Source organism: Brachyspira suanatina (genome assembly GCF_001049755.1).
Lineage (GTDB): Bacteria > Spirochaetota > Brachyspiria > Brachyspirales > Brachyspiraceae > Brachyspira > Brachyspira suanatina.
In genome coordinates this window covers 115,343-173,013 of the sequence record NZ_CVLB01000002.1, presented here as the reverse complement: position 1 = coordinate 173,013, position 57,671 = coordinate 115,343, and the positions used below count along the sequence as shown (strand labels likewise).

General features: G+C 28.3%; 42 protein-coding genes, 2 rRNA genes and 1 pseudogene (2 of these 45 running past the window's edge). 30 read left to right on the top strand and 15 right to left on the bottom strand.

Features of this window, described 5'->3' with window-relative positions; all coding sequences use genetic code 11:
* The 5 genes from BRSU_RS10390 to BRSU_RS10370 form a co-directional block, all read left to right on the top strand.
* Positions 1–1,346, top strand: partial view of an arylsulfatase gene (locus BRSU_RS10390; protein ID WP_048595297.1) — the 3' portion only. Its footprint begins 937 nt before the window's first position; only the last 1,346 of its 2,283 coding nucleotides appear in the window; its start codon lies beyond the left edge, outside the window; it ends in the stop codon at positions 1,344–1,346.
* 338 nt (positions 1,347–1,684) lie between these two features.
* Entirely contained in the window at positions 1,685–4,063 is a 2,379-nt protein-coding gene (locus BRSU_RS10385; RefSeq protein ID WP_048595296.1) for a sulfatase-like hydrolase/transferase, read from the top strand.
* Between the two features lie 35 nt (positions 4,064–4,098).
* Complete coding sequence (locus tag BRSU_RS10380) at positions 4,099–6,465, top strand: arylsulfatase (protein ID WP_048595295.1); 2,367 nt, start codon at positions 4,099–4,101, stop codon at positions 6,463–6,465.
* Between the two features lie 168 nt (positions 6,466–6,633).
* Positions 6,634–7,866, top strand: coding sequence for an anaerobic sulfatase maturase (locus BRSU_RS10375; protein ID WP_048595294.1), 1,233 nt, complete (start codon positions 6,634–6,636; stop codon positions 7,864–7,866).
* A 598-nt stretch (positions 7,867–8,464) separates the two neighbouring features.
* Positions 8,465–9,451, top strand: coding sequence for a P1 family peptidase (locus BRSU_RS10370; protein WP_048595293.1), 987 nt, complete (start codon positions 8,465–8,467; stop codon positions 9,449–9,451).
* Between the two features lie 87 nt (positions 9,452–9,538).
* On the opposite strand, the gene ftsH is transcribed toward BRSU_RS10370, so the two are convergent.
* The 15 genes from ftsH to BRSU_RS10295 all read right to left on the bottom strand — a co-directional run bounded on the left by ftsH (position 9,539) and on the right by BRSU_RS10295 (position 24,855).
* Complete coding sequence (ftsH, locus tag BRSU_RS10365) at positions 9,539–11,650, bottom strand: ATP-dependent zinc metalloprotease FtsH (RefSeq protein ID WP_048595292.1); 2,112 nt, start codon at positions 11,648–11,650, stop codon at positions 9,539–9,541.
* Positions 11,651–11,720: 70 nt separating this feature from the next.
* Positions 11,721–12,410 carry an NlpC/P60 family protein gene (locus tag BRSU_RS10360; RefSeq protein ID WP_048595291.1) on the bottom strand — a complete coding sequence of 230 codons (690 nt, stop codon included), beginning with the start codon at positions 12,408–12,410 and terminating at the stop codon, positions 11,721–11,723.
* 79 nt (positions 12,411–12,489) lie between these two features.
* Positions 12,490–13,086, bottom strand: coding sequence for an NlpC/P60 family protein (locus BRSU_RS10355; protein ID WP_048595290.1), 597 nt, complete (start codon positions 13,084–13,086; stop codon positions 12,490–12,492).
* A gap of 105 nt (positions 13,087–13,191) precedes the next feature.
* Positions 13,192–13,767, bottom strand: coding sequence for a DUF4390 domain-containing protein (locus BRSU_RS10350; RefSeq protein WP_048595289.1), 576 nt, complete (start codon positions 13,765–13,767; stop codon positions 13,192–13,194).
* A gap of 99 nt (positions 13,768–13,866) precedes the next feature.
* Positions 13,867–14,883 carry a hypothetical protein gene (locus tag BRSU_RS10345; protein WP_048595288.1) on the bottom strand — a complete coding sequence of 339 codons (1,017 nt, stop codon included), beginning with the start codon at positions 14,881–14,883 and terminating at the stop codon, positions 13,867–13,869.
* Between the two features lie 86 nt (positions 14,884–14,969).
* On the bottom strand, positions 14,970–15,521 hold the full coding sequence (cyaB, locus tag BRSU_RS10340) for a class IV adenylate cyclase (RefSeq protein ID WP_048595287.1): 552 nt from the start codon (positions 15,519–15,521) through the stop codon (positions 14,970–14,972).
* On the bottom strand, positions 15,522–16,061 hold the full coding sequence (gene mreD, locus BRSU_RS10335) for a rod shape-determining protein MreD (RefSeq protein WP_048595286.1): 540 nt from the start codon (positions 16,059–16,061) through the stop codon (positions 15,522–15,524).
* Positions 16,058–16,933, bottom strand: a complete 876-nt coding sequence (gene mreC / locus BRSU_RS10330; protein ID WP_083997910.1) for a rod shape-determining protein MreC — start codon at positions 16,931–16,933, stop codon at positions 16,058–16,060. The genes mreD and mreC overlap by 4 nt, the downstream gene beginning before the upstream one ends.
* A 59-nt stretch (positions 16,934–16,992) precedes the next feature.
* Positions 16,993–18,018 carry a rod shape-determining protein gene (locus BRSU_RS10325; RefSeq protein ID WP_008726738.1) on the bottom strand — a complete coding sequence of 342 codons (1,026 nt, stop codon included), beginning with the start codon at positions 18,016–18,018 and terminating at the stop codon, positions 16,993–16,995.
* Positions 18,019–18,021: 3 nt separating this feature from the next.
* A complete protein-coding gene (locus BRSU_RS10320) occupies positions 18,022–18,960 on the bottom strand; it encodes a tetratricopeptide repeat protein (protein ID WP_048595284.1) in 939 nt (312 codons plus the stop codon).
* 23 nt (positions 18,961–18,983) lie between these two features.
* A complete protein-coding gene (locus BRSU_RS10315) occupies positions 18,984–19,394 on the bottom strand; it encodes a bactofilin family protein (protein ID WP_048595283.1) in 411 nt (136 codons plus the stop codon).
* A gap of 11 nt (positions 19,395–19,405) precedes the next feature.
* The gene (locus tag BRSU_RS10310; protein ID WP_048595282.1) at positions 19,406–20,221 is read right to left on the bottom strand and encodes a CheR family methyltransferase; all 816 of its coding nucleotides are present in this window, start codon (positions 20,219–20,221) and stop codon (positions 19,406–19,408) included.
* A gap of 37 nt (positions 20,222–20,258) precedes the next feature.
* Complete coding sequence (locus BRSU_RS10305; protein WP_014487004.1) at positions 20,259–20,678, bottom strand: response regulator; 420 nt, start codon at positions 20,676–20,678, stop codon at positions 20,259–20,261.
* A gap of 6 nt (positions 20,679–20,684) precedes the next feature.
* Entirely contained in the window at positions 20,685–21,152 is a 468-nt protein-coding gene (locus tag BRSU_RS10300; RefSeq protein ID WP_048595281.1) for a chemotaxis protein CheX, read from the bottom strand.
* Positions 21,153–22,347: 1,195 nt separating this feature from the next.
* Entirely contained in the window at positions 22,348–24,855 is a 2,508-nt protein-coding gene (locus BRSU_RS10295) for a hypothetical protein (RefSeq protein ID WP_048595280.1), read from the bottom strand.
* A gap of 668 nt (positions 24,856–25,523) precedes the next feature.
* On the opposite strand from BRSU_RS10295, the gene BRSU_RS10290 reads away from it, so the two are divergent.
* The 25 genes and pseudogenes from BRSU_RS10290 to BRSU_RS10175 all read left to right on the top strand — a co-directional run.
* Positions 25,524–28,513 (top strand): 23S ribosomal RNA (locus BRSU_RS10290).
* Between the two features lie 118 nt (positions 28,514–28,631).
* Positions 28,632–28,748 (top strand): 5S ribosomal RNA (gene rrf / locus BRSU_RS10285).
* Between the two features lie 97 nt (positions 28,749–28,845).
* Positions 28,846–29,076 (top strand): hypothetical protein, encoded by a 231-nt coding sequence (locus BRSU_RS10280; protein ID WP_048595279.1) that lies wholly within the window; start codon positions 28,846–28,848, stop codon positions 29,074–29,076.
* A 78-nt stretch (positions 29,077–29,154) separates the two neighbouring features.
* Positions 29,155–29,349 carry a hypothetical protein gene (locus BRSU_RS10275; protein WP_048595278.1) on the top strand — a complete coding sequence of 65 codons (195 nt, stop codon included), beginning with the start codon at positions 29,155–29,157 and terminating at the stop codon, positions 29,347–29,349.
* Positions 29,350–29,534: 185 nt separating this feature from the next.
* The gene (locus BRSU_RS10270) at positions 29,535–29,816 is read left to right on the top strand and encodes a hypothetical protein (RefSeq protein WP_048595277.1); all 282 of its coding nucleotides are present in this window, start codon (positions 29,535–29,537) and stop codon (positions 29,814–29,816) included.
* 134 nt (positions 29,817–29,950) lie between these two features.
* Entirely contained in the window at positions 29,951–30,685 is a 735-nt protein-coding gene (locus BRSU_RS10265) for a Bax inhibitor-1/YccA family protein (protein ID WP_048595276.1), read from the top strand.
* A gap of 1,388 nt (positions 30,686–32,073) precedes the next feature.
* The gene (locus BRSU_RS10260; protein WP_245158089.1) at positions 32,074–32,769 is read left to right on the top strand and encodes a hypothetical protein; all 696 of its coding nucleotides are present in this window, start codon (positions 32,074–32,076) and stop codon (positions 32,767–32,769) included.
* A gap of 93 nt (positions 32,770–32,862) precedes the next feature.
* The gene (locus tag BRSU_RS10255) at positions 32,863–33,297 is read left to right on the top strand and encodes a hypothetical protein (protein ID WP_048595275.1); all 435 of its coding nucleotides are present in this window, start codon (positions 32,863–32,865) and stop codon (positions 33,295–33,297) included.
* 20 nt (positions 33,298–33,317) lie between these two features.
* Positions 33,318–35,354, top strand: coding sequence for an ankyrin repeat domain-containing protein (locus BRSU_RS10250; RefSeq protein WP_048595274.1), 2,037 nt, complete (start codon positions 33,318–33,320; stop codon positions 35,352–35,354).
* Positions 35,355–35,444: 90 nt separating this feature from the next.
* Entirely contained in the window at positions 35,445–35,699 is a 255-nt protein-coding gene (locus tag BRSU_RS10245) for a hypothetical protein (protein ID WP_048595273.1), read from the top strand.
* An 860-nt stretch (positions 35,700–36,559) separates the two neighbouring features.
* Entirely contained in the window at positions 36,560–37,921 is a 1,362-nt protein-coding gene (locus BRSU_RS10240; protein ID WP_048595272.1) for an MATE family efflux transporter, read from the top strand.
* Positions 37,922–38,103: 182 nt separating this feature from the next.
* Positions 38,104–39,543: a sodium:solute symporter family protein gene (locus BRSU_RS10235; protein WP_048595271.1), complete on the top strand. Its 1,440-nt coding sequence runs from the start codon at positions 38,104–38,106 to the stop codon at positions 39,541–39,543.
* Positions 39,544–40,572: 1,029 nt separating this feature from the next.
* Entirely contained in the window at positions 40,573–42,900 is a 2,328-nt protein-coding gene (locus tag BRSU_RS10230) for a BspA family leucine-rich repeat surface protein (protein WP_048595270.1), read from the top strand.
* Positions 42,901–43,046: 146 nt separating this feature from the next.
* Positions 43,047–45,818, top strand: coding sequence for an isoleucine--tRNA ligase (gene ileS / locus BRSU_RS10225; RefSeq protein WP_048595269.1), 2,772 nt, complete (start codon positions 43,047–43,049; stop codon positions 45,816–45,818).
* Between the two features lie 404 nt (positions 45,819–46,222).
* Positions 46,223–46,636: a DUF2513 domain-containing protein gene (locus tag BRSU_RS10220; protein ID WP_048595268.1), complete on the top strand. Its 414-nt coding sequence runs from the start codon at positions 46,223–46,225 to the stop codon at positions 46,634–46,636.
* Positions 46,637–46,727: 91 nt separating this feature from the next.
* A complete protein-coding gene (locus tag BRSU_RS10215) occupies positions 46,728–48,254 on the top strand; it encodes a PIN domain-containing protein (RefSeq protein ID WP_048595267.1) in 1,527 nt (508 codons plus the stop codon).
* Entirely contained in the window at positions 48,232–48,600 is a 369-nt protein-coding gene (locus tag BRSU_RS10210) for an ASCH domain-containing protein (protein ID WP_047103203.1), read from the top strand. Before BRSU_RS10215 ends, BRSU_RS10210 begins: the two co-directional genes overlap by 23 nt.
* A 518-nt stretch (positions 48,601–49,118) precedes the next feature.
* Complete coding sequence (locus tag BRSU_RS10205; RefSeq protein ID WP_048595266.1) at positions 49,119–51,977, top strand: Eco57I restriction-modification methylase domain-containing protein; 2,859 nt, start codon at positions 49,119–49,121, stop codon at positions 51,975–51,977.
* Positions 51,978–52,046: 69 nt separating this feature from the next.
* On the top strand, positions 52,047–52,322 hold the full coding sequence (locus BRSU_RS10200) for a hypothetical protein (RefSeq protein WP_048595265.1): 276 nt from the start codon (positions 52,047–52,049) through the stop codon (positions 52,320–52,322).
* 100 nt (positions 52,323–52,422) lie between these two features.
* Entirely contained in the window at positions 52,423–53,253 is an 831-nt protein-coding gene (locus tag BRSU_RS10195; RefSeq protein WP_083997899.1) for an RES family NAD+ phosphorylase, read from the top strand.
* A 137-nt stretch (positions 53,254–53,390) separates the two neighbouring features.
* Positions 53,391–54,380 (top strand): LAPAL motif-containing putative phage structural protein, encoded by a 990-nt coding sequence (locus BRSU_RS10190; protein WP_048595264.1) that lies wholly within the window; start codon positions 53,391–53,393, stop codon positions 54,378–54,380.
* A 611-nt stretch (positions 54,381–54,991) separates the two neighbouring features.
* Positions 54,992–55,234: a type II toxin-antitoxin system HicA family toxin gene (locus tag BRSU_RS10185; RefSeq protein ID WP_048595263.1), complete on the top strand. Its 243-nt coding sequence runs from the start codon at positions 54,992–54,994 to the stop codon at positions 55,232–55,234.
* Position 55,235: 1 nt separating this feature from the next.
* Positions 55,236–55,412 (top strand): type II toxin-antitoxin system HicB family antitoxin, encoded by a 177-nt coding sequence (locus BRSU_RS14355; RefSeq protein WP_083997898.1) that lies wholly within the window; start codon positions 55,236–55,238, stop codon positions 55,410–55,412.
* A gap of 107 nt (positions 55,413–55,519) precedes the next feature.
* Positions 55,520–57,010 (top strand): annotated as a pseudogene (locus BRSU_RS10180) (Eco57I restriction-modification methylase domain-containing protein); the annotation flags it as partial.
* Between the two features lie 6 nt (positions 57,011–57,016).
* On the top strand, positions 57,017–57,671 hold the 5' end (the start) of the coding sequence (locus tag BRSU_RS10175; RefSeq protein WP_048595262.1) for a DUF2971 domain-containing protein. It continues 848 nt past the right edge of the window; the window shows 655 of its 1,503 coding nt (coding positions 1–655); its start codon is at positions 57,017–57,019; its stop codon lies beyond the right edge, outside the window.

Genomic DNA, 57,671 nt, shown 5'->3' with positions numbered 1-57,671 from the left:
AAAAACATTATGCCGCTTTCATAGAACATACTGATGCACAAATAGGAAGATTAATAAAAGCATTGGAAGATATGGGAGAGCTTGATAATACTGTAATATTCTTAATAGCTGATAATGGCCCTTCTCCTTCTGGAAAAGCTACAGGAACTTTGAATACTGTTAATATAAAAAATGGTATTATGTCAGATATAGAAAAAGATGTTAAAAGAATAAATGAATTTTCTAAATTAGCACCTAATTATCCTCAAGGCTGGGCACAGGTTTCTGCTACTCCTTTTAGATATTATAAAGAAAGTGCAAATTATTTAGGCGGAATAAGAGTACCTTTAATAATACATTATCCTAAAGGTATTGATAAATCACAAAACGGAAGCATAAGAACACAATTTAGTTTCGTTACAGATATAGCAAAAACCGTATTAGATATTACAGGCATAAAAGAACCTAAAACAGTTGATGGTATAGAACAAATGCCTTTGCATGGATATAGTTTACTTCCTACTTTCAATGATGCAAATGCTGATACTAAAAGAACTACTCAGTATTTTGAACTTTACGGAAATAGAGGATTATATGATAATGGATACTTCTTATCAATTTCTCATAAAAAGGGTGATAGTTTTGATAATGATAATTTTGCTCTTTATGATTTGAATACTGATTTCTCTCAGCTTAAAGATATTTCAAAAGAAAATGAGAGCAAATTAAAAGAGATGAAAAACTTATGGGATAAAGAGGCAGAAAAATACGGAGTTAATCCTCTTGATGATAGAGTGCATGTTGAACTAATAGCTAAGCAATTGAGCGAAAATATAGAAAAGAAAAACTCTTTAACATTATATCCAAATACATCAAGTATAAATGTTAATATATCAGCTATACCTACAGCACTAAACCGTTCTTATGATATAACAGCTTATTTAAATAGAAAATCATCAGCAGAGGAAGGCGTATTATTGGCATTTGGTAATCATTACGGAGGATATTCATTATATATAATAAATAATAAATTAAATTATGAATATATATATGATGACGCAAAATATCATATAGAAGTAAATGAGCCTTTGCCTTTAGGTGAGTTAGCTATAAAAGTTAAATACATAAAAACTGGTAAGGATTCAGGAGAGGCTTCATTATTAGTAAATGATAAAGAAGTCGGAAAACTCGCATTACCTAAAGTATATCCAATGACAGCAAATACAACAGACGGAATGTCAGCAGGAAGAGATTTACAAGGCAATGTAAGCGATAGATATGAAGGCAGAGGACATTTTGAATACAGCGGAGATTTAGAGAAAGTAACAGTTGAAGGATATAATGATTATAACAAAATAGCTATATAATTAGTATTTGTAAATTATTTTGTTGTTCTTTTTCCCCGCTGCACAACATACCTAAAAGGCACTTCCTTCGGTTGCAGGCGGACTTCGTCAAAGAACCTTATATCCTCGAAAGTGTAAATGTAAAATTAGTACTAAATCATACTAAAATTATTTTACATGTAATATAATTTATCAATTTAAGCTAAAATATAGCCTTTTTGCTTCTTTGTGGCAACAAAAGAAGTGGGGTGCGGGGCAAAGCCCTGCAGACATTTAAAAGTAAAAAAATTATTTTTGATAAAATATAGTTGTTTAGGTATATATAAAAAATACGAATTGTAAGGAGAATAAAATAGTATATGAGGAAAAATAATAATAATTTAAAAAAAGGTTTTTGTATAGGCTCATCTGTACTCATAGCGGCATCTGCAGTATCCTGTTCAACTGAAAATAAGAATCAATCAGAGAAGCCTAATATTGTTTATATAGTATTAGATGATATGGGATTCGGTGATTTAGGCTGCTACGGCTCAAGCATATCTACACCAAATATTGATGCTTTGGCTCAAAATGGTATAAGGTATGTTAATTATTTTACTTCTCCTTTAAGTTCGCCAAGCAGAGCATCACTTCTTACAGGGTGCGAAGCTAATAAAGTAGGAATGGGAGCGGTAAGTCAAGTTGATTTCGGAGATTTAGCACCTAATATGGCAGGAAGAATAAAGCCGGAACATGCACCTATCACTCATACTTTAAAAGCAAATGGATATAACACTTATGCTATAGGAAAATGGCATTTAGGCCCTTATGATGAGTTTACACCGGACGGAGATAAATATCATTGGCCTTCAGGAAAAGGATTCGATAAGAATTATAATTTTATAGCAGGACAGGCTAATCAATTTCAGCCTGGCGGTATTATAGAAGGCGATGAGTTTATAGTTCCGGATACTTCAGATCCTGATTATCATTTGAGTAAAGATATAGTTGATAGAACATTAAAATATATTGATGAATCTAAAAATGAACCTTTCTTTGCTTATGTGGCATTCGGTGCTATGCATGGCCCTTTCAATGTTGCTAAAAAATATATAGATAAATATAAAGGTAAATTTGATCATGGCTGGGACGTTGAAAGAGAAAAAATATTTGAAAGACAAAAAGAGTTGGGAATAATGCCAGCTGATGCAGTATTATCAGAAAGAAATGATGAAGTACCTTCTTGGGATAGTTTAACAGATAAAGAAAAAGCAGTTGCGGCAAGACATATGGAAACTTATGCAGGCTTTTTAGAGCATACTGATGAGCAGATAGGATATCTTGTTTCAGAAATGAAAAAGAGGGGAGTTTATGATAATACTATATTTATAATTGTTTCAGATAATGGGGCAAATTATAATGGCGGAAGAAACGGAAGTATAATGAATCATGCTAATGAAAATTTATATGTTCATGATTTAGATACGCAATATAGTTTATTAGATGAATTCGGAAGTGCTTTATATGGAACAGAATATAATAAAGGCTGGGCTAATGTTTCAAATACTCCATTAAGATATTTCAAAACTAAAACTCATTACGGCGGAGTTAAAACTTTCTGTATAGCTTCTTGGGTTAATGGAATAGTTGATAAAGGCAGAATTTCAAAAGATATGATAGCTGTATTTGATATAACTCCTACTATGCTTGATATTATAGGAGCAGAACCTTTAAGTCAAGTTAACGGAGTGAAGCAGGAAAAAATGCAGGGTATATCATTCAAAGAAAGTTTTGAAAGTTCTAATACTATGACTAATCCTAGAAAAGAAATAGCTTTGCTTATGATGCTTGACAGAACCTATGCAGACGGAAGCGGATATATTATAGTAACTAATCCTAAAACTCAGGAATGGGAATTATATGATATAAATAATGATCCTACTCAGATAAATAATTTAGCTTCTTCTATGCCGGACAAGGTAAAAGAAATGGCTTTGAAGTATGAAACAGTAAGAAGAGAATTCCATGACTCAGAAAATTTACTTATGGATATAGTACATAAAACTAGCCCGGAAACATTAACAAAACGCTACGGACAATTAGCTTCAGATGTGCTTACTTCTCTAAAAACTGGTAAGGCTGTATCAAAAGATGCAGAGGAATATTTAAGACTTTATAAATTCTTTAGTTATGTTCCTGAAGGTGCAGGATATACTGGAGTAGGCTCTGTTTGGTATTATCCTTCAACATCTAAATTCAGAGCAACAAACTATACATACAAAAAAGAAGACGGATATTTCTTCTCATTATCAGCAGCAAGAACAGGCCCTGTTTCTCATAAGATTAATGTTGATATAGAAGTGCCTAATAATGCCAAAGGTGTTATATATGCTAACGGCGGTTTAGACGGCGGATATACACTTTATATAAATGATAATGGAAACCTTGTATACGAATATAATTATTTAGGAGAAAGACAGAAAGTTATATCACCTGAAGTAATGAAAGCAGGTAAATATAATATAGTTATGGATTATAAGAAAGACAAAGTAAATAGCGGAGTCATTGATATGATTATAGACGGAAATGCAGTTGCAAGTTCTACTGTGAAAATGCTTCCTATAATGATTTCTTATGATTATTTCAGTATAGGTGAAGATGTAGGCTCTAAAGTGAGTTTAGATTATAAAGATGATTATGTATTTAATGGCAAGGTAGATGAAGTTAATATAGTGCTTGGAGATGATTTATTAAAATAGAAATATTTTTAAATATTTATAAAGGAGTATGATATATGACAAATAAATTTAAAAAAGGATTTTGTTTCGGTACATCTTTAATGGTGGCTGCTTCTGCAGTATCATGTTCAACTGAAACTCAATCAGAGAAGCCTAATATTGTTTATATAGTATTAGATGATATGGGATTCGGTGATTTAGGCTGTTATGGTTCAAGCATATCCACACCGAATATTGATGCTTTGGCTCAAAATGGTATAAGGTATGTTAATTATTTTACTTCTCCTTTGAGTTCGCCAAGCAGAGCATCACTTCTTACAGGATGCGAAGCCAATAAGGTTGGAATGGGAGTTGTAAGCGATGTTGATTTTGGAGAATTAGCTCCAAATATCACAGGAAGAATAAAAAAAGAACATGCCCCTTTCACTCATACATTGCAGGCTAACGGATACAATACTTATGCTATAGGAAAATGGCATTTAGGGCCTTATGATGAGTTTACACCAGACGGAGATAAATATCATTGGCCTTCAGGAAAAGGTTTTGATAAAAATTACAATTTCGTAGCTAGTCAGGCTAATCAGAATCAGCCGGGCGGTATGATAGAAGGGGATAATTATATAATAGCAGATACGTCAGATCCTAATTATCATTTAAGCCAAGATATAGTTGATAAAACTTTAGAATATATTGATGAATCTAAAAACGAACCTTTCTTTGCTTATGTGGCATTCGGTGCTATGCATGGCCCTTTTAATGTCGCTAAAAAATATATAGATAAATATAAAGGCAAATTTGATCATGGCTGGGACGTTGAAAGACAAAAGATATTTGAAAGACAAAAAGAATTAGGTATAATGCCTGCTGATGCAATATTGTCAGAAAGAAATGAAGATGTACCTGCTTGGGATAGCTTAACAGAAAAAGAAAAAGCAGTTGCTATAAGACATATGGAAACTTATGCAGGCTTTTTAGAACATACTGATGAACAAATAGGACGCTTAATTTCAGAAATGAAAAAAAGGGGCGTATATGATAATACTATCTTTATAGTAGTTTCAGATAATGGAGCTAATTATAATGGAGGAAGAACAGGAAGTTTAATGGCTCATGCTAATGAAAACTTATATGTTCATGATATAGATACTCAATACAATTTGATAGATGAATTCGGAAGTGCTGTATACGGAACAGAGTATAACAGCGGCTGGGCTAATGTTTCAAATACTCCATTAAGATATTTTAAAACTAAAGCACATTACGGCGGAGTTAAAACTTTCTGTATAGCTTCTTGGGCTAATGGCATAGCTGATAAAGGCAGAATATCAAAAGAGATGATAGCGGTATTTGATATTTCACCTACTATGCTTGATGTATTAGGTTTTGAGCCTCTCACAGAAGTTAATGGTGTTAAACAGGAAAAGATGCAGGGTATATCTTTTAAAGAAAGTTTTGAAAGTTCTGAACCTATGACTAATCCTAGAAAAGAAATAGCTTTAATGATGATGCTTGACAGAACCTATGCAGACGGAAGCGGATATATTATTGTAACTAATCCTAAAACTCAGGAATGGGAGCTTTATGATATAAATAATGATCCTACTCAAATGAAAAATCTAGCTTCTTCTATGCCGGATAAAGTAAAAGAGATGGCTTCAAAATATGAAGAAACTGTAAAAAGAGATTTTAACGGAGCACAAAATTTATTAATTGATTTTGCTCATAGGGTAGACAGTAAAATATTAATAGAGCGTTACGGACAATTAGCAAAAGATGTACTTACTTCTATGCAGACTGGTAAAGCAGTTTCAAAAGATGCAGAAGAATATATGAGATTATACAGATTCTTTAGCTTTGTTCCTAAAGGTATAGGATATGCTGGTGTAGGTTCAGTTTGGTACCGACCTCCTTCATCAAAACTTAGAGCAACAAATTATACTTATAAAAAAGAAGACGGATATTTCTTCTCATTATCAGCAGCACATACAGGATCAGTTTCTCATAAAATAAATGTTGATGTAGAAGTTCCTAATAAAGCTTCTGGTGTTATATATGCTAATGGCGGTTTAGACGGAGGTTATGTATTATATGTAAATTATGATGGTAATTTAGTATATGAATACAATCATTTAGGAGAAAGACAAAAAGTTATATCTCCTACAAAACTTGAATCAGGAAATCATAATATAGTTATGGACTATAAAAAAGATGATGTAAACAGCGGAGTCATTGATATGATTATAGACGGAAATGTTGTTGCTACTTCAGATATAAATACTTTGCCTATAATGATTTCTTATGACTATTTCAGTATTGGGGAAGATGTAGGATCTAAAGTAAGTTTGTATTATAAAGATAATTATGCATTTAATGGAAATGTAGAAGAAGTTAATATAAATTTAGGAGATGATTTACTTAAATAATTAATACTCTAATTTTTGTTTTTAAGGGGGGATAATTATTCCCTCTTAAATACATTCTTAAATTTGATATCTTAAAATTTTTTTTATTTTTTATTTTCCCCTAAAACCGCATGCTGTTAAATCGTGTGCGGATTTTATTTTTTTATTTATATTATAAAGGAGAATTATATGAATAAAGGTTATCATTTAATGGCTAAGCCTTTCGGCCCTATATGTAATATAAGATGTGAATATTGTTTTTATTTAGAGAAAAAATCATTATTTAAATACAGTGAAAAATATAAAATGTCTTATGAGGTTTTAGAAAATTATATAAAAAAATATATAGAAACTCAGGACATACCGGAAATAAGTTTTGTTTGGCAGGGCGGGGAGCCTACTCTTGCTTCTTTGGATTTTTATAAAGATGTTGTAAAACTTCAAAAAAAATATACGGGTAATAAAAATATCACTAATTCATTGCAAACTAATGGGCTTTTAATAGATGATGATTGGTGTAAATTCTTAAAAGAAAATAATTTTCTTGTTGGTTTAAGTTTAGACGGCAATAAAGATATTCATGATAAATACAGAAAAGATATTTTTGGAAATGGTACTTTTGACAGAGTTTTTAATTCTTTGAAACTGCTTCAGGATTATAATATAGATTTCAATGTTTTAGCTTCTGTAAGCAGATACTCTTCTAAATATCCTTTAGAAATATATAACTTCTTCAAAGAAAATAAAGTTAAATATATACAATTTTCTCCTATAGTAGAAAGACTTCCAGATGAAGAAGCTAAAAAACTTTCTCTAACTCATTCTATACCTAACAGCAATTCAAATGAAAAAGTTACTGATTATTCTGTAGAGCCTGAATGTTATGGAGATTTTTTAATATCTATTTTTGATGAATGGGTTAAAAAAGATGTTGGGGAAATATTTGTTATGAACTTTGAATGGGCTTTAACTTCTTGGCTTGGTTTAGATAGTACTATATGTTTATTTGCAAAAGAATGCAGCGGCTGTACTGTAGTTGAGCATAATGGGGATATTTACAGCTGCGATCATTATGTTTATCCTGATTATAAAATAGGTAACATAATAACAGATAATCCTAGATATATAATTGATTCAGATAAACAGAAAACTTTCGGACTTAAAAAATCGAATTTGCCTAAAAACTGTTTAAGATGCGATGCTTTATTTGCCTGCAGAGGAGAATGCCCAAAAAATAGATTCGATAAATTTTATGATGGTGAAGATGGAAAAAATTATTTATGTGAAGGATACAAAAAATATTTTTATCATATCCACCCTTACATGAAAGCTATGAGGGAGCTTTTGGAAAATAATATAGATATTAGAGAGATTATGAGAATAAAGGAAAGCCCTATTGTAGTGGTGAAAAAGAATAATTAAATTTTATTATTTGTATTTACTAAGTAGACAGCTATATTTTGTAGGAAAAGGATATATTTTAGCTTATACCAAAACAAATATATTTTGTCAAAAATAATTTTTTTAAATTTTAAATATTTGCAGGGCTTTGCCCACCGCTTTGCGTGCTTACGCAGCACCCCACTTCTTTTGCGACCGAAGGAAGTGCCTGTGGTATTGCCACAGGCGAAGCCCGCCTACGGCGAGAAGCTATATCCTCGATAAACTCGGATACGCTTTGCGAAAGGCTATATTTTAGCTTAAATTAATAATCCATATTACATGTAATACTATTTTAGTATAATTTAGGACTAATTTTATACTTGCACTTTTTGGTTCTTTTTGCGGCGGGAAAAAGAACAACAAAAAATTGACAAACTTAAAAATTTTCAGTATATATTAATTTGGCTTTATTAATCTTATAAGTATTTTATAAAAAAGCATTTAAATTTTTTTATTAACTTATATAAGCCCGCCCACCCGCCACTTATTTTCTAATATGCGTATTATAAAAAATAGTTTGCATTTCTTTTTATTTTGTTTTATAAATATCATATAATAAATAAGTTAGGATAGGATTATGAAAGAGATAAAAATCACAGATATAGAAAATATAAAAATAGGCAATGCTCAAAACAAGGAAGCAGCAACAGGCTGTACAGTTATAATATGTGAAAGAGGTGCTGTTATAGGTTTAGATGTTAGGGGAGGGGGACCGGCTTCAAGAGAAAGCGAACTCACAAAGGCACAAGCTTCTACTGATATAGTTCATGCAGTGCTTCTTAGCGGAGGAAGTGCATTCGGATTAGATGCTTCAGGCGGAGTTATGAAATATTTAGAGGAGAGAAATATCGGTTTTGATGTTGGTATTACAAAGGTGCCTTTAGTATGTCAGTCTTGTATATTCGATTTGAGAATTGGAGATTATAAAGTGCGTCCTGATATTAATATGGGATATGAGGCTTGTGTTAATGCTCAAAGTAATAATCCTAAAATGGGTAATTATGGGGCTGGAACAGGGGCAACTGTGGGAAAGATACTAGGTGCTGATTATGCCATGAAGTCCGGACTTGGTTTCTATGCTGTACAAGTTGATGATGTGAAGATTGGGGCAGTAGTTTCTGTTAATGCTTTCGGTGATGTATATGATTATGACAGTGGTAAAATGATTGCTGGTGTTCTTAATGAAAATAAAAATGGATTTAGAAGTTCAGAAGAAGAGTTAATAAAAATTACGCAGAATAATAATTTATCTTTCACTTCTAATGTTTCAAATACAAAAGAAAATACGACAATAGGTGCTATTATAACAAATGCTAAATTTACAAAATCACAAATGGGAAAGATAGCTTCAATGGCACATAATGGATTTGCAAGAGCTATAAAACCAGTTCATACCACATTAGACGGCGACAGTATTTATGCTATGAGTGTAGGCGATGTTAATGCTAATTTGGATGCAGTAGGAACTATTGCTGCTATTGTAATGGGTAAGGCTATAAATAATGCTGTTAGAAATGCTGAAACTTCTCATGGTTTTAAATGCTTAAATGATATAAAAAATTGAGTGGCTTAAAAATTTTCAGTATATATAAAAAATGCCATAACATTTTTACATGCTATGGCATTTTATTTTAATCAGAAAAATATTTTTTTATTCTTCTGTTTTTTTCTTTCTAGTAGAAGAAGAAACTTTTTTAACACTTGATTTCTTTATAGATTTAACTTCTTCTTTATCGCTTTCAGCTTTATCAGATTTTTTAAGAGGTTTTATAGGAGTATTAAAAACTTCCTCTTTTACGCTTTTTACTTCACCTTCCTGATATGCTGAAGGGTCTTCAAGCTCATCAGTACCTCTTTTTGGGTCTTTACCAGCATAAACTAGCTTATCTTTTATTCTATCCAATTTTACTTCACATATTCTTTCTATATCTTCTATATCAAGAGATTCTTTTTCAAACAATTCTCTAGATAAAGATTCAAATTTATCAGCATTTTCAGCTATTAATTTTTTAGTTCTTTCATAAGCTCTCATTACGAATTTGTGAACTTCTTCATCTATTTTCTGAGCAGTTTCTTCGCTGTAATCTTTATGTCTAGCAATCTCTTTTCCTAAGAAAATAGGCTGTTCTTTTTGTCCGAATGATATAGGTCCAAGTCTACTCATACCCCATTCGCATACCATTCTTCTAGCAAGTTCAGTAACTCTTTCTATATCATTTGAAGCACCTGTAGTTACAGAATCTTCTCCAAACTTGAATTCTTCAGCAACGCGTCCACCAAGAAGCAAAGACATTTCATCAACAGCTTTTTTTCTTTGAAGAGTATATCTTCCATCAGAAGGCAAAGTCCAAGTAGCACCTAAACTTCTTCCTCTAGGAACAATAGTAACTTTGTGTAAAGCATCAGTATTTTGAAGAAGTACGGCCATTAAAGTGTGTCCTGCCTCATGATAAGCAGTATTTAATTTTTCTTTTTCACTGATTAGTATGCTTCTTCTTTCAGGTCCCATCATAACCTTATCGCGAGCCTCTTCAAAATCAGAAAGTTCTACTCTTGGTTTATCATTTCTAGCAGCAATTAAAGCAGCCTCATTAACCATATTAGCAATATCAGCACCAGAAAAACCAGGAGTCGCTCTAGCTAAATGATACAAATCTATAGAAGGATCATGCTGTATTTTAGCAACATGCACTTTAAATATTCCCTCTCTTCCTTTAACGTCAGGCAAATCAACAACAACTTGTCTGTCAAATCTTCCAGGACGAAGTAGGGCAGGGTCAAGTACATCAGGTCTGTTAGTAGCAGCAAATATTATGATTCTAGTATCAGTATTGAAACCGTCCATTTCAACAAGCATTTGGTTTAATGTTTGTTCTCTTTCATCATGTCCGCCGCCGTATCCAGCACCTCTAGTTCTACCAACAGCATCAAGCTCGTCTATAAATATGATACAAGGAGCAGATCTTTTACCTTGTTCAAATAAATCTCTTACTCTTGAAGCACCAACACCTACAAACATTTCTACAAATTCAGAACCAGACATACTGAAGAAAGGCACATTAGCTTCGCCAGCAACTGCCTTAGCAAGTAAAGTTTTACCAGTACCAGGAGGGCCTACTAATAATACACCTTTAGGAATTTTAGCACCAAGTTTTGTGAATTTGCTTGCATCTTTTAAGAATTGTACAACTTCCTGTAATTCTTCTTTAGCTTCTTTACAGCCTTCAACATCTTTGAAAGTTACTTTTACATCTTCTTTAGTTAAAAGTCTTGCTCTGCTTTTTCCGAAACTCATAGCTCTGTTATTAGAACCCTGCACCTGCCTGAACATAAAGAACCAAAGCAGAAATCCTATTAACAATATAGGCAGTAAGTTTACAAGTATAAGACTTAAATAACTAGGTTTTTCAGCTTCTCCTCTAACTTTAACATTATTATCTATAAGCAAGTTAACGAATCCGCTTGCAGTAAATGGTATATAAGAGTAAAAGTTTATCTCAGTAATTTTTCCATTAACTGTTTCTATAGCTTTACCATTTCTGATATTCTGATCTACTATAGTAACTTCTTTAACAACTCCTTCTTTAACTTTCTGTACTACAGTTGAATAATCCCATTCCTGAGCTTTCACCTGTGGTGTTTTTTGAAAGTACATTATAGCCATTACTACAACCATTGTAAGAAGAAGTATTATTATGATTTGATTTCCTCCGCCTCCGGATTGCGGCATAGATTGTCTTCTATTATTTTTTTTACTACTCATGTATTCTCCAAACTTATTTTAACTTTATATATAAATAAATATTAATAAAATATCAAATATTTACAAATTATTATTTTTCAGGTATATCTAAGATAGTACCATAGCTATTAAAGCAATGAGATGCTAGAGAAGAAACTCCTCCGCCTCTCTTAAGAGCACTGTTTATTATTTTCCCATCTTTTCTAGCTAAATCAGGGTATTTTAAATTCATATATCCAATAATAAGTCCTTTACTTGTAGAGGCATGAATATATGTTACAGTTTCATCTTTTTCATCAACTTCTATTACTATACCGGCATGAGTAAGCTTTTTATCATTAGATGTAGTTTTGTCAAACATAATTATATCTCCAACATTCGGCAAAACACCTTTGTAAATTTTCTTATATTTTGACAAAGTAGAATATATAGTTTTTACTCCGCCAGAATCTAAAATTGCTTGTTTTTCAAATACCGCTATATTAGAAGCCCAATAAACTGCAGCTACATATCCTGAACAATCAAATCTAAATGTTTTCTTCTCTTTAGAAGTAGGATGTGTTAATGTAGCTTTTTCATTATATTGATAATGTTTATCCAGATAAAAGTTAGCCCATTTACTTATATCATTTCTAACTTTTTGTTTTTGTGCATCATTTATTTCAACACCGCTTTCTTCTAACTTCTTTTGATACTCTTTGTCATATCCGTAAGTTTGAGTAAATGATACTGAATAAAACAACATCATCAATAATGATAGTATAATAATATAAAAACGCATAATACACTCTTATACATAGTAAATTATTTTATAAAATATTAGTAAAAAGTCAAGGCAATTTACAATATTATTATTTATATTAATTTGGTTTTTCTAAAACAGTACCATAACTGTTAAAACAATGTGAAGCCAATGAATAAGGAGCATCTCCTCTTCTAAGATAACTATTTATTGGCTTTCCATCTTTTATAGCTAAATCAGGGTACTTTAAATTCATATAGCCCAAAACAGGGCCTTTGCTTGTAGATGAATGAATATAAGTTATAGTTTCATCTTCATCTATATTCACAACGATTCCTGAATGAGTAAGTTTTTTATTTGGATTTGTAGTTCCGTCAAAAAATATTATATCTCCTATATTAGGCATAATTTTTTTATATATTTTATTTTCTTTAGCTAAAATATAGTGTATATTTTCTGTTGAGCCTTGAAGTTTTATAGTAGGCTTTTCAATAGCAGTCCAATACACAGCATTAACAAATCCAGAACAGTCAAAATTTACTTTCCTCTTTTCTTTTGAAAAAGGATTTGTTATTGTATCACTTTGGTTATATTTATATTTTTTATTCATATAGAAATTAGCCCATTTCACTATTTCAAGTCTTGTATTCTCCTGATTGAATGCAGGTATGGTAAATAATAATGAGATAATTAAAATATTAATATAGAAACGCATATTATCTCCCAATAATATTTAGTATATTTAATAAAAATTGTTTTATCGTTTTTTAGTAAAACTATTTTTATGTTTAAAAATCGGATTTTTCATTATAAATAATAGTTACATGTTATTATAATACAACTCTTTAATTGTAAATTCACTAGATTTTAGCCATTTTATTCTATATTGTATAGGAGTTATTATATTAAAAAATACTGATAAATATGGATATGCATTTTGAAATTGAATTGACAATCTAGTTTTAAATAGATATCTATTATTTTTATTTAACTTATTTACATTTATAACTTCTATTCTATTTATTTGATAAATATTTTTAATCAGAATTTGTAAGTCTGTATTTCTTATTTCTCTCATAGTTTCTGAGTTTAAAACAACATATTCTTTAGTAAAAAAGTCATAATATAATTTTCTATACAAATATATCTCTCTTATATTATCATCAAAAATCAAATTCTTTTTTATTAAATCTACTCTATAATTAATAAATACTACAACTCCATTATCTATATATTTTTTGATATTTTGATAAATTTGATCCTCATAAAAAGTTTTTACATCAACATATAGTGTATCATTATATATATAGCTTCTTGAAAAATTTAGCCTTAATTCATAAGGGTATGATACTTTTGAAATAAACATTAATAATATTATAATAAAAATATGTTTCATAGTATATATTTTATACTGTTTTTATTAAAAGTAAATATTGTAATCATCATGTACAATTAATTGAATATTAAAATATTTAATTATATTTTCAATATTATTTTAGAAAAATAAACTTGCATCTAATCCTATTCTGCTTTCCATTTTTCTATAAGCATATAATTGTTTTGATCTTGCATATTCATATTTTACACCTATTACAAATCTATATATTTCAAAACCTATACCTGTAGCTATAGAAGGAGTCCATTCTTCATATCTATCAGTAACATGATATCCTTGTCCAAGTCCACTAGTTCTATTTATTAAATTTATTCTATCTAAATATGCTCCTATATGAATTCCTGTAATTAAACTTATTTCACCCCATAATGGTATTCTTACATCAGTACCGGCATAAATATTAAATAAATTAACTAAATTAGATATATCAAAACTTGATATTGCAAATGATGTTCCTCCATAGAATGAAAACCAGCCCCATCTGTAATTTGCAGATAAATGCATTTGCTCAAAACCAACATCTCTGAATTCTTCCTTATTTTTATCATATAATGTATTGTCTCCAAGTATATCTCCTCCTATATGAACGCAGATATGTCTTAGAGGAGCGAATCTTACTTTTAATTCATTATTAAATATATATTCAAAATATGCTTCAACTTGCATATAATTCCCAAATAAAAAAGTTGCTCCATATAGCTGATCTTGACCTTTTTTATAGCTGCCAAAAAACAATTTTAATGAGTATGCTACACCTATTCTAAATCTATGTTTATCTCCATCTATGTTAAATGCTATAGGTGCTAAGTCTACAGCCAATTTAGGACTAAAGTACATAACAATATTATCCAAATTAAAATTTTTATTTAGATATAAACTTTTGGAGTTTAAAATATCTCCAAACCAAAAACTAGTATTATAATTATCAGGATCAAGCCAAGGTGAGAAATATTTATCTGTTTCATATACTCTAAGAGGATTATATTTCCATTGTACACTTACTTTTTCTTTATAATTATTCATTTTATTTTCTAATGAATTAGTATTTTCTATATTTTGAGCGTAAATAGGAAAAGTAAATAAAATAAATATTATAAGATATGATAGTTTTTTCATAAAGGATCCATTTTATATGTAATTCTGAATAGGTTAGAATTATATATAATATAATTATTTTTTCAATGAAATTATAAATTATAATATTAATTTTTTTTTGAAAGTAGATTGATATATGGTTCTGTTTCTATACAGTTTTCATCTATACCTATTTCATTTAATATTGATTTTAATTGAACTATTTGATTTTCAATAGTTTCATCTGAGTTTAAAAATTCTATTTCTATAAAATTATCTAAATTTTTTATTTTTGAAATTTCTACTAAAGCATTTTTATATATAAAAGCATAACCTTTTTTTTCTTTTTTTACATATTCTTTATATTTCTGAAGTTTTGATAAAAAGCTAATTATAAATCTTGCCTTTTTTTTGCTAACTTTCACTTCTATTTCTTCATTAACTTCTACACCTTCAATTAAAGTTCTTTCTTTTGTGCAGAAAGTATATCCTCCATGTTCTACTCTAAGTCTTATGCAGTCGCTTGTTTTTATATTTTCTTTTTTAATACTTTCTTCTCTGGCATAATAAATATCTTTTTTAAAATACTTTTTTTTGAACTTGGCATTGTTTTTGAGAAAGTTTAAAACAGAGTCAAAATCTTTTACATATGCTTTTATTTCAATTTCAGAGTTTGCCATTTATTCTGTATATTCCTTAGTGCTGTCATCAACATGTATTTTTTGCTTATCATATATTAGAGGAGCAACTTTTTCAAATAATATGAATGCTGGCGAAGATAATATAACAGTAAGAGGAAGTCCTACAAGTAATTCTGATCTTATTAATACAGCAACATTTGATAGATCTGAATATATAGAAGTTACCAAAAATAAAGCTACAATTTTTATTAGATAACCTACTAAAGTTACAAATATTCCAGCTGCAATTTGTTTTATGAATATTCTTGTATTAAAGAATCCTACAAAAAAACCAATATTAAGAAATATTATAGCATAAGATCCGAATGTTCCGCTTGATACAATATCTTGCAAAAGTCCTATAATGAAACCATATATTATTCCATCAAATGAACCATATCTGAATGCTATGAATGTTAAAAAAATCAAAAGCAAATCAGGTTTAGCACCTAATGCTACTCTTATTAAATCATAGGCAGGAGATGATTGTATAAGAAGCAAAATCAGAGTTGTAATTACTACTGTTACTATTCTTTTCATTTGGCATCTCCATTTTCTTCTGCATCTTCTTCATTGGCAAGCATAATGATTTCTTGATCTGGTATCTTTTTTATTACATAAACATTTTCTAAAGTTGAGAAATTAACAGCAGGCTCTACATATAAATCGTGGAAAAGTCCGTAATTTTTCTTTTCAACTTTGAATATAGTACCAACCAATATTCCTTTTGGAAATACTCCGCCCATACCGCTTGTAACAACTCTTTCACCTTCTTCAACATCCATTTGTAAATCTATATACTGCAAATGTGTTTGAGTGGATTTAGGGCTTTGACCTACCATTATACCTGTAGTTCTTGAGCTTTCAAGCATTACGGATATTTGAGATCTTTGGTCAACCAAAGATAATATTCTGCTGTTATATCTTCTAACCTCAACAACTTTTCCTACTAATCCTTTATATCCATTTTGATAAGATATAACAGGCATTCCAACTACTATTCCATGAGCACTGCCTTTATTTATAACAATAGTAGTATAGAAATTCTGCGGGTCTTTAGAAACTATTTCAGCATATTCCAAAGGATATTCATCTGTAGGAGCTTCATTTAATAATCCCCTAAGTCTTTCATTTTCGGCACTTAATTGTTCATATTCTAATGCGGCACCGCTTAATTCAGCTATTCTGTCTCTTAATATTTGTACCTGACTTTGAAGAGTAAATATATCTGTTATGCTAGTATAAAGATATACAAATGCTCTTGATACACTTTTAGTAGCGCTTTGAATAGGGTATACTCCAAGTGCATAAATAGATTGTAAATTAAATACAAAATTACTTCTATTTAATACCATAAGCATTCCTGCTACAAGATTAAGCAGTATATATAAAGTTAATAATTTATGTTTTATAAAAAGTTTCACGTATATGAATATCGGCTATATTAATAAAACTTTTATAATTTTTCCGATTATGAGTATCTTCTATAATTCTTTAAGTTCTTAGTTTCCTCTATGAATTTACCGCATCCTATAGCAACACAAGTAAGAGGGCTTTCAGCAAGAATTACAGGTACTCCTGTTTCCATAGATATCAAATCAGTAAAACCAGGGAGTAGGGAAGTACCGCCGCTCATAACTATGCCTCTTTCTACAATATCTGCAGAAATTTCAGGCGGTGTCTGATTAAGTACTGATTTTACAGCCTCTAAAATTTCTATTAATATATCAGCTATAGCATCTTTAATTTCTGCACTATTTATTGTAAGAGTTTTAGGAAGTCCTGATACAGAGTCTCTTCCTCTAATATCCATAGTTTTAGATATATCACCTTTATAAGCATGACCTATATTGATTTTTATCTCTTCAGCAGTTTTTTCACCGATATATAGGTTGTGAGTTCTTTGCATATATTTGATAATAGCATCATCAAGCTCATCTCCTCCTACACGTATAGAAGCACTTCTTACCATACTTCCAAGTGAAAGAACAGCCACCTCTGTAGTACCTCCGCCTATTTCTATAATCATATTACCATGAGGTTCATTTATAGGCATATCAGCTCCAATAGCAGCAGCTCTTGCCTGTTCTATTAAGAATATAGTTCTAGCTCCTGCCTGTTCGCAGCTTTCTCTTACAGCTCTTCTTTCTACTTCTGTAATTCCTGTAGGTATACCTATAGCTATTCTAGGCTTTACTAAAGTTCTTTTATTATGTACTTTATTAATAAAGTATCTTATCATCTTTTCAACAGTTTCAAAGTCAGCAATAACTCCGTCTCTCATAGGTCTTATTGCTGCTATAGAATTAGGTACTTTACCTAACATTTGCTTAGCTTCATTTCCAACAGCTATTACATTTCCTGTACTCTTTTCTATAGCTACCACTGAAGGTTCAGCTAAAACAATTCCTTCTCCTTTTACATATACAAGAGTATTAGCAGTACCTAAGTCTATTCCCATATCACTTGAGAACATATTATATAACCAGTTAAACATTTATTATAATCTCCTTAAAGTATCCCTAGCGGGCTTATACGAATTATCTATTTTTATAGCTTCTCTAAACATTTTTACAGCTTCATTTCTTCTTTTAGTTTCTAAATATAAAGTTCCTATACTATAATATAAATCAGGATTTTTTTCATCTATCTCTAAAGCCTTTTTGTAAAAAAATTCACTTTCTTTGTATAGTCCTTGTCTATAATATAAATTACCTAATTTAAAATAGGTTCTTGATTCAAGCATAGCATTATTATTAAAACTTTCCATAGATGATAATATCTGTATGGCCTTTGTATAATCCTTATCACCTTCATATGCATTTGCAAGTTCATAGTATAATTCCATATTTATGAATTTATCACTATTTTCTTTTAATTCTCTATCAATAGCATCTTCTAAATATTTTACTGCATCTTTGAATAACCCTATTTCATAACAAATTTTGGATAACTCTATAGCTGTTGAAGTTCTGCTATCTCCTTCATTTATGGCATCTATATATGAATTATATGAATCTATATAGTATGCATATCCTAGCCTTTGATAACTATAAGCCAATCTTTGATGTATAATATTTTTATTTTTTATGAATTTAAAAGATAGTAATAATTGATTGGCATATCTTATAATATTTTCACTTGCATTTACTATTATTTCTTTTTTATCGGATCTTATAAGAATATCATAGTATAAATCTATTCCTGTTATTAATATGTTTTTATTTAAAGGTCTTTTACTGTAAAGATCATTGAATAAGAAAGAAGCATTATTATAATCTTCCGATTCCATATAATCATATATAGATTTTAATCTTTTTTTTTCTATATAGTTAGAAATAAATATATATGAAGTTCCTATTGTAGTTATTGCAGCAATTAAAGTTATTACTATGATATGTATGCTAATTTTTTTTTCAACGTTATATAGGTAAGGCATTATTATTTAATATAATCCATAAATTAATTTTGATTATCTGTATTACCATTATTATATAATCCTAAAATTGTTTCTTTAGGATTTGTAAGAGGGTCTTGAGATACTATACATAATCCTTCTAATATAACTCCATTTTGTATTATAAGTTCAGGTGTTCTTATTTCTCCAAGTACTCTGCTTGTAGGCATAAGCATTACTCTATTTTTTGCCTCTATATTTCCAATTATTATCCCTTCTATAACAGCAGAAACGGCTTTTATATTTGATTTCACTTTTCCTGTGGCACCTACAAAAACATTATCTACTTCTAATTTTTCACCTTCATAACATCCGTCTATTCTTAATGTACCATTTAATGTAAATTCACCTTTAAAGAAGGATCCTTCACCTATAATAGAATTAGATTCTGTATTATCATTTCTTTTTGAAAACATTAATAAAACTCCTAATTTTTAGTATATACTATTGAATTATCTATATTGTTAAATTTAAATTTAGTATCAAGTCCGAATAGTGATTCACTATGACCTATAAATAAAAATCCATGTTCATTTAGTATATCATAAAATCTATTAACTGTAAGTTTAACAGACTCATTATCAAAGTATATGAGAACATTCCTGCAGAAAATGACATCCATATTTGATTGACTGCCTCTATGTCTTAAATTATGATAATCAAAAGTTATTAATTTTTTTATCTCATTTTTTATAGAGTACTCTCCGGAAGATAATTTATCAAAATATTTATTTAAATATTCTTTAGGAACATTCTCTACTTTATGTCCCTCATATCTTCCTTCCTTAGCAGCTACTAAGGAATTAAGAGATAAATCACTAGCAAATATTTTTATATCTCTGTCTTTTATACCAGGTGTTTCCAAACAAGTTATTGCTATAGAGTAGGGTTCTTCTCCTGTAGAACAGCCGGCACTCCAAATTCTTATTTGTTCTCCAGGTTTTTTGTATTTCATTATTTTTGGGAGAACATAATTTTTTAGTAATTTAAAGTTCGACTCATTTCTAAAAAATTTGGTAAGATTTGTAGTAATGTTATCTAAAAATTTTTTTAATTCTTCTTTATCTGAAGAAACAAGCTTGTAATAATCTTCAACTACTTCAAGATTTCTTTCTTTCATAGAAGAAGCTATTCTTGATTCTAAAATAATTTTATTGATAACATTAAAACATATACCGCTTTCTCTATATACAAAATCTTTAAACAGATTAAATTGTGTTTCGGTTAATTTTAGCTCATTCAAAATAAATTATTCCAAACAAATAGGCAATAAATTATTATTATTGTTTTTTTGCAAGAACCATTTTTATACGTTCAAGAACTTTTTTTCTGTCTAAAGGCTTAGTAATATAGTTTTTAGCACCAGCTAGAAGTGCTTTTTTTACCATATCCTCTTTACCTAAAGCACTAACCATAACAACTTTAGCATTTTTATCGTATTCTATTATTTTAGTCAATGCAGTAATACCATCCATTTTAGGCATTGTAATATCCATAGTTACTAAGTCTGGCTTGTATTCTTTATACATAAGTACGCCTTCTTCTCCGTTTTCTGCTGTGCCAACTACATTGTATTGTTCTGATACAAAGATTTGCTGTAATTGTTTAACAACAAATGCAGAGTCATCTACGATTAGAACTTTGTATGGTTTTCCAAATTCATTTATACCATCAGCTTCTTTTGTATTAATGTCAGACATATTTCTTTACTCCTTTTCTGATTCTACGGCAACTAATATATTAAAATCGCCAATAGAGGTATCTAGTTTTATATGCAGAAATTCCGAATCGCTTATCGAAACTTCCAAATTTTTGCTTTTCATAATAACAGGTGGAGATATGTCAACATCATATCCATCTGTTTCTAATTTTGTTACAGCAAGACCTGCTATTAAATTAACAAGTTCCTGTAATGTAGATAATGATAATTTATCAATATCTTTTATTTCTCTGTCATTCATTATAGAAATTATTTTTTTGGCAGTTTCTAACTCCATATCTATTATGAAATGACCAACTATATCATTTGATAATGCTACTATAGCTATAATACCAGAAGCATTTACAAAATCACCTTTTAAAGTTATATCGCCGATTTTGATACCGTCTTTAATATAATTTTGTAATATTTCATTGGACGCATCTGTAAATGGTCTTATATAGTCAAGTCTCATTATACACTCTTTACAATAATAATACTTACACTTATTTTAACAATATATGAATTTTATTGCAAGTATAGTTGTAAAATATAGTATTATGCTTTCATAAATATCGAAAAAAAAATAATTTGCTTGAAAATTTTTAAAATATATCTTTACAAATTATTTATTTTATTTGTTTTTGTACTATAGTAAAATATACTATAATTTTAATTTTTACCTCTATGAAATTATAAATCAATTAAATATTTTAAATTTAATCAATTTTTTTAATTTTTTTATAAAAACCAATAAAAAATAATAACTACTACAAAAAATTTTATAAGCATAAATTATTATACTAGTATAATGATTATTTGTATAAAAAAGTAGTTGTATTATATTTTGTCAGAATTGTGGCAGTAGAGTAAAAATGATAATAAAAAAAATTATATATTCTGATAATTTTATAAAAATTAAATCACATATCGATTCTATAAAAGATCAGACTATACAATCATTATAAGATGATAATATTAATCAGCTTTCTGAAATAATTAATTATTATGAAAATATATTATATTTTACCTTTATTTTTTTATGCTTTTGGAAATGATTATTTTGATTTTTATTTTAAAAATAGTTATTGTTGTTAGATGTGTAATTTTTAATCCTATTAAATGAAAGCATATATACCGTTATATGGTATATATGAAATTTTATATTGTATAGATCTTATGGGTATATAAATTTTATGTGATGAATAAAAATAATTTGATGAAGGAGTTTAATTATCTTAGTATTAATTGACGTATCAAAATAAGCTTATTAACAGAAATTAATAAAATCAATATTTATGATGATACTAAACAAAATGATTCGAAAATAATGAATCAAATACAAACACAAATGTATTAAATAATAATAGTGATGTAAAAAAAATGAAAAATTAATATTACAGGAAGCTTATCAAGTTAAAAGTTATATTTATTATCTGGAAGAACAGTAACAGTTTTCAAAGAGTCTGTTTTTGTACAATTTAAAATATTAGATAATGAATCTTAGAGATAGTTTATTGTTTAGAAATTAATGGAGAGTCTGAAATAACAGATAATTTTACTTAATATTTATTATACATTTTATAATATCAAAAAATAAATATTTGTGAAAAAAGGCTTTGAAAAATTATTCGTTTTTTCAAAGCCTTTTATTTTTATAGTCTGAATTTTTACATGTTTTTATAGAAATCTATATGATGCTGTAATTCATCAGGTAAAGGATTTCCTGATTTTGTGAATTTGAAATATCTATTTTCTAATTCAGTAGCTTTTTTGTTTCTTATGTTTTTGAATCTATTTGCTATTTCTGTATACATAGGCTGTTTTTCAAGTTCAACTCTTATATCTTTAGCAAATGGTACTTGTCTGTATAATATACCTCTTGCTACTCTATTAAGTCTCATAATACCTTTACTTTCATATCTTATCCATAGATTATAGTCAGTTACAAATACTTCTCTTAGATTGTTTCTGCATTTTTTAATTTGTACTTTTAATTTTTCTTTAGCTTCATCAGAAAGTCCTCTGTTTTTCTTATAGAACTGAACATAATCGCTATACTCAGAAGTAATTGACATTTGAGTAATATCATTCCAAGCAGGTCCGAGCATAGTTTTACATAACTCCCATCTAAATGCTCCTATAGTAGGTATTAACAAAGAATCTATTTCTTCAGAAGTAAATATTGGGAATAAGAATCTTCCTGTACTATTTTTTTGTCTGCTTGAAAGTTCTTCCCACATTATTGCTCTTGAACCGAATGTAGGCATAAGTATTATATTAGGCAAAACTTCCTGCATAACTAATTCTTTTTCTATGTTTAATTCTTTATTTTTATATAATACCTCTCTGTAGAATGCTGAGAAATCTATATCAGTTATATCTTTTATAGATTTTTCCATTACATCTCTTCTGATTAATGCTCTTTCAAAATCTTTAGTGATCATATCTTTATGAAGTATAGGGAAATATACACTAACCTGACCATAACATAATCTATGAGTAGTTTCAATCATATTATCAACTTCATATTCAAGTCTTTTTGATGAGCTTTCCCAATGATCTTCTAATTCTTTATCATTTATAGTACCACGTTTTTTCAATTCTCTTAAAGCTTCTCTATAATCCTGACCGAATCCATTAACAGAAGGAGGCTCATCTTTATCATAAATTTTTTGAAGCCATTCATCTATGTAATATACATTAATTCTTTTAGTTTTACTTTTATCTTTTATTTCATAAAGATCCATTATTTGATTAGGAGTAAGAAGCTGATCATCCATATATCCGAAGTTTAAAAACATTTTTATAAGTCTGCTGTTATCTCCGTTTATTATAGATCTTTTAGCAATTTCTCTGTATATTTCAAAGAATACACTTGTAACACCTCTTCTTATTTTTCTTACATCATCGTCTGTGCTGAATTTATCTCTTAATTTTCTAAATGCCTGTAAGGATTTCATAAAGTTTTTAGCTTTATTTTCATCAATTCCAGACATCTCTATTAATTTTTTAGTAGGATTTTTTACTTCTTCAGGTAATTCTTCAAATCCTAAAGTAACTTTAATATTATCAACATCATCGATTCCAAGAATTATATTGTCATCGGATGTATTTGTAGAGTTTGCAGATATTCTTCTAATTATCGAATCTATATCATCAACATCTATGTGAAGATCATAATCATATTCTGTTTTAATTTTATTGTATATGTCTTTAATAATATTAGACATAAATTTTATATATTTAACCCATACTTCATTATCTCTTCCTTGCTTGTCTAAATCAAGAGCAGTTTTAGTATACTCTCCAAATAAAGATTCTTCTTCGTTAGAAGATAAAAAGAGTATGTTTTCTATCGCTTCAACTATTTCATTTTTTAATAGTGATGATATTTTTTTTAAATTTTCATATAGCATATGAGAAGCATCTAAACTCATATTTTCATCATAGGTAAAGAATTGATTTTTAATTTCTCTAGGCATAGTTAAAAATCTTCTTACATAGTCAATTTCAAAATCTAATTTTTCAGTATTTTCTATTAATTGATTTTTATTATGCATATATATTTCAGAGTGATCTGCTCTTATGAAATCTACATCAAAAGAAGCAGGAAAATTAAAACCAGAGTTTATAGAATCATCATAAATTTCTTTATATCCTTTAAAAATTTCTGATTTTATATTTTTTGATTTGTTCTGCTGTAAATTAAAATATATAACAGCAAGATTTGAAGATATTATTTTTATATCAGAATTTATTTTTTTTATTTTAATATATTCCTCATAGGATTTAAGTATCATATATGCTATAGAATGATACATGCTTGTAAGATATGGTTTATTAACTTTAAAAAAACTTTTTACATAATCTTGATTTGGTGTTTTTACAGCATATATTTCAGTGTTTTCTTTTGCTTTAAAAGAAAACATATATTTAGAATTAGATTTATAACTTCCAATACCAAGCATAATATTTTTAGGAATCGAAAATAATCTGCAGCTATATCTCATAACTTCATTTTCATCTTCTATACCTAGAATTTCTTTAGAAGAAATATAAACATCTATTTCTCCTTTTGTAACTATTGATATGTTTTTTACATTTTCTCCTTCATAAAAAACAATATTTCCAGTACTTAATTTTAAATTTCCATTTTCTTCAATGTTTACACTCATAATTAATAACTCTCTTTTCAAATGTTTATTAGTAATTTTAAAAAAAATTATATATTATTTTTCCAAAATATGCTAGTTATTTGAATTTTTAATAAAAAAAATCCCAAATTCTTCTAGAAATTCATTTTTTTAATAAAAAATTTCCAAAATTCATCCCAAATTTCACTGAAATTCATGAAATTTTGAAAAAAATTGGGCCTCAAAAAAGGCTTTTTATAGCTTTTTAATTTTTCTAACTTAATTTTTGTATGAAATGTATTATATAATCAATTATTTTAAAAATATTTGCTTTTTTTGACATAAATAGGGCTTTTTAAGTATTGCGTTTTTCTAACTGTATGCTATAATAATAAAACAGTTGATGAGAAACAAAAAACAAAACGAAAGAAACGAAACACCAACTGAAAATGAAAAACTTAAGATCTTTGACAGATATATGAGAGCGTAGATTTTTAGAAAGTTTTTTCCAACATAAAAGACGGAAATCAGCGATTATAAAAATCTTCACTAGATAAAGAAAACACAATTAGATTGTGTGTCTTAGAGTAGAAACAATTAAGCGGAGCGTTACTAAAGAATTAGATAAGAAACAGCTTTAATTAGCTAAAAGTCTCATTCAATTTGATATATTAGCTTTAGCTTCTATATAAAGAAGAAAAGGATAATATGGTCAAGTAAGTAAGGGCTTAAGGTGGATGCCTAGGCACTGGAAGGCGATGAAGGTCGTGACAAGCTGCGATAAGCTACGGGGAGAAGCAAATATTCTATGATCCGTAGATCACCGAATGGGAAAACCTATAGAAGTAAACCTTCTATATCATACACTGAATCCATAGGTGTATGAGGCGACACCCAGGGAACTGAAACATCTAAGTACCTGGAGGAAGAGTAATCAAAATTGAGATTCCCTAAGTAGTGGCGAGCGAAAGGGGAAGAGCCTAAACCTTAATAATGTCAAGCTGCAAGGCGTTGTTATTATGGTGTTGTAGGGCGGTAAGTGATGTACTTGCATGCATCGACTTTGCTTTATATGATAGTGGAACTGTTTTGGAAAAGCAGACCATAGTGGGTGATAGTCCTGTACACGAAATCATATAGACAAGGTTTTATCGTTCCTGAGTAGGGCGGGGCACGTGAAACCCTGTTTGAATCTGGGTAGACCACTATCCAAGGCAAAATACTAACCAGTGACCAATAGTGTAGAGTACCGTGAGGGAAAGGTGAAAAGTCTCCCGTTGAGGGTTATTAAATAGAACCTGAAACCTTAAGCTTACAAGTAGTCAGAGGGTACCCTGCTAGCAATAGTAGATGGCCTGATGGCGTGCCTTTTGTAGAATGAGCCTGCGACTTATAGTACGTAGCAAGATTAAGAGGTAATAGCCTTGTAGTCGTAGTGAAAGCGAGCCTTAATAGGGCGAAATTAGTTGCGTGCTATACGACCCGAAGCCAAGTGATCTACCTATGAGCAGCGCGAAACTCGAGTAACATCGAATGGAGGTGCGAACCAGTGGCCGTGAAAAGGCTTTGGATGACTTGTGGGTAGGAGTGAAAGGCTAATCAAACTTGGAGATAGCTGGTTCTCTCCGAAATGTCTTTAGGGGCAGCGTTATGTGTTTACTTGCGGGGGTAGAGCACTAAATGGACTAGGGCTCCTAACCGAGTACCAAACCCAACTAAACTCCGAATACCGTAAGTTAAGAACATGGCAGTTAGACAGCGGCGGATAAGCGTCATTGTCAAAAGGGAAACAGCCCAGATCCTCAGCTAAGGTCCCAAAATCTATGTTAAGTGGGAAAGGATGTGAGAATACTTAAACAGCCAGGAGGTTGGCTTAGAAGCAGCCATTCCTTTAAAGAGTGCGTAACAGCTCACTGGTCGAGTGTTCTTGCGCCGAAAATGTAACGGGGCTCAAACATAGTACCGAAGCTAGGGAATTATAGAGTTAATCTATAATTGGTAGGAGAGCGTTCTTTAAGCCGTTGAAGGTTCATCGTGAGATGGGCTGGAGGTATAAGAAGTGAGGATGCAGGCATGAGTAACGAGAAAACGGGTGAGAAACCCGTTCGCCGCAAACCCAAGGTTTCCTAGGTAAAGCTAATCTGCCTAGGGTTAGTCGACCCCTAAGATGAGGCTGAAAAGCGTAGTCGATGGGAAACAGGTAAATATTCCTGTACTATGATATGTTTCGATGGAATGACACAGATTGTTTGCGTACGCGTTAGATTGGTAGATAACGTCAAACAGTTTAGACTTGTGATGAGTAAAATGCTTGTTGCTTTAAGGTTGAGGCTGGATAGTGACTGGGCTTTCGGGTTCAGGAAGTTGCGTGAGCTAGGCTGTCGAGAAATAATTTCTAAGGTTAGGCATGTCATAATCGTACCGCAAACCGACACAGGTGGGTGAGATGAGTATTCTAAGGCGCTCGAGATAATCTTCCCTAAGGAACTCTGCAAATTAGTCTTGTAACTTCGGAAAAAGAGACGCTTGAATCTTGGTAGTAATATTGAGAGGAGAGTCGCAGTGAAAAGGCCTGGCCGACTGTTTAACAAAAACACAGATCTCTGCAAACATGTAAATGGATGTATAGGGATTGACACCTGCCCAGTGCTGGAAGGTTAAAAGGAGAGGTTAGCGTAAGCGAAGCTTCGAATTGAAGCCCCAGTAAACGGCGGCCGTAACTATGACGGTCCTAAGGTAGCGAAATTCCTTGTCGGGTAAGTTCCGACCTGCACGAATGGTGTAACGATCCGGGCACTGTCTCGGGGAAGAACTCGGTGAAATTGAATTATCAGTGAAGATGCTGATTACCCGCAACAGGACGGAAAGACCCCGTGAACCTTTACTATAACTTGACATTGAGTTTTGTTTTGTGATGTGTAGGATAGATGGGAGGCTTTGAAGTGGGAGCGCCAGCTTTCATGGAGCCATCGTTGAAATACCATCCTTCGCAAAATGGGATTCTAACGGTTAGCCGTTATCCGGCAGCCGGACATTGTCAGGCGGGTAGTTTGACTGGGGCGGTCGCCTCCTAAAGAGTAACGGAGGCGTGCAAAGGTCACCTCAAACCGAATAGAAATCGGTAGTAGAGTATAAAGGCATAAGGTGGCTTGACTGCGAGAGAGACATCTCGAGCAGGTACGAAAGTAGGTCTTAGTGATCCGGTGGTCCCGAGTGGAAGGGCCATCGCTAAACGGACAAAAGGTACTCCGGGGATAACAGGCTTATCTCCCCCAAGAGTTCATATCGACGGGGAGGTTTGGCACCTCGATGTCGGCTCATCGCATCCTGGGGCTGGAGCAGGTCCCAAGGGTTTGGCTGTTCGCCAATTAAAGCGGTACGCGAGCTGGGTTCAGAACGTCGTGAGACAGTTTGGTCCCTATCCGTTGTGGGCGTTGGAAAGTTGAGAAGAGTCATTCTTAGTACGAGAGGACCGGAATGAACGCACCGCTGGTGTATCTGTTGTTCTGCCAAGAGCATCGCAGAGTAGCTATGTGCGGACGGGATAACCGCTGAAAGCATCTAAGTGGGAAGCCTCCTTCAAGATTAACTTTCCCTATGAGTTTCGTTGGAGACTACGACGTTGATAGACTGCAAGTGTAAGCAGGGAAGAAATACCTGTTCAGCTGAGCAGCACTAATCAGACCAATGACTTGACCATATTATCGTTTTCTTCTTAAAAATAAAGGAAATTATAATAAAGAGTAGAATGAGACATCTACGCTCTTATATATCTGGCAAAGAGATTAAAAATTGTTCTTTTAATTTGCTAATATTATTTCGGTGACCATAGAGAAAGTGATACACCCGTTCCCATTCCGAACACGGCAGTTAAGCCTTTCATCGTCGATGGTACTGTAAGGGTAGCTTTACGGGAGAGTAGAACGTTGCCGGGTATATATTATATATTTATCCCAATAGATTTATTTCTGTTGGGATTTTTTATATTTAAAATCTTAATCCTTTAAATTTAAAAATAAAAGAGATTTATAAATGAATAATAAAGAAAGAATTATAAAAACTATTAAAATTATAGCTTATTTATTTTCTTATATGATGGTTACTGTAGTTGCTTTCAATTATGGTTATATGTATTATGCTGTTAAATTTGATGGGGCTTCTGCTCCTCCTAGTGTTTCTTTTATTTTTGCTGTGCCTTTCATTATTGCTATATTAGTGTGTGTTATTTTAATAAAAGTTATAAATAAGAAAATGAAAGATTGACAATTTATTTAATAAAAAATTACAGTTGAAAAACTATTAAAAATATATAAATTATCTTCTAATCATAAGGAATTATTAATGAAAGAAGATGTTTGCGGCTGTTTTTATTGCGTGAGCATTTTTAGCTATAAACTTATAACTGATTGGATAGAAGATCAAAATGATTTAACTGCTATTTGTCCATATTGCGGCATTGATTCTATTATACCAAAGTATTATAGTTATCAATTAAACAAAGAATTATTAAAAGAGATGAGAGAATATTTTTTCTAATAATATATAGCTTTCAAAAGATTCCATTATTTTAGTTCAGAAATAATTTAGTATTATATTTCATTATATCCTTGCAAATATTACTTTATTTGAAATAATTAGTTATATATACTTTATATAGGTATTTTATTTTAATTAAAATACGATAATAATTAAATAAAAATAATTTATGAGGTTTTTGAAAAATGGAAAAAGAAAATAAAAAAATTATGTCGTCTTCTATAATATCAGTTTCTATATTTACTATTATAATTGCTGTACCGCTAACTTTTATTATTTATAATTTTAAATTAGAAAATGCTTCTTTTCTTCCTAATACTTTTTCTAAATATGCAGTATCTTTTTTAATAGCATTTATAATAAGCCAGTTAATAACAGTAATTGTTCATAAGCTTATATTACTTGTTTTAACATTAATTGGGATACTTCTTGTCAGGAAAATAGCAGGAGATGAGGAAAATAAATGAATTTAATTTTTTATATCAATGAAAATAATAATATTACTTTATTTAAAATAATTAGTTATACTTTAGACTAGTATTTTATTAAACTTGTTATATAATAGTAAATTAAATAAAAACAATTTTGGAGGTTTAAAATTATGGCAAATCCTGTTTTATCAGATAAGGCATTTAATTATGCATCAAGTTATGAAAATGATAATACAATGACTGTTAATGGGGCAATTAACAAATCAATAATACTTACGTTAGTGTTAATACTTTCAGCTATGGTAAGTGTATTTTTTGTTTTAGCTGCTAATCCTGGTCTTCTTTATCCTGCTGCTTTAGGTTCATCTATAGCTTCTTTTATATTGGCTTTGATAATGACTTTCAAAAAAGAATTATCTAAAGTATTTTCTATACTTTATGCTATACTTGAAGGTGTTGCTATAGGTGCAGTTTCTTATCTTTTTAATGCTGCTTATGACGGTATAGTTGTACAGGCAGTATTTCTTACATTTTTAGATTTATTTATAATGTTGGTATTATATAGATTTAGAATAATAAGAGTAACTGAAAAATTTAGAAGCGTAATAACAGTATCTACATTATGTATAGGTCTTGTATATTTAGCTAATTTTATAATGTCATTCTTTGGTGCTAGAATTCCTTTCTTATATGGTTCAAGTCCTTTAAGTATTGGAATAAGTATTGTAATAGTTCTTGTTGCTTCATTTAATTTACTTTTGGATTTTGACTTTATGGAGAAAGGCGAGCAGTATAATATGCCTAAATACTTTGAATGGTACGCTGCTTTCGGACTTCTTGTTACTTTGGTATGGCTTTATTTAGAGATATTAAAACTTTTATCTAAAATAAGAAGCAGAGATTAAAATTAATATAATTAAGGAAATTAAAGGCATGCATATTAATTTATGTATGCCTTTTTTATTTGCATTATATTATTAATTTATTTTATTTATATATTTTGCAGACGCTTCAAATCTTTGTTATTGAATGGAAGAATAAATTCCTATAATATTATTAAAATTTTTAACTTTCTCAACTGATTCACTTAATATAAATTATCAGTTTAAGCTCAAATATAGCCCTTTTGCTTCTCGCCGAAGGCGTACTGCGTATGTGGCAACAAAAGAAGTGGGTGTTACCCTACGGGTACGCTTCGCGGTGGGCGAAGCCCTGCAGATCTTTAAAATTTAAAAAATAATTTTTGACAAAATATAGTTGTTTATCTATAAATTAAAATATTTATTCAACTTTTCCCGTGGTAAAAGTTGCAAAAGCACATAGTATTTTTATTATAGTTTAATATTATTATATAAACAAATAATGTTTTTATATAATATTATTTTTAATTTATTGTTTTTTGTTTTATAAGATTAATTTTCCAAACGCTTCAAAGCCTTTATATTGAATGGAACAATAAAGTTTCATAATGTACTAATTTTAATTTGCACTTTTTGGTTCTTTTTGCGGCGGGAAAAAGAACGACATAAAAAATTAGAACTTGAAAATTTTAAGTATATATAAACAAATAATTGTTTTATATAATAATATTTTTAATTCATTGTTTTTTGTTTTAGATATTGATTTTTAAAACGCTTCAAAGCCTTGTAATTGAAGGGAAGACTAAAGTCCTATAATGTACTAATTTTTTATAAAAACATAGACATTAAATAATATAATTAATAATATTTACTCAATTTTTCCCGTGGTAAAAGTTGCAAAAGCAGATATTATTTTTATATTCAGTTTGAATATTATTATATAATTGTTTTATGTAGTATTATCTTTAACTTATTCATTTTTTCTTTTATATATTGATTTTCAAAACGCTTCAAAGCCTTTCTATTGGATGATAGATATAGTTTTGTTATGTACTAATATTTAAAATTATTAAAACTTTTATTGTTTGTGATATTACCATTTATAAAAAATAATACTGATATTCTAGCTTTTTTAAAATGTTGATAATTGTATATTAGTAGAATATAAAAAATATAGAATTATCTTGCTTTAAATTTAAAATAATATATAGTATAATAAATTTAAAAATAAATTTAAATTCGTATTTAAATTTAAAAATACATTTAAAATAATAGATAATTGTTTTGTATAAAAAATATAAAATACATAAAAACTTAAAAAATTATGACAGTTTTTGTCGCATTGATAGTGCATGATTAAGCTATAAAAAATTGAATGAGCAAATAAACATGAAAATGTTTAGAATAAAAAAATCAAAAAAAGGAGTTTTACTATGAGTAAAATTAGTAAAAAAATTTCAACAATATTTTTAAGCCTATTTTTAGTAGGTATCTTATCAGTAAGCTGTTCCAATAAGGACAAAACAGCACCAGATACAAGTACCCCAAAAACTATAAATGCACAATATGCTGGTATATGGGAATATAGTACTGGTGATAATGTAGAAATAGATATAAACGGTAATATACACGAATATAAAAATTCGTCACGTGGACCACAAGGTGAAATCATAGAAGCTAATGATCCTAATTATAAAGTAAAAATTTATGGAAAGGAAATTAAGATAACATTTAACAATGTAAATAAAGCAACTGTAAATATTGATGGACAAGATGTTACATATACTAAAACATCAAAAGGCATAGAACAGTATAACAATAATTCCTACGTATCAACATCTGCTGTAATTCAGTCTCAATATTTCTGGGTATCAATAAAAGATTCTAAAGTTGGTATGAGTGCCGGTAATGACCAAACATCAGAACCTCAATATCAAGGATATTTCCCTGTAACAGGTTATGGTATTGATTATAGCTTTTCTACTGACTTTTATGGAGAACCAAATGCAATTAAAGGTACTTTAAAATTTGCTTCTGATGGAAATTCTGTAACAGTTAGATTTACAGAAAATCCAGGTGCACCTGCAGAAATGTTAAATAAAGATATAGTTTGTAATATAAAAAAATAATCAATCATATTAAAAATTAAAGGGCTTTGCTTGAAGTTTTTTGAGTGAAGCCTTTAGTTTTTATTTTGAATTATATTTAATTAGGAGTAAAAAATGAAATTAAAAATATTCTTATTAGCTTTATTATCAATATTAGTATTTATATCCTGTGAAAGCAAAGAAGAAGGGTGGTATAAAAATGTAAGTTATAAATTCTATACTAATGGTAATGAATCCCTGCTCTTTGTAGGAAATAAAGTTTTAGTAGGAGATGAAGAAGCTGTAATAAATCCTCTGGCTTCAATTCTAACATTATTAACCACTTCTGTAAGTGAAATAAAAAGTAAAAATGAGGCTGTTTATACTATGGATTTGTTTGTTACAAAATCATATTTAAATTTCAAATTAAATGGTAATACTCTTAATTGTTCTATAGAAGGAGAGGAAGGAGAAAACTATTATTACAATGATGAATTAACTAAAAAATATTATACAAATATAATCGAAATAAAAAAATGGTGGGAAGAATATAGTTCTACTAATGAGTAATTATTAAATGGAGCAGGTTTATGAAATTATTCAAATTATTTATTCTATTTACAATATTTAATTTATCCTATCTATACTCTGAGGATAGGCTCAATTATCAATTATACGAAGCATGCGAATCTGGAGATATTAAAAAGATTAGGGAGTTAATTAGAAAAGGTGTTAATGTTAATGAAAAAAGCGATTTTATTGAGGATACTGCTTTATTGATTGCAAGCCGTAAAGGATCTTTTGATATAGTTAAACTTCTTATAGAAAATGGTGCTGATGTTAATCTTAATACTCCAATAAGAGATGCTATTATGAACGGGCATTATGATATAGTAAAATTATTAATGGAAAATAAGGCAGAGTATTCAAATAATTTATTTAAGATAATTTATATTGATAGTTATCTAAATAAATTTGTTACTGAATCTTTAACTTCCTTAGAAATAGCAGCAAGATATGAGCATAGAGATATTGCAAAATTACTCATCAATAATAATGCTGATTATAAAAATAATGATTGGTATGCTGTTAAACTTATAATATCAAAAAATTATGATGATGTTTTTAAAAGTCTTTTAGATAAAGGCATAAATATTAATTATCAATATAGCAATTATAATAATCATAGTCTATTAATGTATGCTATAGATAAAAATTCTACAAATATAATAAAACAAATATTAGATAAAAAACCAAATTTAAAAATTACAAATAATAGCAGAAAAACAGCTATTATGCTTGCTATGGATTATTCATACAGTAAAGATATTATGAATATATTTTTTAATAGCTATGTATTTGATAAATATAAAACTTTAATATCATCATATACTAATAATAATTCTGTAATAGAAGAAATAAATAATATGGTAACTAATCAAAAACTATATTTAGGAAGAGATACTAGTTTTGAAAGCAAAAATGGAAATACTAAAAGTTTTGAAAAAGGAACTTATCTTATAAGTTTATGTACTGCATTAGAGTATTATGATGTAGCTCAGCAGTTAATTGATATAGGATATTTAGATATTGATAAGAATTTTAATAATACATATCCTCTTTTATATGCTATTAATGGTAATGATTTAGAAGGAGTTAAATTTCTTCTTAAAAATAATGCTTATATATATAATACTATAAATAATGATTATGAATATTATGAAGATTATAAAAATACAACATTAATGTATGCTATAGAAAAAGGCAATAAAGATATAGTTGAAGCTCTTTTATCAAAAAAAATATCTTTAAATGAAAATGATGGTAAAGAATTATATTTAGCAGTAAAAGACAATAAATTAGAAATAGCTGAGCTTCTCATTGAAAATAAGTCAGATGTAAATACAAGATATGATAATAAAACATATTTAATGATTGCTGCAGAAAATAATAATAGAGAAATGGCAGAACTACTTATTTCTAAAAAAGCGGATATTAATACTAAAGTTGATGATAATAAAACAGCTTTGCATTATGCATTTGATAATAATAATTTTGAAATGTATGATTATTTAAAAAGTAAAGGTGCCATTGAAACAGAAGATTTAAAAATAAAAATGCAGGAATTAAAAACTTTAGAGGAAGAAAAGCGAATAAAAGAACAGGAAGAAATTGAAATACAGAACCGTTTAAAAGAACAGGAATTAAAAAAATTAGAAGCAGAAAGACAAAGATTAATTTATGAAGCAGATAGAAGAGCATTAATAGAAAAAAATATGAATAGTATAAATATAGCAAAAGGCTTCAATACTTTCGGAATAATAACAATGATTGGAGGAGCTTTAACTGCCGCTAGTCCGTTTATGTTAAATGCAGTAAACGGACAGCCTAATAATTTTGATTTTTTTGATTTCAGCAAAACTGATAAAACAAGCAAGCTAAATAGAACACTATTTTTTACAGGTATAGGTTTATTTACAGCTGGAGCATTAACTTCTATTATTTCATCAGTTTATAAAAGCAATTTAGAGAGAAAAATATATTATTCTTTTGCTCCTATTATAAATCAAAATCAAAATGGTGTATTAGATTATGGATATATATTTAGTTTTAATTATAAATTATAACTTTTTTTATATTTAAATGAAATTATGACAGTTTTTGTCGTCATAATAATATATAATTAAATTATAATCAAAATTAAAAGGAGGCTTTTTATGACTCAAAATTTTTACTGTGAATATTGCGGTGCTAAATATTCTTCAATAGCTTCACTTACTAATGGCTACTGTCTAAAGCACCCAAATGGTCCTAACAATGGTAAGCATAAACTTTATGAAGGTGGTGAGAAGTCAGAATATTTTTGCAAGTATTGCGGGGCTAAAAATAAATCTCTGCAGTCATTAGTAAATGGTTATTGTCTAAAGCACCCTAATGGTCCTAATAAGGGTAAGCATTCGCCTGCTTTATGATTCGCACGGTGAGTAAGACTAAAAAATAAAATTAGATGCTATTTTATTATAAACTATTAATAAAAATAAAATTAATCGTGCGTTGAATAAATTTTTAAACCTAATCTAAACTTGGGTGGGTGCTTTATTTTCTAATTTAATTCAAAAATAAATTGAAGTTAATATTTTTTAAATAAGCAATATATACCTAAACAACTATATTTTGTCAAAAATAAAACTATAGTTTCTTTTTAATATATGGGGCTTTGCCCCATACCCCAGTTCTTTTACCGAGTAGGTACCTTTCGGTATTGGTATAAAAGAACCAAAACAACTGCATTTTTAACCTAAAATTACTCTATTACACCATATTTGATAGATATTCTTAAAATATAAAATTCTAGCAATTGCGTTTTCGCGAAGCGTGCCTGTGGCAGCAACTTTTTTGTGCGGCAAAAAAGTTGATAATTCTACATAAAGTGTATTGATTGACAAACTCAAAAATTTTCAGTATATATTAAAGGATGTGGTATGTAATAAAAGTTTTAAAATTTAATTACATTTGCCCGCCCTTTATATTTTTTTAATATATTCTGCATTTTTTATTTTTTGTTTATTAAAAACTAATTCTGATATTATAAAACCCACCCAAGCATTATTTAAATTTATAATGTTTACACCGCACGATGAATGCAATTTTTTATATAAGATTATTGAATAATATAATTTAAATTAAATAAACAATATATTTACCGTGCGTTTAATTTTAGAAAATGAAAGTTAATATAAAAAAATAATTTTGTTTTTACTATTTAATTAATTGTTATTTAGTTTATAATATTATGATAAGTTTAATTAAATAATAGGTGTTAAAAATATAAATGGCTAATCATATAGGAACAGATCTCACAGAAGCAAAAGTTGTTCCCACATTATTAAAACTGCTTATACCAATACTGATGTCTAATATGCTTAATGTTGTATATAATATAGTAGATAGTATTTGGATAGGTAATATTATAGGGCCTCTTGGACTTTCGGCAGTTGCAGTAAGCTTTCCAATAATGCTTATAATGGGTTCTTTTGCATTCGGTGTTAATATGGCTAATGGTGTTATAGTTTCGCAGTATTACGGAGCTAAAGATTATGATACTGTAAGCCATGTTATAAAAGTATCTACCACTTTGGGAGTTATAATATTATTTACAGTTGGAGCTTTAATGCTTATATTCTCAAGAAATATATTAATAATGATGAAAACTCCTGAAAATGCTATGGAGATGGCATTAATATATTTAAGAATATCTATTTTGGGTATGCCATTTGCATATACTTACTTTTTTATTTCTTCTATATTAAGAGCTGTAGGCGATACCGTAAGACCATTAATATTTTTGATTGTATCATCTATAATTAACATAATATTAGACCCTATACTTATAAAAGGTTTTTGGATAATACCTGCAATGGGACTTCAAGGTGCTGCTATTGCTACAGTAATTGCTCAATTTACTTCTGTATTTATAAGCACAACATATCTTAGAATAAAAAACAGCTTTATAAAAATAAATCCTTTTGTATTTACATTCGATTTGAATATGACTAAAAAAATACTTAAATTAGGAATACCTATTTCATTCAATCAGTTTATAGTAGCTTTCGGATGGTTAGTAATTACAAGACTTATAAGCAGTTTCGGAGAGGCAGCAAGTGCAACTGTGGCTATTGTTAATAGAGTAGAGTCGCTTTTTATAATGCCTATGGGAGCTTTAGGAAATGCTGTTATGACAATGTCAGCACAGAATATCGGAGCTAAAAAATTAGAGAGAGTAAAAGAAATTCTAAAAAGCGGAATCGTTATAGGTATTATAATTTCTTCTATTATGAGTATATTTTCAATAACTAATCCTTATTTACTCATAAGAATGTTTACAAAAGATACTCAGGTTTTTGAATATGCAAGAAGCTATATTTATACTATAATGCCAATATTTATTTTTTATTCTGTGATGTTTGTATGTAATGGAGTTATAAACGGTGCAGGTAAAACTATAGTAATAATGGCTTTCACAACATCTACTACTTTAATTTTGAGAACGATTTTAGCCTATGCATTATCTCCACATTTTGAGCTTATAGGAATATGGCTTTCTATGGGTATATGCTATATAATCAATACTTTCTTTAGTATGTATTATTTAAAATCCAACAAATGGCAGAAGAATTCAAATATTACCCTGTAAATATTTTTATTAATATAACAATAATTTTTGTTTTTATTTACGAAAGTGTTTTGTTTGTAAATAATATATAATATGTTTTCGGTATTTTTTACATATAATATCTTTATATTAAAAATAAAAATATTATAATTATTCATTAAAATTTTCATTTAAAAAAATAAAATGTTTAAGGAGTTTTAATTATGGGCGGAACTATAGTAATAATTATAGTAGTTCTATACTTGGTAGCTATGCTTCTTATAGGCGTGTACTCCAGTAAAAAAATAAGCAACAGTAATGATTTTGCATTAGCCGGAAGAAATTTAGGACCTGTACTTTTGGCTGGAACTTTAGCTGCTACAAATATTGGAGGAGGTACTTCATTAGGTTTAGCAGAACAGGCTTTTGGTAAATGGGGACTTTCTGCTGTTTGGTATGTAATAACAGCTTCTATTGCTTATCTTGTTTTAGCATTTTTAGCTCAAAGATTTAGAAATGCAATGGTTACTACTGTATCAGAATATTTTTACAAAAGATATGGTAAAGCAAATGCATTAGTTACTTCTATTATAATGGGGCTTCCTATGATAGGTATAACAGCAGCCCAGATAATAGCTTCAGCAAGTATATTAACAGTTATGACTGGCTGGAATTATAAATTATCTGTAGTTATAGTTACAATAGTAGTTACTGCATATTCTTCTATGGGTGGACTTTGGGGAGTTGCTTTTACAGATTTGATTCAAGGTTCATTAGTATTTATAGGCAGTTTAGTTGCTATACCTTTTGCTTTGAATTACGCAGGCGGTTTTGATCATGTACTTTCAAATTTAACACCTGCACAAAAATCTTTTACTGCTGGTATGGGCTGGCCTACTATAATATCATTAACCATAATGTATATTGCTTCATATTCTGTAGGTCCTGAAATTAGTCAGAGATTCTTTTCTGCTAGGGATTCTAAATCTTTGATGATAGGTTCTTTAGTCGGCGGATTGGTATGTATATTATATTCTTTATTCCCAGCATTTTTGGGTTTGATTGCTTCAAGTGTTGTTAAAGACGGACTTCTTACTTCTGAACTTCTTACTTCTGAAGGTACTAGATATATTTTACCTGTACTTGCTATGCATACAATGCCTCCTGTAATAGTTGGTTTATTATTCTCTGCATTAATATCAGCTACTATGTCATCAGCTGACTCTGATATGCTTGCAGTATCAGTAATAGCTACAAATGATATATACAAAAAATACATTAATAAGGATGCTACTGACAAACAATTACTTTTCATTGGAAGAGCATGTATGGTTGCTGTTGGGCTTATATCTATGTTTATAGCTTTCAAAGCTTCAAACTTAATAACAATATTAATGTTCTCATTCAGCTTGCGTGCTGCAGGTGTATTTATACCATATTTATTTGGAAACTACACAAACAAAAAACTTTCTGCGGTTGCTAGTATGGGTTCATTGATAGCCGGAAGTGTTGTTACAATATTCTTCCAATACAATAAAAATATTAATTTATTTGGAGTTGACCCTATAATACCTGGTATAGTTGCAAGCTTAGTAGTATTCTTAGTTCTTTCTGCTATAATACAGCCTAAGCCTGATGTTTCAGATACTAAAGAAGCTAAATAATAATTTTTTAATAAAGCATATAAAAGTATAATTTAATAAAACTTTTATATGCTTTTATTTATTATTCTATTTATTTAACGCACGGTAAGTATATTTTTTTATATTATTAAAATTCTGTTATTCCATCATCTTATATACAAAATGCATTCAGCGTGCGGAGGTATCATTATAAATTTAAATAACAATTGGGTGGGTGCTATATTTTCTAATTTAATAAAAAAACAAATTTAAATTATAATTTCAAAAATAAATTATAAATATTAAAGGGCGGGGTATGTAATTAAAGTTTTAAAAATTAATTACATTTGCCACCCTTTATATTTTTTAATCTCATTTGTCATTTTTGTATTACTTTTCTTTTTTATTTTATACTGTATTATAACATCCACCCAAGTTTTTTTTATTCATTGTATTAACTACAATAACAACGAATTAATCATTTGAAAATTTTGAATAAAATAAAAATATAAAATTATAAGTATATAAATAAATTAATTGATAATAATTACTTTATTGACTTTTAAAATAAATGCATACTAAATAAAATAATTTATAAAACTTGTATTAAATTAATATTATAATTTTATTTAGTTTTCAACTTATAAAACTTGTCTTTTTTGCAACTTTTTTAGGTATAAAAAAGTTGATAAATAAAAAAATTATACTATTTTATTATCAATTTTTTCAACAATAAACTATAAATATTAAATGGCGGGGTATGTAATTAAAGTTTTAAAAATTAATTACATTTGCCCACCCTTTATATTTTTTAATCTCATTTGTCATTTTTGTATTACTTTTCTTTTTTATTTTATACTGTGATTATAATACCCACCCAAGATTTTTTTAAATTTATTGTATTATCCACCGCACGCAGAGAAAATTAATAATTTAGATTAATTTTTAAATATATATTTTAATTATTTATAAAGTTTTATTAACCGTGCGTTATAAAATTAATATATTTAGTTAATAGAAATTCTTAAATAAATATATTATACTGTTAAAATAAAAATTACGGATAAATATATGCATAAATACAAACCAGAAATTTTAAAAGAATTATACGAAATAGTACAAGATGAAAATATTTATTTAGGCGATATAGATACAAGTCTTATTAAAGATATGAGCGGATTATTTTCAGGAAGCGAAAGAGAAGATTTTTCAGGAATAGAAACTTGGGATACTTCTAATGTAGTAAGTATGAACTCAATGTTTTCTTTTGCCCGTAAATTTAATCATAATATAAATAACTGGAATGTATCTAATGTAGAAGATATGGGCTATATGTTTAGGTATGCAATTAAATTCAATCAGCCTCTTAATAATTGGAATGTTCATAAATTAAAAATTATGAATTATATGTTTAATGATGCTATGGAATTTAATCAGGATATTTCATCTTGGAATGTTGAGAGTGTTAAAGATATGACTTGTATGTTTGAGGGATGCAGTAAATTTAATCAGCCGCTTAATAGTTGGAATGTATCTAATGTTGAAAATATGTATTGTATGTTTGCACAATCTTTTGAGTTCGATCAGCCTTTAAATGATTGGAATATATCAAATGTTAAAGATACATCATATATGTTTTATCTTGCTTCAAAGTTTAATCAGCCTCTTGATAAATGGAATACTTCAAAAATAAAGAATATGAGTTACATGTTCGGCGGCACTTATAATTTTAATCAGTACAGTTCTTTAGAAAATTGGGATATTAGTCAAGTTAATTCAATGGAAAATATTTTTCAATTCTGTAATAACTTTAAAAATTTTCAAAATTTGAAATGGACTTTATATTTACATGTATTAGGTGATTATTATTACGGTAATGATATTATAGAAGACAATTTGAAAGAAGCTCATAAAATAGCTTCCGAAAGTAAAAATAAAAAAATAATAGCTTTCAAAAGAAGATTAGAAAATATTTATTATGATGAATTAAAAAATTTATCAGATTTCAAAATTTTTAAAAGTATAGAAGAAGTAGAAAATTATGCTGAGAATACTTTAAATAAAAAAGATGAAAAGAAAGTTGATTTTATAAAAGAAGCTAATGTATTAATAAAAGATAAATCAAGAGAAGTTAATATAAAAGTAATAAAATACTTATATTTAAAATATTTAGAATTAAAGAAGTATATTTATCGTATTGTTGAAATTGATTCTATTATAGATTTGCTTGATAAAGAAAGTTTTTTGAGCTTTGCTGAAAATATTTACAGAGAAACAAATAAGGAAACAGCACAATTAATTTACGGATTATATGGGGGCTATGAAGCATTAGAAGAAATATACAAAAAAGACGGCGAATCAAAATTATTTTTTAAAATACTATCTTTAAATAAAGAAAATGAATACACAATTAAAATATTATTCAATATATATAATAATGCAAAAAAAATGGCAACAAAAAACAATGCTTTAGATATTTTGATAGAAATTGCAAAAGATAAAAAAATTCCATTCTACAATTTAGAATTGAAATATAATTCAAATATTGGCTTTGACAAAAATAACGAAAAGATTCTTGATGAAAATTATAAATTAATACTAAACAATGATTATTCTGTAAGTATATTCGATATAAAAGAAAGTAAAATATTAAAATCTATTCCAAGAAATTTAGACGAAAACAAAAAACAAAATATAAAATATATAAGGGAACAAGTTTCTAATATTATAAAAAAATTTTCGTATATATTAAATCAATTACTCATTGCAGGAGATAAATACGATTATGATTTTTTCAAAGAGGTATTTATTGATAACCCAATAATGAATAAATTTGACTTATCTCTTATATGGAGTTTATACGACAATAGTAATAATTTTATAACCACATTCAGATATTCAGGCGATGGAAGCTATACAAATAGTAATGATGAAGAAGTAAAAATTGATAATAGTAGTTTTATTAGTTTAGCAAGCCCTATTGAAATGGAAGAAGAAACAATTACAAAATGGAGACAACAATTACAGGATTATGAATTATCACAGACTATAAATCAATTAAGCATCATAAATATTGATAAAAATAATTTAGAAAATGAAATAGATAAACTTCAAAATATAGAAATTGCTTACGGTACTTTCAAAGCGTTTGGAATGAGATATGGTATGTTTCCTTTATATACAGAATATAGAACAATTAAAGAATATTCTTTAACTATTGATGATAGAGATACTTTTACAATAAAAGCTCAAATTGATGGAGAGGCAGATTATAAAGATAAAGTTAAAATAAATATTGAATTTACAAATAATGAAAACAAAGAAGTGTCAAAAAGATTTATATATACTTTTTTAATATTTATGGTATGGGATTTTAGACTTACTGATATGTTTAATTAAGCATTGAAGAATAAAATTTGAAAATATTAAATTATTTTACATATATAAAACTTGTAAAATTTCTACTTATAATATAGAATTGAATATCTTTATAAAGTAGTAAAATTTTATTAAAGAAAAATTTAATCAATGGAGCAAAAAATAAGATGGATTATAGTTCTACTATTAATTTGCCTAAAACTGCTTTTCCTATGAAAGCAGGTTTAAAGGAAAAAGAACCCAAAATAATAAAAAAATGGGAAGATGAAAAACTTTATCAACAACTTAGAGAATTAAGAAAAGGTGCTCCTAAATGTATTTTACATGATGGACCGCCTTATGCGAATGGAGACATTCATATTGGAACATCATTGAATAAAATTATTAAAGATATTATTGTAAGATATAAATCAGCTAAAGGTTTTGATTCTCCTTATGTTCCTGGTTGGGATTGTCATGGTATGCCTATAGAATTAAAGGTACAGGAGAGTTTAGGAGATAAATATAAAGAAACTTCTAAATTTATAATGAGAAAAAAATGCCGTGCTTATGCTCAGAAATATATTGATATTCAAAGAAAAGAGTTTAAAAGACTTGGTGTAATGGGAGATTGGGAAAATCCTTATCTTACTATGTCGCCTGAATATGAATCTGAAATAGTTGAAGTATTTGCACAATTAGTAGAGAAGGGATACATATATAAAGGTTTAAGAACTATTCACTGGTGTATGGATTGTGAAACTGCTTTAGCTGCAGCTGAAATAGAATATGATGATAATCATACTTCTACAAGCGTTTATGTAAGATTCCCAGTATTAAATAAAATCAATGATAAATTAGACGGTAATGTTGATGTTATGATATGGACTACTACTCCTTGGACATTGCCTTCAAATATGGCTTGTGCTTTCAATAGAGACTTAGAATATGTTGCTGTTGAAATAGACGGAAGATATGCAATAATGACAACTTCTTTAGTTGATACTGTTCTATCTAAAAAAGACATGAAAGCAGAAGGCAGAGATATGATTCCGGTATCTATGGAAGAGATTGAAAAACTTGAAATAGCACACCCATTCATAAAAGATAGAAAATCTGCTGTTGTATTTGCTGATTATGTTGAGGCTACTTCAGGTACTGGTATAGTTCATACTGCACCTGGTCATGGTATGGAAGACTATCAAACTGGTATGAATTACGGACTTGAAATATATTGTCCAGTAGATAAAGCTGGAAGATATACAAGCGATTTCCCAGAAATGCATGGAATGAAAGTAAGAGATGCAAATCCTAAAGTAGTAGAGATACTTGAAAATAACGGTTCATTATACCATAAAGAAAAAGTTACTCACAGTTATCCTATTTGTTGGAGATGTAAAAATCCATTGATATTCAGAGCTACTTCTCAGTGGTTTATGGATATGACACATGATGATATAGATAAAAGAACAGTTAAAGCTTTAGATAATATTAAATGGTATCCAACTTGGGGACATGAAAGAATGCAGAAAATGCTTGAAAATCGTCCTGACTGGTGTTTATCAAGACAGCGTTCTTGGGGAGTTCCTATACCTGCATTCTATTGTAAGAACTGCGGAAAAACTTTATTAACTGCTGAATCTACAAGACATTTTGCTGAAATAGTAAAAACTAAAGGAATGGATGTTTGGTTTGAATTAGAGGCTAAAGATTTACTTCCTGAAGGCACTAAATGTGAATGCGGAAGCACTGATTTTGATAAAGAACAAGATATTTTGGACGTTTGGTTCGATTCTGGTGTATCATCTTTTGCTGCACAGAAAACTAATAAAGATTTAGACGGAGTTTTCCCTGTTGATATATATTTAGAGGGAGGCGACCAATACAGAGGTTGGTTCCAAGCTGCAATTTGGCCTTCTATGGCTATAAGAGGAATACCTCCATACAAAGAGCTTGTAACTCATGGTTGGACTTTAGACGAACAAGGCAGAGCTATGCATAAGAGTGCGGGAAATGTTGTTTCACCTTTAGAAGTTATTGACAAATACGGTGCCGATATATTAAGACTTTGGTGTATAAGCGAAGACTTCACTCACAATGCACGTGTTGGTGATAACATGATGAAGGCTATTGCTGACAATTACAGAAAAATAAGAAACACTTTCAGATATTTACTTGGCAATATTTCTGATTTTGATTTCACTAAAGAAAAGATTGAAGTTAAAGATTTACTTCCTGTAGACAGATATGCTTTATCAAGACTTCATAGTTTTATAAAAGTTGCTGAGAAGGCTTGCGATGGTTATGAGTTCCATTTATTCTATCAAAGACTTATAAATTACTGTGTTGTTGAGCTTTCTGCTACTTACTTTGACATTATCAAAGACAGATTATACTGTGATAGAAAAGATTCTGTTTCAAGAAGAAGTGCTCAAACTGTACTTGTTGAAATATTAGATGTATTAGTAAAAATAATAGCTCCAGTACTTCCTTTCACAACTGATGAGGTTTGGGGATACTACAAAGGAGAAAATGCTTCTTCTGTACATTTAGAGTTATATCCTAAAGCTGATGACAATTTAATTGATTTAGAGTTAGAAAAAGAATGGGCTTCAATTCTTAAAGTACGCGATGATGTATTATTATCACTTGAAAGAGCTAGAGATAATAGCACAATAGGTAAATCTTTAGAGGCTTATGTAACAATATGCACTAAAGAACCAGCAACTAAAGAATTACTTACTAAATATGAAAAATATTTAAACGAGATATTCATTGTAAGTAAAGTAACACTTTCTGACAGCAAGGACGATACATTTATAGAGGGCGGCGTTTCTTTTGTTAAGACAGAGAAGGCTAGTCATGAAAAATGTGTACGCTGTTGGGGACATTATGACAGTGTAGGAACAGACAGCGAGCATAAAGAGCTATGTACTAGATGTGCTGAGGCAGTGAGATAAAAATAATTAATATTTAGATATTATAAAAGGGTAGCTGGTGTTTGCTGGCTATCCTTTTTTATTAGAACTTCTTTGTAAAAGAAAGCAAACTTTTCCCATGTTCTTTTTTTGCTTGCCCAAAAAAAGAACCAAAAAAATGGCATTTCTTTTTTGTAAAAAAGAAACAAAAAACATTTACAATCTTGAGGTATAACTCTTTATTTCTGGTATTGAGTTATACTTCTTTTTTGTTACGCCACAGGCGGACTTCGTCAAAAGAAGCAAAAAAATTTTTATTAAGTTTATGGCTCGGGCTGTTAGCCCTTGTTTAGATTTAAGGGTATATATAGCGGGTTGATAATTTTATATATAAATTTATAATTTGAGCGATGATGAAGTGAGAATTATAGAAGGAGAATAGTTTTATGAAAATAGATTATCAATTAATTAAAAATATTTTAACTGTAATAGAGGATTACCCATTACCTAAAATAGACGGTAAAGAATTACTTAACAAATTAGATGTGAAAATACCAAGTAGAAGGGCATTAGAAACAGATGAAGATTATTTGAAATATGTTACATTAGTATATCATATGAAAGAATTATTAAAAGCAGAGTGTATAGAAAATATTAATAAAGAGTATCAATATTCTTTTGCTCCAAATATTGAGAGTCCTTTTGTAAGAGTTGATTGTACTTCTTATGAACTAACTTTAAAAGGAAGTGAATTTTTAAGTGGGCTGAAACAAAAGAAAATTTTTACTAAAATAAAGGATTTAGCAATTAATAGTGCTATTTCTTTAGTTACTCAATTATTGGTTGAACAGTTAAAATAAAAATTATTGTGGAGTAAAAAAGAACTATAATAAGTTTTTTATTTTATTTTTTATTATATAATGTATAAAATTAATTTTTGGATTTATTTTTATGAAAGCACTTTTAGATACAAATATTATTATTCATAGAGAAAGTAGTAATAAAATAATCAATAGAGAAATAGGTAGTCTATTTAAATGGCTAGAAAGGACTAAATATGAAAAATGTATACATAAAATTAATCTTGAAGAATTAAATAAAAACTCAAATTCTGATACTGTAAATGTTATGAATATAAAATCCAAAAATTATACAGTACTTATGACTCAAGCTCCATTAAATAAAAAACTACTTGAGATATATGAAAAATTTGATAAAACAGAAAATGATAAAAATGATACTTTATTATTAAATGAACTTTTAAATGATAGAGTTGATATATTTATTACAGAAGATAAAAAAATACATCAAAAAGCTAAATTAGTAAATATAGATAATAAAGTATTTACAATAGACTCTTTTCTAGAAAAAGTTATTTCAGAAAATCCTGAACTCATTGATTATAAAGTTTTATCTGTAGAAAAAGAATATTTTGGAAATATAGATTTAGAAGATAAATTCTTTGATTCTTTAAAAGAAGATTATGTCGAGTTTGATAAATGGTTTAATAAAAAATCTAATGAAATAGCTTATGTTACTTACAAAGATAAAAAATTATTATCTTTTTTATATTTAAAAGTTGAAGATAAAGATGAAAACTATACTGATATAATTCCTGCATTTTCTCCTAAAAAAAGACTAAAAATAGGTACTTTTAAAGTAGAATATAACGGAGTCAAATTAGGTGAGAGATTTATAAAAATAATATTTGATAATGCAATAGCTAATAAAGTTGATGAAATATATGTTACAATTTTTGATAAAAGAGAAGGACAAAATAGACTAATTAATTTATTTGAAGAATATGGTTTTATTAAATGGGGAAAAAAAGGGGAGAATGGAGAATTAGTTTATGTCAGGGATTTTTCAAAAATGTTTAATATAGAAGAACCAAAACATACTTATCCATTTTTTTCAATAAATACAAATATCTTTTTAGTACCAATATATCCAGATTATCATACAGATTTATTACCTGATTCTTATTTAAAAACAGAATCTGCAAAAGATTTTAAAGATAATTTACCACATAGGAATGCAATAAGTAAAGTTTATGTATCTCGTTCATTAAATAAAAATATAAAAAAGGGAGATATTATAATATTTTATAGAACTAAAGAAGAGGGTAAACCAGCAAAATATTCATCTGTGATAACTACTATAGGAATAGTTGAAGAAAAAATTGATAAGATAAAAAATGAAAAAGAATTTATAATAAATTCTAGGAAAAGAAGTATTTTTACAGATAAAGAATTATCTAATTTTTGGAATGGTAAAGGTACTAAACCATTTTTAATTAATTTTTTATATGTATATTCATTTAAAATTGGTAATAGAATGAATAGAGGTAGATTACTGCAGCTAGGAATTATAAGTGATGCTGATAATGGAATTAGAGGTCTAACAAAAATAACAAAAGAACAATTCTTATTAATATTAAGAGAGTGTAAAGTAAATGAAAGTTTTATTGTCTATTAAACCTGAATATGTTGAAAAAATATTCAATGGTAGTAAAAAATATGAAATTAGAAAATCTATTTTTAAAAGGAAGAATATAAAAAAAATTATAATATATTCTTCATCTCCTATTTCTAAAGTAGTAGGTGAATTTGAAATAGAAGATATAATATCTGATGATTTAGATAATGTATGGAACATAATAAAATATGAGTCTGGTGTTTCTGTAGATTTTTTTTATAAATATCTTGAAAATAAAGAAATAGCATATGCTATAAAAATAGGTAAAATAAAAAAATATCGTAAACCTAAAAAATTAGAAGATTTTAATATTTTTTATGCTCCTCAATCTTTTGTATATCTATGATTAATGAATTTATTAATGTACTAAATAAATTTTCAAAAAATTATTTCTGGGTTAGCTTTTTAGTTAATTTTATTGTTTATGGTTGGATATTCAGCCGCACATATAGTGGACATTTGATAAGGTAAAGCGTTACCGTGCGGGGTGGTGCTACAGCTCGTAGTTGTTTGATGTTTGGGTTGTTTTTTCTACTTATATTTAGTTGCAAAATGTGCGGTTTGGGTGTATTGTAGTATAAAGTTATAATTGGGGTATTTTATATTATGAAAGTCAACAGTCAACAGTCAACAGTCAACAGTCAACAGTCAACAGTCAATAGTCAATCAGTTTTCTATCAATTATATTTCTTAAAGGTTGTACTATAAAAAATGGTATCTTTCATTGAATATTTAAGTAAAATTTTGTATACTATATAAAAGTGTATATTTATTTTATAGTTTAATGAGAGTATTGCGTTTAAAGTTTATTTTTTATATTTGAATGTTACAAAAATAAAATTATTAAAAGTAATGGGGGACATTATGTATAGTAAAGAAGAAGTTTATAAAAAAGTTGAAGAGTTAGTTATTAAGTTTAGGAATAACAAGGATCAGTATACAAATAAAAATTATAATGAAACGGAGACTAGAAGGGATTTTTTGGATCCGTTCTTTGAGGCATTTGGTTGGGATGTAGCTAACAGGGCGGGTAAATCACAAACTTATCGTGATGTAATTCATGAGGATAAGGTGAAAGTGGGGAAGGAAACTAAAGCTCCTGATTATGCATTTCGTATTGGGGGGAATAGGGTTTTCTTTGTGGAGGCGAAAAAGCCGGGTGTTAATCTTAAAGAGGACAGTTTGCCTGCTTTTCAGCTTAGGAGGTATGGCTGGAGTGCTAAGCTCGGTATAAGTTTCCTCACTGATTTTGAAGAGCTTGCCGTTTATGACTGCACTAGAAAGCCAAATATTAATGATAAGGCTTCTACTGCTAGGATTGAGTATATTCATTTTGAAGATTATCTTAATAGATTTGATTTTCTTTATGAGATACTTAATAAAGAGAGGATTGAACAGGGTTCGCTTGAAAAATATATTGCAGGTACTTCAAACAAAAAAGGTACTGAAAGTGTTGATATAGATTTTCTTAATTCACTTGATAATTTAAGGACTAAGCTTGCATCTAATATTGCGAAGCTTAATAAAAATTTATCTGTACGTGATTTGAATTATGCAGTTCAGCAGATTATTGACAGGATTATATTTTTGAGGGCGGCTGAAGACAGAGGCATTGAGGAGTATGGGGATTTAAAAAGGACTTGCGAGAATAAGGGCGAGAGTTTTTATGGTAATCTTTTAAAAATTTTTGAGAAGGCTGACGGCAGGTATAATTCGGGGCTGTTTGATTTTTCTAAAGACAGTATTAGCAGCAGTATTGAGATTGATAATAAAGTAATAAAAGAGATTATTAATGAGCTTTATTATCCTTTGAGTCCTTATGAGTTTTCTGTGATATCGGTTGAGATAATAGGGAATGCTTATGAGCAGTTTTTGGGTAAGACTATCACTATAGGGAAGAATCATAGTGCGAAGATAGAATTAAAACCAGAGGTGCGTAAGGCAGGAGGGGTTTATTATACACCTGAGTATATAGTTGATTATATAGTAGCGAATACGGTTGGGGAGGCTATAAAGGGGAAGAAGCCTGAGGAGATAGCGAATATAAAAATATTGGATCCGGCTTGCGGCAGCGGAAGTTTTTTACTTGGGGCGTATAAATATTTACTTAATTATCATATTGAATATTACAACAAGATAAAGGACAGGGCGAAGTTTAAGGGTTCAAAAGAAGATGTAATAAAAGAGAATGGGGATTTAACAATTTGGATAAAGAAGCAGATATTACGCAACAATATATTTGGAGTTGACATAGACAGCAATGCGGTAGAGGTAACGAAATTATCATTACTTATGAAATGTTTGGAGGGGGAGAGTCCAGCGTCAATACAGAACAATCAGGATTTATTTAATGAGCGAGCTTTACCGTCATTGGAGGACAATATCAAATGCGGTAATAGTTTAATAGGCAATGATTTTTACGAGAGCCAGTCGGTGCTTGATTTTGACGAGGAGACGCAATATAAAATAAATTGTTTTGATTGGGAGGACGAATTTAAAAATATTTTTAAAGGTGGCGGTTTCGATGTGGTGATAGGCAATCCGCCGTATGAAATAACATTAGGAAAAGAAAATAAAGAAGATTATAATACTTTAAAACAGACTAATAATTATATAAAAATTAAATATAACACTATACAAGGAGAAATAAATTTATATAAAGTATTTACTGAAAAAATGACAAAGCTAATTAATACAAATGGATTAATTGGTGTAATTATGCCAACAGGTATTTTAACAGATAAATCTAATATAAATTTAAGAAATTATATACTAGATACTTTTTCTTATTTAAACATAAAACATTTTCCAGAAAAAGCAAAAGTTTTTAAAAATGTTACTCAAGATGTTAGTATATATATATTATCAAATAATAAAAAAGAAATTATGTTATCTAAAGGTTTGATGAATTCTGATGATTTAAAAAGTAGGTATTCTGTTTTAATACCTAAAGATATAGTTATTTATTTAGAAAAAATACCTTTAATAAATAGTAGTGGTGAAATTTCTTTATTATCTAAATTATGTAAATTAGATAATTTTAAGAAAGATAATTTTGTATCTTTTATAGAAGGGGAAATTCATTTAACTAAATTTTCAGATGCTATAAGAAGTAGTAAGGAATCAGAAAATATTTTTAATTTAATTAGAGGTGATGCAGTACAAAGATATTTATTTTTGGAGTCAAAAAAGGATAGTTTTATAGATGATAAAATTGTAAAAAGTATTTCTTCTTCTAAAAAACTTAATGATAGAAATAATGTAAGGCTTGTATATCAACAAGTAGTTAACACTCAAAAAGATAGAAGATTAAATTTTCAATTATTAGAAAATAATAGTTATGTTGCAAATACATGTGGTTATGTTGTCAATAATAGCGATTATGATATTAAATATTTTTTAGGATTACTAAATTCTAAATTATTAAATTGGAGATATAAGTTAACAAGTTCAAATAATCATATATTAACTAATGAATTATATAATTTACCTGTACCATTGTTAGATATGTCCAATACACAAGACAAGGAAATGCATGACAAAATGGTTACTTTAGTTGACAGTATCATTGCGTTAAACAAGAAGTTAGCTGTTGAAAAAAATCCTAATGCTGTTACTATGATTAACAGGCAAATCAATGCTGTTGACAAGCAGATTGATGCGTTGGTGTACAAGTTGTATAATTTTATCGATGAGGAAGTGAGAATTATAGAAGGGGAATAAAGGAACTATAAGAGGTTTAAATAAAATTATTACATTATTATAATTTATATAAATTACAAAGGAGTTATGATGATTACAGTATATAATAAAATAGGAACTTCAAATGAAAATCCACCAAGTGGTTATAATACTTGGAAAGAATATTGGGAAGATAAAAAAGGAAGAAAATTTCAAAAGTGCTCTAATTTAGCATGTAATAACGATGCTGAGGTTGGAGCTCATGTTTATCCTAATTATTCTCATGATATGGTATATATAGTACCTTTGTGTAAAGAATGCAATTATATTTATAATCAATCACCTATGAATGTAGAACGAATAGATTTACTTAGACTTAATCAGTAAATTATTTATATATTAATTCTTTTATTGATAAAACTGTTTATTCCATTTATAATATATCAGAGGAAGAAAGAAAGATTATAGAAGGAGATTAAATAAAAAAATGGAAGAAGATAATAACAAAGATATTAATCCAGTATGGGCTGTAGCAATTGTTTTGTTATATTTTAAATATAAAATAATCATTGATGTTGAAGATTTCAAAAAAGAAATTATTTCTAATAACAGATTTTTTCCAAAACATAAAATAATAGATACTGTACAAAAAGAGGGATTAAATCATAAATATATATTAAAAAAAGATAGTTACTTATATCGTAGTAGGATATTTGATGGAGATATAGACGAACAAAAAATTAATGATGAAAAAGAAATAACTGGTTATGATGAAAAAAATTCTATGGCACCAAGTCCAGAAATAGCAAAAGCAGGAAGAGCAAATCCTGAAAAAATTAGTTATTTATACACATCCGAAGATATAAATACAAGTATAAAAGAAGTTAGACCCATGGTGCGTAATTTTGTAAGTGTAGCTGAAATAAAAACTTTATGTGATTTAACGTTATTTGATATTACAAAATTTACATTTGAGAATATTGAAAATATTAAAACAGAATTTATTTCTTTAAATAAATGTTTTTCTAATATAAATTATGGAAATGATATAGATTATATACCAACTCAATATATTGCAGAATTATTAAAAAATCTTGGATTTGATGGTATTAAATTTGAAAGTTCTTTAAATAAAGGAGGTATAAATATTACTTTATTTAATCATCAAGATACTTGTAAGTTTATAAAATCTAAATTATATTTTATATCTGATATTGATATAAAATATTCTAGTGATATTATGCAAATTGTAGGATCTTTACCTGATGATTCATTTTATAAATTGTTAGATTTGTATAATGATATTAATAAAAAATAGTTTTATTAATATTATTATTTTTTATTAAATTATATTGACAAAAATACCGATAATTTAAAGATAAATTTTTATTTAATTCTGTCGATTTATTCTATATAATAATTATTAAATTACAAATATATATTATTGGAGGAATAATGGAAAATATTGATATTACTACTAGTTCTTTAAAATTTATATATGATGGTGAGGATTTAAAAAATCATGAAATGGATGCAATGGAGTTAGCTTTAATTATAGAAAGTTTAAATGATTTATTTTTAGAAGTTAATAGTGAACTCAATTTTGATTTTACAACAATTAAATTAAAAGTTAAAGCTAATTTTGAAAAAGGTAGTTTTGGGATAGAATTTATTGTTGAAGTTTTAAAAAATATAGAACTATTATTGAATAGTAGCCCTACTACAGCTACTTTAACAGCAATAGAGATTATTAATATATTAAGAAATATACTTAATTTTATTAAAATAACTAAAGGAAAGATTTCAGAAAATAATGATTCATCTATAGAAATAGAAGAAGATGGAGCTATATATGTTAAAAATATAGATGATAGCTATATAAAATATGAATATGTAGAAAATACAGATACTACAGAAATTAAAGATGGAAATACCATCACAACTAAAACTAAATCTCAAAAGATGGTAAAATTATGTTATAATGGTGCGGTTAGGAAAAATGTTGAAAAAATAACATCTCCTATAAAAGGAAATAATAAAATAGATGAATTAAAAATAGAATATAGTAATGGTGAAATTCAAGATGTTGCAGATAAATCTAATATAGATTTTTATAAAGCTCCTGATATTATATTAAATAGCAAAAATAGTAAATATAGAAAAGAAGTAGTTTTATGTATAGATAAACTTTCTTTTAATGAAAATAATAAATGGACACTTTATAATGTTGATATGCCAAAGATATCTGTCATAATAGAAGATAAAAAATTTCTAAATAATGTTAAATATAATAAAGAATATTTTTCTAAAGATGATGAATTAAGAGTTATTTTAAGGATAGAAGAATTTTATAAAAATGATAAACGAGTTACAGAATATTTTGTAGAAGAAGTGTTGGAACATATAAAAGCTGTAGAAACACCATATATACCATTTGCAGATTAATTTTTTTGTTTAATATTGGATAATAAACCGCACATATATTGTACTAGCCTTAATATTAAGATATACAGTGCGGGAAGCCCCCGACCGTAGGGAGTGCATTAGCTAGGCGAGTGGTTCAAATGGCTATCTTGTTGGGGTGGGGAAAGTCAACTTTTTTTAGTAGTCTTTTAAAAAAATTAGATTTTCGGGCTTATTGTTTAAAAACATTCTGTTTAACTTTAAAGGGCGGGTTTGGGTGGGTTATAAGGTAAATTTTCAAAAAATTATTTCTGGGTTAGTTTCTGTTTGTGGGTTCGATTTTATATTTCTGGGTTGGCTTTTTAGTTAGTTTGTTTTTGTTTGATGTTGGGTAATCAGCCGCACTTACATTGTACTTGCTGTAAGGGTGAGCGTTGCCGTGCGGGAAGGTGCTACGGATCGTAGTTGTTTTATGTTGGATAATAAACCGCATACCCTTCGGGTACTTCCTTCGGTCGCGTACAGTTGACTGTCTGTAAGGGGGTTGCAGTACCGTGCGGAAAGCCCCTACGGCGAGTAGTGCGTTAGCTAGGCGAGTAGGCGGAAACAAGGAAAACAGTTGATTTTATATTAAATAATTTTATAATTAAATTATGGATAAAAAAGAAATTATTAATAAACTTACAAATAATAATAAAAATATTAAATATTCTTATTTTTGTAATATTATAGAATCTTTTGGTTTTGTGTGTAAAAGACAAAGAGGAAGTCATAGAATATATTCAAGAATTGGTATTTCTGAGTTAATTAATATTCAAAATGTTAATGGAGAGGTAAAACCTTATCAAGTTAAACAATTTTTATATCTAGTTAATAAATATAATTTGGAGGAATGATATGAAATATAGCATTAAAATTTTTTATAGTGAAGAAGATGATGGCTATATAGCTTTATCAGAAGAATTAGATAATATAAGTGCTTTTGGAGCAACAGAAGAAGAAGCCTTGAAAGAAATAAAAAATGCCATATCACTTTATTTTGAAGAAAAAAATATACCATTAAAAAGATCATGAAATTTTATTGTTTTAGTTTTTGTTTGATGTTGGGTAATTAGCCGCACGTATAGTTGGCGTTTGATAAGGGGAGGCGATACCGTGCGGGAAGCCCGTATGACGAATACTGCGGTAATAGTTTAATAGGCAATGATTTTTACGAGAGCCATCTCGATTTGGACGATGACACTTTATATAAAATTAACTGTTTCGATTGGAATTCTAAGTTTAGGGATATAATGAAAGCAAGGGGATTTGATGTGGTAATTGGAAACCCTCCTTATGTAAAAATTCAAACTATGATGGAATCAAGTCCGTTATCTGTTGAAACATTGAAACAAAATTATAAAAGTGCAAGCAGCGGTAATATAGATATTTATTTATGTTTTGTTGAAAAAGCTCTCCAATTATTAAAGTCTACAGGTGAAATGGGATATATTTTACCTCATAAGTTTTTTAAAGTAGATATGGGAGAGAATTTAAGAGAAATAATATCTAATAGAAAAGCATTAAAAAAAGTTGTGTATTTTGGGGAGAATCAAATATTTAATAATGCTACTACATATACCTGTTTGTTATTTTTATCTAATGAAGAACAAGATAATTTTAAATTATTAAGATTTGATGAAAATGTAGATATAAAAGAAAAGTTATTTGAAGCTACTTTTGAGACTTTTCCTATTAGTATAATAACAAAAGATAATTGGAATTTTTATAGTAATAATACTTTATCCATAATTGAAAAATTAAAAAATTATAAAACAGTATTAAAAGATATATCTCGTAAAATTTTTGTTGGACTTCAAACTAGTTCTGATATTGTTTATGTTTTACATGGAGGAGAAGAAGTTAACGGAATTGTAAAAACTTATTCAAAGTCATTAGATAAAGAAATTGAGATAGAAAGAGAATTTATAAAACCATTTTTATTTGGTAAAGATATTAAAAGATATTGTATACCTACAAATACTAAATGGGTTATATTTCCATATAAATTAGTATCTGGTTCAGCAGTATTATATTCACAAAAAGAAATAAAAGAGCAGTTTCCAAAAGCTTGGGAATATTTAAAAGAGAATAAAAAATCATTGGAAAATAGAGAAAATGGTAAAATGAAAAATGAAAAATTTTATGCATATATATATCCTAAAAATCTTAATGAATTTGAATATAAAAAAATTTCTTTTCCTGATATTAATATGAGAATGCAGGCTGTAATTGATGATAAAAATTTATATCATACAACTACAATTTACAGTATTGTATTTAATGAAAAAGCTATATATAACATTAATGTTTATATGGGGATTTTTAATAGTAAGTTATTTACTTATTATGTTAAAAAAACAGGTACTATATTAAGGGGTAATACAACAAGGTTTAAACCTCAATATATAAATGATTTTCCTATTCCAGATATTGATAAAAATACAGAAGAAAATTTAATTAAGCTCGTTGACAACATCATTGATTTAAACAAAAAACTTTCCTCCGAGAAGAACCCTAACACTATTGAAATGCTTAACACGCGTATTCAGGCGGTGGACAAGGCTATTGATAAGATTGTGTATTCGTTATACAATTTAACTGATGATGAAGTTAGGATTATTGAGGGATAAAATATTATGAGTGATAAACTTGCTAATAAGTATTATCATAAATTTTTATTTTATTATTTTTATCAAGATATTGGCTTAGATATTAATGATAGAAATACTAATTATCAAAATGGATTGAACTATTTTCTTGATGAAGAAAAAAAATGTGATAATGACTGTAAATATTTAGTAAAATGTTATATAGGCGTTTTTTACTATTTATTAGATAATGAGAAAAAAGCGATTCGTTATATTAATGATTCTATCAAATTAAATGATAAATATGTTTTTTCTTTATATTATAGAGGGCATATTCTTTTGTATAAAAATAAAGTTAAACAGCCATTAAAAGATTTGGAAAAAGCTATATCATTGCATACTAATAATTTTCTAAAACATATTGTAGGTAAAGGGACTCTATATAATTATATTGGTTTTTTATATCATAGAAAAAAGTTATATAGGAAATCTATATATTATTATAATAAATCAATAGAATATGATAATTATAATTCTTATTATAATAGAGCTATTAGTTTTTTTGAATTGGGAGAATACGATGAGGCTTTAAATGATATTATAAGATTTATGAATTTAAGGGAGTCACATTATGGTTTACAATCAGTACATTATAATAGTAGAGCCTTATTTGAAGGATTTGTTAATCATTTAGAGTTAGCTT

Coding starts and splice junctions, on each gene's coding strand:
- BRSU_RS10220 (WP_048595268.1), top strand. CDS start 46,223: ATGAAAATAGATTATCAATTAATTAAAAATATTTTAACTGTAATAGAG.
- BRSU_RS10360 (WP_048595291.1), bottom strand. CDS start 12,410: ATGCGTTTTTATATTATTATACTATCATTATTGATGATGTTGTTTTAT.
- BRSU_RS10260 (WP_245158089.1), top strand. CDS start 32,074: ATGAGTAAAATTAGTAAAAAAATTTCAACAATATTTTTAAGCCTATTT.
- ileS (WP_048595269.1), top strand. CDS start 43,047: ATGGATTATAGTTCTACTATTAATTTGCCTAAAACTGCTTTTCCTATG.
- BRSU_RS10235 (WP_048595271.1), top strand. CDS start 38,104: ATGGGCGGAACTATAGTAATAATTATAGTAGTTCTATACTTGGTAGCT.
- BRSU_RS10195 (WP_083997899.1), top strand. CDS start 52,423: ATGGAAGAAGATAATAACAAAGATATTAATCCAGTATGGGCTGTAGCA.
- BRSU_RS10315 (WP_048595283.1), bottom strand. CDS start 19,394: ATGTTTTCAAAAAGAAATGATAATACAGAATCTAATTCTATTATAGGT.
- BRSU_RS10230 (WP_048595270.1), top strand. CDS start 40,573: ATGCATAAATACAAACCAGAAATTTTAAAAGAATTATACGAAATAGTA.
- BRSU_RS10345 (WP_048595288.1), bottom strand. CDS start 14,883: ATGAAAAAACTATCATATCTTATAATATTTATTTTATTTACTTTTCCT.
- BRSU_RS14355 (WP_083997898.1), top strand. CDS start 55,236: ATGAAATATAGCATTAAAATTTTTTATAGTGAAGAAGATGATGGCTAT.
- BRSU_RS10245 (WP_048595273.1), top strand. CDS start 35,445: ATGACTCAAAATTTTTACTGTGAATATTGCGGTGCTAAATATTCTTCA.
- BRSU_RS10370 (WP_048595293.1), top strand. CDS start 8,465: ATGAAAGAGATAAAAATCACAGATATAGAAAATATAAAAATAGGCAAT.
- BRSU_RS10350 (WP_048595289.1), bottom strand. CDS start 13,767: ATGAAACATATTTTTATTATAATATTATTAATGTTTATTTCAAAAGTA.
- cyaB (WP_048595287.1), bottom strand. CDS start 15,521: ATGGCAAACTCTGAAATTGAAATAAAAGCATATGTAAAAGATTTTGAC.
- BRSU_RS10275 (WP_048595278.1), top strand. CDS start 29,155: ATGAAAGAAGATGTTTGCGGCTGTTTTTATTGCGTGAGCATTTTTAGC.
- BRSU_RS10265 (WP_048595276.1), top strand. CDS start 29,951: ATGGCAAATCCTGTTTTATCAGATAAGGCATTTAATTATGCATCAAGT.
- BRSU_RS10190 (WP_048595264.1), top strand. CDS start 53,391: ATGGAAAATATTGATATTACTACTAGTTCTTTAAAATTTATATATGAT.
- BRSU_RS10280 (WP_048595279.1), top strand. CDS start 28,846: ATGAATAATAAAGAAAGAATTATAAAAACTATTAAAATTATAGCTTAT.
- BRSU_RS10215 (WP_048595267.1), top strand. CDS start 46,728: ATGAAAGCACTTTTAGATACAAATATTATTATTCATAGAGAAAGTAGT.
- BRSU_RS10185 (WP_048595263.1), top strand. CDS start 54,992: ATGGATAAAAAAGAAATTATTAATAAACTTACAAATAATAATAAAAAT.
- BRSU_RS10200 (WP_048595265.1), top strand. CDS start 52,047: ATGATTACAGTATATAATAAAATAGGAACTTCAAATGAAAATCCACCA.
- ftsH (WP_048595292.1), bottom strand. CDS start 11,650: ATGAGTAGTAAAAAAAATAATAGAAGACAATCTATGCCGCAATCCGGA.
- BRSU_RS10325 (WP_008726738.1), bottom strand. CDS start 18,018: ATGTTTAACTGGTTATATAATATGTTCTCAAGTGATATGGGAATAGAC.
- BRSU_RS10250 (WP_048595274.1), top strand. CDS start 33,318: ATGAAATTATTCAAATTATTTATTCTATTTACAATATTTAATTTATCC.
- BRSU_RS10385 (WP_048595296.1), top strand. CDS start 1,685: ATGAGGAAAAATAATAATAATTTAAAAAAAGGTTTTTGTATAGGCTCA.
- BRSU_RS10305 (WP_014487004.1), bottom strand. CDS start 20,678: ATGTCTGACATTAATACAAAAGAAGCTGATGGTATAAATGAATTTGGA.
- BRSU_RS10380 (WP_048595295.1), top strand. CDS start 4,099: ATGACAAATAAATTTAAAAAAGGATTTTGTTTCGGTACATCTTTAATG.
- BRSU_RS10210 (WP_047103203.1), top strand. CDS start 48,232: ATGAAAGTTTTATTGTCTATTAAACCTGAATATGTTGAAAAAATATTC.
- BRSU_RS10255 (WP_048595275.1), top strand. CDS start 32,863: ATGAAATTAAAAATATTCTTATTAGCTTTATTATCAATATTAGTATTT.
- BRSU_RS10375 (WP_048595294.1), top strand. CDS start 6,634: ATGAATAAAGGTTATCATTTAATGGCTAAGCCTTTCGGCCCTATATGT.
- BRSU_RS10270 (WP_048595277.1), top strand. CDS start 29,535: ATGGAAAAAGAAAATAAAAAAATTATGTCGTCTTCTATAATATCAGTT.
- BRSU_RS10300 (WP_048595281.1), bottom strand. CDS start 21,152: ATGAGACTTGACTATATAAGACCATTTACAGATGCGTCCAATGAAATA.
- BRSU_RS10240 (WP_048595272.1), top strand. CDS start 36,560: ATGGCTAATCATATAGGAACAGATCTCACAGAAGCAAAAGTTGTTCCC.
- BRSU_RS10320 (WP_048595284.1), bottom strand. CDS start 18,960: ATGCCTTACCTATATAACGTTGAAAAAAAAATTAGCATACATATCATA.
- BRSU_RS10355 (WP_048595290.1), bottom strand. CDS start 13,086: ATGCGTTTCTATATTAATATTTTAATTATCTCATTATTATTTACCATA.
- BRSU_RS10295 (WP_048595280.1), bottom strand. CDS start 24,855: ATGAGTGTAAACATTGAAGAAAATGGAAATTTAAAATTAAGTACTGGA.
- BRSU_RS10205 (WP_048595266.1), top strand. CDS start 49,119: ATGTATAGTAAAGAAGAAGTTTATAAAAAAGTTGAAGAGTTAGTTATT.
- mreD (WP_048595286.1), bottom strand. CDS start 16,061: ATGAAAAGAATAGTAACAGTAGTAATTACAACTCTGATTTTGCTTCTT.